We start from the raw sequence: 53739 nt of genomic DNA on the forward strand, positions 1-53739 counted from the left end.
CCGTCCCCCGGTCATCGCCGTCGACGACGGCGCGGCCCGCCTCCTGGTGCGCCGCGAGACCCTGGACGACTTCCGGCGCCGCGACATCGGCGACTGAGTCCGGTCCCGCGCCCGCGGAGCCCGGGGCCGCCCGGGCCCGCCCGGACCCGGGCGGCCCGGGTTCCGCGCCCCGATCGCCGGGAGCGGGACGCCGGGCCACCATGGAGGGTGATCCGTTCGTACGGGGAACCCGCCCGGGAGGCGGCGATGGTGCACACCGGTGGAGCGGCCTCGGACGTCCTGGTGGCGGGCGCGGGCCCGGTCGGGCTGACGGCCGCCGCCGAGCTGCGGCGGCGCGGGATCTCCTGCCGCATCGTGGACCGGCTGCCGGCGAGGCTGCCGTACGCGAAGGCGGTGGGGATCCAGCCGCGCACGCTGGAGATCTGGGACCGGATGGGCTTCGTACGGGCCGCCCTGGAGGCGGCCGTCCTGATGCGCGGGCAGCTGACCTACGTGAACGGCGTGGAGCAGCCCCGGCTGGACCTGGTGCTGCAGCCCGAGGTGCCGTACCGCTTCGCCGCTCTGCCGCAGTACGAGACGGAGCGCATCATCGAGGAGTTCCTGGCGGGCTTCGGCACGCACGTCGAGCGGGGCACCGAGCTCGTCTCGTTCGTCCAGGACGCCGACGGCGTGACCTGCCGGCTCACCGGCCCGGGCGGCGAGGAGGAGCTCCGGACCCGGTTCCTGGTGGGCTGCGACGGCGCGCACAGCATCGTCCGCAAGGGACTCGGCCTGAGTTTCGAGGGCGGCGCCTTCCCCGAGGAGTACATGCTGGCCGACGTGGAGGTCGACTGGGACCTGCCGTACGGGTACGGGGTGCGCGCCATGCACCACGACGCCGGGGGCGCCGTCGACGACGTCCTGGTGTGCATTCCGCTGCCGGGCGCAGGGCGCTACCGGGTGTCCATGATGGTGCCGCCCGGGCTCTCCGCCGCTCCGCCACAGGACGGTGACGGGGTGGTGCACGGCCTGGAGGGCGCGCGTGCCCCCGAACTCGGCCACATCCAGGCCGTGCTGGACCGGCTGTCGCCGCAGCCGGTCACGGCCTCGGCCATGCGCTGGTCGTCCGTGTTCCGGATCAGCCATCGGCTGGTGGACCGGTACGGGGGCGGGCGGGTCCTCGTGGCGGGGGACGCGGCGCACATCCATCCGCCGACCGGTGCGCAAGGCATGAACACCGGGATCCAGGACGCCTGGAACCTGGCGTGGAAGCTGGCGCTGGCCGTGGAGGGCGCGGCGGCGCCGGCGCTGCTCGCGAGTTACGACGCGGAGCGCCGGCCGGTGGGCGAGGAGGTCGTGGGCCGTACCGTGCGGCAGTCCGCCGAGGGCGTGCAGGCCGACCCCGGGGACGCGGACACGCTCATGATGCGCCAGGCCCAGCTGCTGGTCGGCTACCGGGGCAGCCCCGTCGTCCAGCGGGGGGAGCCCGACGGCGGGCCCGGGCCGCGCCCCGGCGACCGAGCACCGGACTGCGGCGGGCTCACCGGGGACATCGCCGCGTACCCGGTGCGGCTGTACGACCTGCTGCGCGGCCGGGAGCATGTGCTGCTGCTGTACGGGCCCGCCCCGGCGGCGGCCGGCCTCGCCGGGCTGGCTTCCTCGGTGCGGGGCGCGGCGGCGGGCCGGGTCGCGGTGTGCGCGATCCTCGCCGATACCGACGCCGGCACCGACGCCCGCATGGACGGCGGGTATGTGCCCGTGCCCGTGTACCGGGACTCCCGCGGCGAGTTCGGCCGGATGTACGGGGTGCGGGAGCCGACGGCGTTCGTGGTCCGGCCGGACGGCTACCTCGGCGCCAGGCTGTGCCCGCCGACGGCCTCGGGGCTGGCCGCCCACCTCTCGGTGGTGTTCGGGAGCTGAGCCGGCCCGCTGAACCCCTTGGCCAGGAGCCGGACGGCCAGGCCCACCTCCCACGCGAACACCGGGAGGGCGGCCAGCGAGCCGGCGCCGGACACCTGCTCGTAGAGGCCGAACAGCACGGCGGTCGCGGAGGCGCAGATCAGCGCTCCGCCGATGAGCCCCAGCACGGCGAGGGGCCGCGGGACGAGTCGTGAGCGGTACATCAGGCAGGCCAGGACCAGGGTGTTCGCGCCCAGGACGAAGTCGGGCCCGAAGAGGAACGTCCAGTCGTGGATCGCCACGAGGGCGTCGGCGGCCGCGGTGAGGGACGCGGCGTCGCCGCCCGGCGCCGCGGCGGACTCCCTGCGCAGCGTCACCACGGACAGCACGCTGACGAGGCCGACGAGGATGACGGCGGCTTCGAGCAGGCGGCCGCAGACGTAGCCGAGCGCGGCCCCCTCGTTACGGCGTTTCAGGACCGGGTACAGGGCGACCCCGGTCCCGACGACCGCCAGCGCCAGGACGAATTCGCACAGCGCACCGGCGAGCACGCGGGTGTCGGCGTCGGCGCCGAGGACGTAGCCGGCGCCGTCCAGCACGGGGCCGTAGAGCACGAGACCGGCGACCGCGGCGACCTCGGTGACGAGGAACAGCGCCCCCGAGACGACCGCGGTCCCCCTGTCCGCTCCGTTCGATGCCGTCGATCCGGTCGATCCCTTCGATCCGTTCAACCTCTTCGCGCCCATGCGGAACCACTCCCCCTTCTCGTGGTGTACGGCGTACACCTGAGACGCACGGTAGGTGTACGACGTACACTCGGTCAAGCCCGGGGCCCGGCCCGGGCACCGCACACGAGGGAGCTGATCGAATGACCCGGCAGCCGGAGACAGTGCCGAGGGCTCCCCTGAGCAGGGAACGGGTGCTGCGCGCAGCGGTGGCGCTGGCCGACTCCATCGGGATCGAGGCGCTGAGCATGCGCAGGCTCGCCCAGGAGCTGGGCGTGGTGCCGATGGCGCTCTACAAGCACGTCGCCCACAAGGAGGAGCTCCTGGACGGCATGGTGGAGACCGTCGTGGGCGAGATCCCCCCGCCAGCCCCCGGCACCGGCTGGCGGGGCGCGGTGCGCCTGCGGATCCTGTCCGCGCGCGCCGCCCTGCTGGGCCACCCGTGGGCGGCCCAGGTGATCCGCTCGCGCACCGGCCCGACCCCGGCGGTGCTCGCGCACATGGACGCGGTGATCGGGACGTTCCGAGCGGGCGGGCTCTCGGTCGACCTCACCCACCATGCGATGCACGCCCTGGGCAGCCGCGTCCTCGGCTTCACCCAGGAGGTGTTCGACGCCGCCCCCGGACCGGCTCCGCGGCCGCCCGCGGCCCTGCCCCCGGAGGCCGCGGCGGCCTACCCGCACGTCGCGGAACTGGCCCTGGCCGCCGCCCACGACGGGGACTCCGTCGTGGGCGGCGGCTGTGACGACCAGTTCGAGTTCGAGTTCGCCCTCGACCTCCTCCTGGGCGGCTTCGAACGCCTCCACCGGCAGGGCTGGACCTCCGCCGGCGGGGGCGCGGCCGGCTGAGGGCCGTCCCGCGACCCCCGGTGGATCAGCGCGCGTGGATCAGCGCGCGGCTTACGGGAGGGCCCTCAGTTCCCCAGTTCCAGGATCCGGCCGGTGGCGGCGCCCTCGATGGTGCGCACGTAGGTCCGGGCCACGTCCGCGACGTCGACGGGGGCGAAGCCCGGGAAGGAGTCGCCGTAGGCGTCGAGGGCCTCGGTGAAGACCGTGGGGCTGACGGCGTTGATCCGCTGCGGGGCGATCTCGACGGCAGCCGCCCGGACGAAGGCCTCCACGGCGCCGTTCGCCATCGAGGCGGCCGAGCCCGTGACGATCGGGCTGCGCGCCAGCACACCGGTGATCAGGGTGAAGGAACCACTCGGGGAGATGCGCCCGGTGCCCTGGCGGACCAGCTCCAGCTGGCTCATGACCTTGCCCCGGAAGGCCGCGGTCCAGTCCTCGGGGGTCATCTCGGCGACCGGCTTGTACGGGACGCTGCCGGCGGCGCTCGCCACCGCGTCGAGCTGCCCGCCCCGGCCCGCCGCGTCGTACAGGGCGGTGATCTGTTCCGGGTCCGTGATGTCGTAGCGCAGGTCGCCGGTCGAGCGTCCGGCGGTGAGGACCTCGTGGCCGCGGGTGGTCAGGGCGTGGTGGACGGCGGTGCCGAGCATGCCGCCCGCGCCGATGAGAAGGATTCGCATGCCCCCGACGCTAGGGGCACCTGCACGGGCCGGGGAAATGCCTTCTCGGCAGCATTTATGCTTGGCGGTCATGAATGTGGAGCTGCGTCATCTGAAGGCCCTCGCGGCGATCGGCGACGAGGGCAGCATCACGGGCGCCGCGGCCGTGCTGCGCATCGGCCAGCCCGCCCTCTCCCGCACCCTCGACCAGCTGGAGCGCCGCCTCGGCACCCCGCTGGTGGAGCGTACGACCCGCCGCCTCGGCCTCACGCCCGCCGGGCACCGCCTGTGGGAGCACGCGCACCGCATCCTCGCCCAGCTGGACGACGCACTCGCCGAGGCCGCCGCCGGCCCGCGGCCGCTGCGCGTCGGCTTCGCGTGGGGCGCGCTCGGCCCGCACACCGTGGGGCTGCTGCGGGACTGGCGCCGCGACCACCCCGAGGTGCCGGTCCAGGTGCACCGGCTCGCCGATCCGGAGACGGGGCTGCGCCGCGGCGAGATCGACGCCGCCTTCATGCGCACCCCGCCCGAGGGCGGCGCCGCGGGGCTGTCCGTGCTGCCGCTGTACCGGGAGCCGCGGATCGCGGCCCTCGCGGAGGACGATCCGCTGACCGCGCGCACCGAGCTCGACCTCGCCGAGCTGGCCGACCGGACCGTCGTCCTGTGCGCGACGGCGGCGACGTCCGGCACCGACCTGTGGCCCGACGAACGGAAGCCGTCGGTCACCCTGGAGGTCGCCAACGTCGACGAATGGCTGACGGCCATCGCGACGGGCGAGGCGGTCGGGGTCACCGCCGAGGCCACCCGGCACAGCCACCCGTTCCCGGGCATCCGGTACCTGCCGCTGACCGACGCCGAGCCGGTGACCGTGCTCTTCCTCGCGCCCGCCGCACCCGCCCACACCGCGACCGCCGCCTTCCGCGACCATGCTCGGCGCTCGCTCACCGGCGCAGGCCTGATCGCGTAGGCTCGGCGAATGGCCAAGTACTTCGACGTGCACCCCGAGAACCCCCAGCAGCGCACCATCGGCAGTGTCGCTGACAGCATCCGCTCCGGCGCGCTCGTCGCGTACCCGACGGACTCCTGCTACGCGCTGGGCTGCCAGCTCGGCAACCGTGACGGCCTCGCCCGGATCCGGTCCATCCGCAACCTCGACGACCGCCACCACTTCACGCTGGTGTGCCAGGACTTCGCCCAGCTGGGCCAGCTGGTGCAGATCGACAACGACGTGTTCCGTGCGATCAAGGCGTCCACGCCCGGCAGTTACACCTTCATCCTGCCCGCGACCAGGGAAGTGCCGCGCCAGCTGCTGCACCCCAAGAAGAAGACGGTGGGCGTCCGCATCCCCGACCACGCCGTGACGCAGGCCCTCCTCGCCGAGCTGGGCGAGCCGCTGCTGTCCAGCACCCTGCTCCTGCCCGACGAGCCGGAGCCGCTGACGCAGGGCTGGGAGATCAAGGAACGGCTCGACTACCTCGTGGACATCGTGGTCGACTCCGGCGACTGCGGGACCGAGCCGACCACCGTCATCGACTTCTCCGGCGGCGAGGCCGAGATCGTCCGCCGCGGGGCGGGCGACACCACCCGGTTCGAGTGACGCGAGCCGGTCATCCGGCGGCCGGGCCGCCCGGTCGCGGCTCGCCGCCCCGGCTGACCAGGCCGTACGCCCAGCGTTCGTTCAGGCCGGCGAGGAAGCCGACGCTGCCCCGGAAGAACCAGGCCTTGATCAGGGCCTGACGTCCGGCCGGCGACAGCGGTCCGGGCCCGCACAGGTCGGCCGGAGCGGCCGGCGGGGTGAGCAGGGTGAGGATTCCGCCGCTGATGAGCAGGAAGAGCGAGGTGGCCGGGAACCAGCCCACCACCACCCGGTACCAGCCTTCCTGGCGCATCGTCCGGGCGAGCTGCACCGGGTCCGCGGGGACGTCCGCGGACCCGGTGCGGCCGGGTGCCGGACGGATCAGCTGGTAGGCGTCGCGCAGCCGGATGATCACGCTGAAGACCGCGCCCATCGCCCCGCCCGCGAAGCAGACCATGGAGTCCATCAGGACCGGCTCCTCGGGGCGTCGCTGCGGCTCCGCGTCGCGCAGCCGTTGGAGGCGGGGGGCTTCCTCGGCGAGGCCGAGCGCCTCGGCCATGGTCCTCGGCTCGGCCGGGCCCGCGGCCCCGAACAGCCATGCCGTGACCGCACCGGTCCGGCCCGGACGCCGTTCACTCATCCGCATCCCCCTTGATCCAAGGGGCAGTTGTACCGTCACGCCGGCCACGGCGGAACCCCGGACCCGTGGCGTCGCACGGGTCCGGGCCGCCCGGACGGTCTGCGGGCGAACGGGCGTCAGCAGCCGAAGTCGACGCGCCGGAACGAGGCGTAGTGGTCGGCGGTGTAGTAGTCCTCCTCCGACTGCTGCCCGGTGATGATCCGGCGCGCCCCGCGGGTCGGCGAGCCCGGGGTGATGACGGTGTACTCGTGGTAGTAGCCGGAGCCGTGGGCGGGCAGCAGCCGCTCGCGGTTCTGGAAGACGACGCCGTCCTGCGCGTAGGGGAACGGGCCGCCCTGGTCGATGAGATCGAGGGTGTCGTGCGCCTGGGACGGCAGGGACGAGTAGCAGATGCGGCCGACCGCGGTGACGGAGGCGGAGGCGGGTGCCGGGGCCGCCGAGGCGGTCGGTCCGGTGAGGAGCGCGGCGGCGGCTGCCGCGGCGCCGGCGAGGGCCACGAAGCGTGGGGGGATTCTCATGCGGCCCATGATGACGCGCGTAGAGCTGCCCCCGTCAACGCCAACTGCGTTGAGTTTCCCGCCTGTTCAGCTGTTTTGTTTCGCGCGTGACACGGACGCCGCCGCCGCTTAAGACGGACGCAACCTGAGCCCCACGAGTCCCCACGAGCCGCGGTGGCAGGATGATCACCAGTCGACCGAAAGAGGTGCCGCACCATGGCCGTCGTCCACCGGACCACGATGACCCCCGGGAAGATGGAGCTGCTCGCTTCCTGGCTTCCCGCTCAGCCCTGGTACGGGGGCGGGTACGAGGGGACCGCACCGCAGCCCGTCAAGGCCGGCGGTTTCCGGATCGACGATCCGCAGGGTGAGGTCGGGATCGAGTTCATGGCGGTCACCGACGCTGCGGGAGAGCGCCCGGTCACGTACCACGTGCCGCTCACGTACCGCGGAGCGCCGCTCGACGGCGCGGAGCACGCCCTCATCGGCACCTCCGAGCACGGGGTGCTGGGGCGCCGCTGGATCTACGACGGGACCCACGACCCCGTCCTCGTCGAGCGGTTGTACGCGCTCGTGCGCGGCGAAGCGGAGCCGCAGGCGCAGAGCGAGAGCGACAAGCCCGACCCGTCCGTCACCGGCTGGTCCGCGGCGCCCGGCCGGCCCGGCCCGGTCGACGTCCTGGAGGTCTGCGCCGGCCCGGACGCCTCCGACGTGCTCGTCCGGACCCCGGACGGGCGGCTCACCCTCCGCGTGCAGCGCGTCCTGGTGCCCGCACCCGAGCAGGACCCGGCGGGGGAACCGCCGTTGGGGCACGTCACCGCGGACTGGACGCTGCCGGACGGCACGAAGGCCCGCGGCCGGTACGCCGTCGTGCGCGCCTAACCGACGCACGGGCTCCGCGCAACCCGGCTGCGGGCGGCGCGGAGCGAGCCCGGCGCGCATCATGGAGGAGGTACGGGGGGACCCTTTCGCCTGGCAGAGGAGGGCGCGGATGAGTTCCCAGCGCTACGAGCTGGTGTTTTCCGAGGGCCCGGAGACCAGCGAGGACGTCGTCGTGGTGAGCGCCACCGGCCAGGCCGGCCCGGGCGGCCACCCGGTCTACACGGACGCGACCGGCATCGTCCGGGCGGAGATCAGCGACCAGGACGAAGTGCGCATCCTGGCGTCCGGAGGCGGCCAGGACCCGGCCCGCGTGGTCCGCGTCCGCCCGCTCCCCTGACGGCACGGCCGGGCGCCCCCGGCAACCGGGCGCCCGGCCGCCTCCGTTGCTCCGTACGAGTTCTCTTGCGTGCCCGTTCGGTCGCACCGGCCGAGCGGATGATCATCTTTAGGCCGCACAGTCGCTTTCATGCTCCCAACGGGCCGTGGGCGAGCTGGGAAGGCTGCGTGGCGATGTCATCGACGCACCGTGCACAAAAGGAACGACGGGCACGACGGAGCAGGACGTGGAGCGTGGTGGCCGCCGTGACCGGCGCGGCGCTCGCCGTCGCCGCGGCGCCGGGCCGGGCGCCGGAGCAGGATCCCCCGGAGCGGGCCGCCGGCGGCCCGGACGCCGCCGTGACCCTGATCGTCGGCCGGGCCCTGGACCAGGGGGACGGCGACATCGCCGCACGGTGCGCGGTGGAGGGGTTCCGGGACGGGCTGTGCACCGGCTGGCGGCAGCAGCGGGTACGGGCCACCGCCCGGGGAGCCGGGTCGGTGCTGCGCGGTCCTGCCCCGCGCGCGGGCGACGGGGCGGCGCGCACGGTCGTCCTGCCCACGAACTCCGGCGGCCCCCTCGACATCGCGCTCGCCGAAGCGGGACAGCTCACCGACGTCACCGTCCACGACGGGCACGGGCGCTACGTGGGTGGCGAACTCGCCCCCCGGAGCCGTCACTGGACCAACACCGAGCCGCTGCGGGCCGGCGAGCTCTACACCGTCAGCGTCGGCGCCCAGGACGCGGCCGGGACGCCGGTCGGCGTCACGATGGCCTTCCGGACCGCGCCGCCCCGGGACCGGGGCCGCCTCACGGTGGAGTTCGGGCCGAGGCCCGGTACGTACGGCGCGGGGCAGATCGTGACGGCCGCCCTGAGCCGACCGGTTCCCGCCACCGACCGGACGGCCCGGGCCCGGGTGGAGCGGGCGCTCCAGGTCACCTCCGAGCCGGCGGTGGAGGGCGGCTGGCACTGGGTGGACGACTCGACGCTGCACTACCGGCCGCGTACGTACTGGCCCGCGCACGCCGAGGTGCGCGTGACGAGCGGTCTCGACGGTGTGGAGGTCGGCGACCACGGCTACGGAGGCCCCTCCGGCTCCACGGGGTTCACCGTGGGCGACCGGATCGAGGCGGTCACGGACGCCGCCGAGCACGAGATGACGGTGCGCCGCAACGGCAAGGTCATCCGGACGATCCCGGTCACCACCGGCAAGGCCGGGTTCCGGACCCGCAGCGGCGTCAAGGTCGTGCTGGGCAAGGAGTACCAGGTCCGGATGCGCGGGGACACCGTCGGCATCAAGCGCGGCACCAGCGAGTTCTACGACCTGCCGGTGTTCTACGCGACGCGGGTGACGTGGAGCGGCGAGTACGTGCACGCCGCCCCCTGGTCGGTCGCGGCGCAGGGCGAGGAGAACGTGAGCCACGGCTGTACGGGCATGAGCACGGCGGACGCCGCCTGGTTCTTCCAGACGGTACGGGAGGGGGACATCGTGCAGGTGGTGAACAGCGAGGGGGAGCCGATGGCTCCCTTCGACAACGGCTTCGGCGACTGGAACCTGGACTGGCGGGCCTGGCAGGCGGGCAGCGCCCGCGCGTCCGCGCCCGTCCCGGCCGCAGCCCTTCCGGCGGTGGCTCCCGCGGCCTCGTCCCGGCTGCGCCCGCTGACCTGAGCACCCCACGCGGCCGAGCGCTGTACCCGGCGACCGTGCCGGGTACAGCGCGGGACCTCGGGCGCGGGGAGTCAGGCGCGGGGAGCGCCGGCCGGGGGACGGCCCGTCAGGGGGCGGGGTGTTTCGGGGTGGGACAGACCTGCCAGGCGAGGTGGTAGAGGGTGCTCACGCTCGCGTCGGTGGAGTCCATGGCCATGAAACTGGTGGCGGTCTGCGGATTGGACGTGCCCGCATTCACGCGCAGTTCCGTATTGATGTTGAAGTTTCGTTTCTCCCCACACGGAGCCCAGACCAGATCCGCATATTCCGTCCTGTCGGTCGCCTGCCAGTTGTCGTTGTGCGGTCCGTTGAACTGATGGGTGCGCTGCGTCGTCTGCGGCATTCCCTGGAAGTAGTAGTTCGCGCGCTCCTGGCCCCATGCCCCCGGCTGGAGGAATGCGAATCCGCGGTAGTCCGCCTGGACGATCGCGTAGGTGAATCCCGAGGGAACGTGGACGCGGAGATTGAGCTGGCAGTTCTTGCGGAACGCCGTCGGCGGGGCACCGGGTCCGACCTGGGCGAGGTAGTCACTGTAGGTGACGGTGAAGGCGGTGTTGTCCGGCGCGACGGCCACCTCGGCGGTGCCTTCCCGGCAGCCGGATCCGTTCACGGTCGCGAGTTCGATCACGATCTTGTCGGGGGGAGCGGTGATCTGCGGGGTGTGGCCGGCGGCTCCGGCGGACGTCGTGGCGGTGGCGATCAGCAGGGCTGCCGCGCCACCGGTGAGCAGGGTACGAGACAGGGAAGGAGACATCGTTGTCACTCCTGACCATCGATCGGTGATTCCTGCGCTCACGCCGCGTCAGGCCGCGGGGCATTCCTTCCACTCGAAGTGGTAGACCGTGCTCACGCTGCCGTCCGTCGAGTCCATGCTCATGAAGCTCAGGGCCTGCGGGTTCGACGTCCCCGCGTAGACGCGCAGTTCGCTGTTGACGTTGAGGTTGCGTTCCTCACCGCAGGGCGCCCAGACGAGGTCGGCGTAGTCGGTCTGGTCGCTCGCCTGCCAGTTGTCGGAGTACGGGCCGCTGAACTGGTGGGCCGTGCGGGCCGTCTGGGCCATGCCCTGGAAGTAGTAGTTCGCGCGCTCCTGGCCGTAGGCCCCGCGCTGCAGGTGGGCGAAGCCGCGGTAGTCGGCGCGGGCGATCGCGTAGGTGAACCCCTGCGGTACGTGGATCCGCAGCGCGAGCTGGCAGTTCTTGCGGAAGTCGGTGCCTCCGGAGCCGGCGCCGGCCTGGGCCAGGTAGTCGCTGTACGTGACGGTGAACGCCGTGTTGTCGGAGGCCGCGGAGACGCTCGCGGTCCCCTGGGGACACCCCGAACCGTTCACGCCGACCACGTCGACGGTGATTCTGCCGGGCGGCGGCGTGTCCGGGCCCTGGGCGTGCGCGGGCACGGCCAGCGCGGACAGGGCCGCGACGGCGGCGCCGACGGTGAGTCTGCGGAGCAACATCTTCGTTTCTCCATTCATTCGCCGCGCGGAACCGGTACCGGAACCGGAACCGCTCGAATTTCGGCATGCACATGCCACCACAGCGAATGTGCGCTGGGAAGGACGCGATACGGACAACGGCCCCCGCCGCCAGGTGCTGGCCGAATTCCGCATTCCGCCGCGGATCTCCTGCGCCCCCGCCCATCAGCCGTACTCCCCCGCCCCGGCCTCCCGTCGCGCCGGGTCCCCTCCGGCCGACAATGACCGGATCCCGGGCGGGGTGTGCGCCGAGGCGAGGACCTGGAATCCGCGATCCGGCTCGAGGACCGGCTGCAGGACACGCCCCGTCGGCCGGGCGGGCCGGACCGGCCCCGGATTCAGCGCTTCTTCGGCTCCTCGGCATTGCGCCAGACCGTGAGGTCGAGCGTGATGTACGTGCTCGGGTCCTTCGCGCCCGACCTGCCGCGGTACGTCGCCACCGCGATGTGGCCCGCGTCGCTGAGCACGCAGATCTCGGTCCCGTCCGACAGCTGATCGAGGCCGATCTTCTCGGTGTACCGGGTCTCGGCCCGGCAGGTCTCCAGCGAACCCTTCTGCGAGTTGTTCAGCACGACCAGCCTGCCGTTGTCGGTGCCGACCTTCGTGTCCCCGAAAAGGGTGTCGAGGTAGAAGTAGAGGTCTCCATGGTTGTACAGCACGCCGGCGTCACCGCCGGTGCCCGGGCGCGGCGGGTTGTCGGCCAGCATGAGCTGGTAGTTGGCCGTCAGGTTGACGCCCTGGTGCGAGGTCGGGGTGGGGTCGGTGCGCTTCCCGCTCTTGCCCTGGGAGCCTCCGCCGGGGCTGCCGCCCGTGGCGGCCGAGCCGCCCTTGGACTTGTCGCCGGAGCCGTCCGGCAGCAGGGATCCGATGACGGCGAGGCCGATCACCGCCGCCACGACGGCCCCGGCGATGATCAGTCCCTTGGGCTTGCGCTGCGGCGCGGGAGGCGGATACCCGGGGTGATGGGAGGGGGACGCGAGGTAATGGCCCGGCGTGTACCCGGGCGGAGGCGTCTGGTAGCCGGGGTGGGTCTGATGGCCGGGCGCAGGCGTCTGGTACCCGGCCACAGGCGTCGGATAGCCGGGCGCCGGCGTCCGGTATCCGGGCAGGGGCGTCGGATGGCCGGGCGGGGGCGTCTGGTGGTGACCGGGGTGCGTCCCGGCCGGAGCCGCGGGTGCAGCGGCCGGGTACGCCGGAGCGGTCGGCACCGCGCCCGGTGCAGCGGGAGCGGCCGGCGGGTGGGGCGAAGCGGCGGGTGCGCTCTGCGTCGGTGCCGCGGCCACGCCGGGACCGGTCGGCGGGTGCGGGGGCGCGCCGTCCGCCGGAGGCTGCGGGGAGACCTCGGTCGGTGTGGGGGCCACGGCGGGCTGCGGCGGCGGGGTCCGGGCCGGCTCGGGCAGCCGGAGGCGCTCGGTGATGGAACCGGCGACCGCCTGGGGCAGCCAGTCCTCGCCCTGGCGCAGCGGGGCGGGAGAGAGCTCGTGGCACATGCGGATGACCTCGGTCAGGGCGGGCCGGTCCGCCGGGTCGCGGCTGAGGCACCGCGACACCAGGGGCCGCAGCTCATCCGGCAGTGCGCTGAGGTCGGGGTCCTCGTGCACGATGCGGTACAGCACCGCGTGCGAGGACCCCTCGCCATAGGCGGGCGCACCGATCGCCGCGTACGCCGCGATCTGGCCGAGGGCGAAGATGTCGGTGCCGGCGGTGACCGTACCGGCCGAGGCCTGTTCGGGCGCCATGAACGCCGGCGTGCCGACGCTGACGCCGCTTCCGGTCAGGGAAGTGGCGTCCGCCGCGCGGGCGATGCCGAAGTCGATGACGCGGGGGCCGTCGCCGGCGAGGAGTACGTTCGCCGGCTTCAGGTCGCGGTGGACGATGCCCGCGCCGTGGATGACGTGCAGCGCCTCGGCGACCCCGACGGTCAGCAGGAGCACACTGCGCAGCGGCAGCCGCCCGTGCCGGGCGACGGCGTGCGCGAGGGAGGGGCCCGGTACGTAGGCCGTGGCCAGCCAGGGCTGGGAGCCCTCGGTGTCGAAGTCGATGACGGGTGCGGTGTAGAGGCCCTGCACCCGTTGGGCCGCCCGGACTTCCTGCTGGAAGCGGCGCCGGAACTCGGGGTCCTCGCTGAACTCGGGCCGGATCACCTTGAGGGCGATGGGCCGCCCGCCCGGCGTGTAGGACAGGTACACCTTGCCCATGCCGCCGGCGCCCAGGACGGCGGCCAGGCGGTAACCGCCCACGGTGGCCGGGTCGTCGGGCCTGAGCGGCTGGAAAAGGTCGCTGGAAGGTGCACTCATGAAAATCCGTCCCCTGTCACGGCAGTTCAGCCCGCCGAAGCCCCTAAGCCAACCGTGAGGGTATCCAACTTCAAGGTTCGTCCCGTGGTCGCCTCCCGTACCCGTGTCCGGGTGAGCACGTGCGCCACGACGGGGGTGAGCGGCCCGTGACCTCCGCGTTCCCGCCCAGGCGGTGACGAAAGCGGATCGATCCCTCACCGAGGGTGCCGTGGCCGGGTCCCGGCCGAGCGTCCCGGGCCCCGGGGGGCGGACACGTCACCGGCACAGGGCGGCGCACGCCCGGCCGCGATAGGCTCGTACGAGGCTCAGGAGAGGGATGGTGCTGATGTGTCGCTGGCTCGCCTACTCCGGTTCGCCGATGCTGCTCGACGCTGTTCTCTACCAGCCGGAACACTCGCTGATCGACCAGAGCCTGCACGCACGGATGGGCGTCGAGTCGACGAACGGTGACGGTTTCGGCATCGGCTGGTACAGCACCGACGGTGACGGCACCCCGGCGATCTTCCGGGACATCGGACCGGCCTGGAACAACCGGAACCTGCGGGAGCTGGCCGCGCACGTCCGCTCGCCGCTGTTCTTCGCCCATGTGCGCGCCTCCACCGGTTCGGCCATCCAGCAGACGAACTGCCACCCGTTCCGGCACGGCCGCTGGCTGTGGATGCACAACGGCGCGATCACCGACTTCCACCGCCTCCAGCGCGATCTGTGCATGGCCGTCGACCCGGCGCTGTTCCCGTGCATCGAGGGCTCCACGGACTCGGAGGTGATGTTCTACCTGGCCGTAACCTTCGGCCTCGACCAGGATGTGCCCGGTGCGGTCGCCAGGATGACGGGTCTGGTGGAGCGGCTCGGCAAGGAGCACGGCGTCGCGGACCCGATGCAGATGACGATCGCGGTCAGCGACGGCGAGCGCGTGTGGGCGTTCCGCTACTCCAGCGAGGGTCGTTCGCGTTCGCTGTTCTACAGCAGCAAGGCCGAAACGGTACGGCAGCTGTACCCGGAGCTGCCGTACCTGCGGGAGGTCTCCGATGCGACCCGTCTGGTGGTCTCCGAACCCCTCGGTAACCTCCCGGGCGTGTGGAACGAACTGCCCGAGGCCAGTTACGCGGTCCTGCCGTCCGCGGGCTCGGAGGACTATCTCCCGTTCATCCCCGAACTCCCCTGAGCTGCGCCGTCCGGCCCGCCGTCGGGCGTTCCGGACGGCGGGCAGCGGGGACGCCCGTCAGCAGATCCGGGGCAGCTGCTCCCCGATCGGCAGATCGACCACGCGGGTGCCGCCGAGACCGGTGCGCGCCACGACGAGACCGGGGTGGGCCTCGACCGTCTCGCCGATCACCGCGGCGCGGCGGCCCAGCGGGTGCGCACGCATCGCGTCGAGGACGGCGTCGGCGTGCTGCCGGGGCACGAAGGCGACCAGCTTCCCCTCGTTGGCCACGTAGAACGGGTCGAGGCCGAGGATCGCGCACGCGTTGCCCACGGCGTCGGGAACCGGCACCCGGCCCTCCTGGACGACGACCCCGGTGCCCGACGCGGCGGCGATCTCGTTCAGGGCGGCCGCCAGGCCGCCGCGCGTGGGATCGCGCAGCACGTGCAGATCGGGGGTGACGGCGAGCATGGCCTGGACGAGTCCGCCCAGCGGCGCGCAGTCGCTCTTGACGTCCACCCCGAATTCGAGGCCTTCGCGGACGCTCATGATGGCCACGCCGTGCAGGCCGATCTCCCCGCTGACGATGACGACGTCGCCCGGGACCACGCGCTGCGGGCGCAGGTCCACTCCGTCGGGGATGAGGCCGATGCCCGCGGTGTTGAGGTAGATGCCGTCGCCGTGGCCGGCCTCCACGACCTTGGTGTCGCCGGTGGCCACCTCGACGCCAGCGGTGCGCGCGGCCGCGCCGAGGGCCTCGGAGACCCGGGCCACCACCGACAGCTCGACGCCCTCTTCGAGGATGAACCCGCAGGACAGGTAGGCGGCCCGGGCCCCGCTCATGGCCAGGTCGTTGACGGTGCCGTTGACCGCGAGGTCGCCGATGCTGCCGCCGGGGAAGAACAGCGGCCGCACCACGTACGAGTCGGTGGAGAAGGCGAGGCGCGCCCCGCCGAGGGTGACCGCGGCGGAGTCGCCCATCTGGCCGAGCACCTCACCGCCGAAGGCGGGTGCGAAGACGTGCTGGACGAGCTCGGCGGAGAGCGCTCCGCCGCCTCCGTGGCCCATCACCACCCGGGGGCGGTCCCGCAGCGGGGCGGGGCAGGTCCAGCCCGTGACGTCGAGTGCGGCGGTCTCAGACAACGGGGCTCGCCTCCAGCGGTGCGGTGCGGGCCGGCGCGAGGTCCAGGCGCCGGTAGAGGTAGTACGCGGCGCACGCGCCCTCGTTGGAGACCATCGTGGCGCCGAGCGGGGTGCGAGGGGTGCAGGTGGTTCCGAAGGCCTCGCACTCGTGCGGCTTGATCAGGCCCTGGAGGACCTCGCCGCTGCGGCACTCGGCGGGTTCCTCGGTGGCGATGTCCGTCACCGAGAAGCGGTGCTCGGCGTCGTACGCGCGGTAGCGGCCGGACAGCCGCCAGCCGCTGTCCGGGATCACGCCGATGCCGCGCCAGGCCCGGTCGGTGACCTCGAAGACGTCCTCCAGCATGGCGAGTGCTGCCGGGTTCCCCTCCGGGCGGACGGCGCGCGCGTAGGCGTTGTCCACGGTGTGCTCGCCCCGCTCCAGCTGCCGTACGGCCCGGCGTACGCCTTCGAGGATGTCGAGCGGCTCGAAGCCGGTGACCACGATGGGGACGCGGTGGCGCGCCGCCAGCTCCGGGTACTCCGCCATGCCCATGACGCTGCACACGTGTCCGGCGGCGAGGAAGCCCTGGACGCGGCAGCTGGGCGAGGTCATGATCGCCTCGATGGCGGGAGGCACCCGCACGTGGGAGACGAGCAGGCTGAAGTTCCGGATGCCGAGCCGCTTCGCCTGATACACCGTCATCGCATTGGGCGGTGCGGTCGTCTCGAAGCCGATGCCGAAGAACACCACTTCGCGCCCCGGGTTCTGCTGCGCGATCTTCAGGGCGTCGAGCGGGGAGTACACCACCCGCACGTCACCGCCCTCGCTGCGCACCTGGAACAGGTCACGGCCGGTGCCGGGGACGCGGAGCATGTCCCCGAACGAGCAGAAGATCACCTCGGGGCGGGAGGCGATCTCCAGCGCCTTGTCGATGACCTCCAGCGGGGTCACGCACACCGGGCAGCCCGGACCGTGGATCAACTCGATCTGCTCGGGCAGGAGTTGGTCGATGCCGTGCCGGATGATGGTGTGGGTCTGGCCGCCGCAGACCTCCATCAGCGCCCAGGGGCGGGTGACGGTCCCGTGGATGTCGTCGAGCAGCCGGCGGGCCAGCCCGGGGTCCTGGAATTCCTCGATGTACTTCACTGCTGCTGCGCCTCCTGTACGGCGTCCCCGGCCTGGGCCTGCTGCGCGATGTCGTCGGCGAAGGGCCACTCCGCCACGCCCGCCTCGGCCGCGGCCCGCTCCCACGGGTCTGCGAACTCCTCCTGGAGCATGCCGAGTTGTGAGAAGAGTTCGAGGGTCTGGCGGGCCGACTCCTCGTCGAGGCGCTGGAGCGCGAATCCGACGTGGACGATGGCGTACTCGCCGACCCGGAGGTCCGGCAGGTACTCCAGGCACACCTCCTTGACCACGCCGCCGAAGTCGACGGTCGCCATCCGGGTGCCGTCCTTCTCCCCGATCTCAAGCACTCTGCCGGGTACCGCGAGGCACATGGCCCTCTCCTTGCTGTGGGGGGTGCGGGGTGCGGGCCGCCACCATGAGCTGGCCGAGGGCCAGCCCGCCGTCGTTCGGCGGGACGCGGTGGTGGCGCAGGACGGTGAAGCCACGCCCGCGCAGCAGGCGGGCGCAGGCACTGGAGAGCACGGTGTTCGCGAACACCCCGCCGGTGAGGGCGACGGTGTGCAGTCCGTGCCGCTCGCGGGCGAGGCCGGCGAGGTCCACCACGAGGCCGGCGACCGCCGCGTGGAAACCCGCGGCGATCAGCGGCGGGGGCGTGCCCGCGCGTACGTCGGCCACCACCGCCGCCAGGAGGGGGGCCGGATCGGCCGTGACCGGGACCCCGCCGTCCGCGCCCGCCGGGTGCAGCGCGAAGGCGTACCCGGCGCCGGCCGCCCCCTCGGGCGCGGCGAGGGCGGCGGACTCCAGCTCGATCGCGGCCTGGGCCTCGTATCCGGCGAGGTGGCACACACCGGCCAGGGAGGAGACGGCGTCGAAGAGCCGCCCCATGCTCGACGTGGGGGCGCAGTGCAGGCCGCGTTCCAACTGGCGCTCCAGTACCCGTAGTTCCTCGGGCGGGCAGGCCGCCGTACAGGGCAGGTCCGGCGACCAGGGCAGCCCCGCGGCCCGCAGATGGGACAGGGCCATGCGGTACGGGCGCAGTACGGCGGCGTCGCCGCCCGGCAGCGGCACGTAGGCGAGGTGGGCGAACCGGCGGTACCCGGCGTAGTCGGCGAGGAGGACCTCCCCGCCCCACACCGCGCCGTCGTCCCCGTACCCCGTGCCGTCGAAGGCGATGCCGATCACGGGGCCGTCGCCGGCCAGGCCGTGTTCGGCCATGGCGGAGGCGATGTGGGCGTGGTGGTGCTGGACGCGGACCAGCGGCCGGGCGCCGGCCGTGCGCTGCGCCCAGCCCGCGGAGCGGTAGCCGGGGTGGCGGTCGGCGGCGAGCAGTCCGGGGCGCACGCCGGTGATCGATTCCAGCTGCTGCTCGGCGCGTTCGAAGGCGTACCGGGTGGCCAGGTCGTCCATGTCGCCGATGTGCGCGGACAGCCAGGCCTTGCGGCCCTCGCCGAGGCAGAACGCGTTCTTGAGGTCTCCCCCGGCGGCCAGCACCGGGGGTACGGGCAGGGGCAGGTCCAGGGGCAGCGGGGCGTACCCGCGCGAGCGGCGCACGGTCAGCGTTTCGCCGTCGCAGACGCGCACCACGGAGTCGTCGCAGGGCACGTGGATGGGCCGGTCGTGGGTGAGCCAGGCGTCGGCGAGGTGGCCCAGCCGGTCCAGGGCCTCGGCGTCGTCGGTGACGATGGGTTCACCCGAGAGGTTGCCGCTGGTCATGACGAGCAGGCGCGGGCCGGGCGGGTCGCCGGGCAGCCCGAGCAGCAGGTGGTGGACGGGCGTGTACGGCAGCATCACGCCGAGGTCGGGGCAGCGCGGGGCGACGTCCTCGGCGACCGGCTCGCCGGCGGCGGCCGCGGGGCGGCGGCGCAGCAGGACGATGGGCCGGGCGGGCGCGGTCAGCAGGTCCCGCTCGGCCGGGCCGAGCTGGACCAGGTGCTCGACGTCGGCGGGGTCGCGGGCCATCAGGGCGAACGGCTTGTCCCCGCGGGCCTTGCGGCGCCGCAGCTCGGCCACGGCGCCGGCGTGTGCGGCGTCGCAGGCGAGGTGGTAGCCGCCGAGGCCCTTGACGGCGAGGATCGCCCCGCCGGCCAGCAGCCGGCGGGCCGCGGCCACGGGGTCGGCGCAGGCCTCCTCTCGCGGCGGTGACCCGGCGAGGAGCCGCAGCCGCGGTCCGCAGGCGGGACAGGCCACCGGCTGGGCGTGGAAGCGCCGGTCGGCGGGGTCGGCGTACTCGCCGGCACAGTCGGGGCACATCGGGAAGCGGGCCATGGTGGTGTGCGCCCGGTCGTACGGCAGCCCGGTGACGATGGTGAACCGGGGGCCGCAGTGCGTGCAGGTGATGAAGGGGTGCCGGTGGCGCCGGTCGGCCGGGTCGGCCAGCTCCGCGAGACAGTCGGCGCAGGTGGCCACGTCCGGTGGGACGAGGGTGCGCGCGGGTCCGCCGGACCGGGAGGCGACGATCGTGAAACCCGATCCGCCGGCGACGGGGACCTCGCAGTGGTCCACGGCGTGGACGACCGCGAGCGGCGGGGCTTCGGCCGCGAGCCGCTCGCAGAAGGCCGATACGGCGGCCGGTGCGCCCTCGACCTCGGCCACGACCCCCTCGGGGGTGTTGGTGACGTGTCCGGCGAGGCCGAGTCCGGTCGCGCGGTTGTACACGTACGGCCGGAAGCCGACGCCCTGCACCACTCCCCGCACGATGACCCGGCGGCGCTGTACGGCCTCCATCAGCGGGGCTGGACCACGCCGGAGTGCGGGTGCACGGCCCGGGAGACGGAACCGGGACCGTGGTGGCCGGGGCCGGTTCCGGCGCCCGGACCGCGCTCGTGGTCGTGGTCGTGGCCGGGCCCGTGTTCATGGCCGGGGCCGTGGCCGGCACCGGGTGCGTGGTGATGGCCGTGACCGGGGGCCTGGTCGTGTCCGGGGGTGTGCCCGTGGGCCGGGTCCTCGGTGTGGTGATCGTGGTGGTGGTGCGGGTGTGGCTGTCGTGCCATCACCGGGGTGTGCACCGGGCCGCCGTCGCCGGCCGCGAGCGCCCGCTCGAGCAGGAGGCCCGCGCCCTCGCCGCCACGGGCCGAGGTCAGCACCACCTCCACCCCGGGGTTGACCTGCTGCACGTGCGCCCGGAACGCGGCCTCGTCGAACTCCACGGCCTGCGCGATGTCCGTCTTCGTCACCACGACGAGCTGCGCCAGCCCGAACGCCGTCGGGTACTTGAGCGGCTTGTCCTCGCCCTCGGTCACCGAGGCCAGTACGACGCGCAGCGACTCCCCGAGGTCGTACGAGGCGGGGCAGACGAGGTTGCCGACGTTCTCCACGAACAGCAGCCGGGTGTCCTCGGGCATCCAGCCGTCGAGGTGGCGTCCCAGCATCGCCGCCTCCAGGTGGCAGAGCCCGTCGGTGAGCACCTGCTTGACGGGGACGCCCGAACGCGCCAGCCGCAGCGCGTCGTTCTCGGTGGCGAGGTCGGCGGTCAGGGCCGCGACGGGGACGCCGCGCTCGCGGGCGAGCCCGAGTTCTCGCTCCAGCAGGGCGGTCTTCCCACTGCCCGGGCTGGACAGGAGGTTGACCACCGTGGTGCCGCGGGCGCCTAGTTCGGCGCGCAGCGCGTGCGCGACCGAGTCGTTCTTGGCGAGGACCGCCTGCTTCAGGTCGACCACACGGCACATGGTTCAGTGCTCCTCGGGGATCGGTTCGCGGGTGGGGACGGGGGGCCGGACGCGGGTGGGGCCGTCCTCCCAGTGCACGCTGAGGATCTGCAGCTCGCGCCCGGTGCGCAGTTCCACGTCCGTGGCCTGCCCGCAGCCGGGGCAGACCAGCCGGGGCGGCATGCCGACCGCCCAGTCGCCGGTGCAGGAGCGGCAGTGCGCCCGGGCGGCGACCGGCTCCGTCACGAGCTCGGCGCCTTCGAGGAGCGTTCCCGCGCAGGCCAGTTCGAAGCAGAAGGCGAGGGCGTCGGGCACCACCCCGGCGAGCTCTCCGACCTGGAGCCGGACCGAGGTGACGGCGGTGGCGCCGCCGGCTTCGGCTGCTTCCTCCACCTGGCCCACCACGGCCATGGCGATCGACATCTCGTGCATGGGACTCCGTCCTGCCGGGCCTCATTAGACCGGCCGGCGCCGGGCGGGGCGGTCGGGCACGCCGACGCGCCGGCGCCCCGTACGCCATTCGGGCGCCGGGGCGGTCGCGGTTCACAGGTTCGCAGGTCCCGGGCCACGAGCCAGGGCCACGGCCACGGGTCCCGGGCCGCGGTCACATGCGGCGGATCCTCAGGTAGCGCTGGATGTCGGGGAGCAGCATGCCCAGCGCGCAAAGGACGGCGGCGGCGGACGCTCCGCAGATGATGGCCTTCTTCATGGGGGTTCTCCTCAGTTGGCGGCGGCGTTGCGTTCTTCGTCGAGCAGTCCCCCGTCCGGCCGGCGGACCAGGTCCAGGACCATCCGTACGGCCTCGGGGACCGCTGCGGCCACCGGCTCGCTCAGGCCGATGCCCTCCTCCAGACAGCCGGGTTCGCAGCCGACGACCAGGATCCGCCGGGGCGGCGTGCCGCCGGTTCCGGCGCACAGGGTGTCCAGCAGGGCCAGCACCGCGTCGGGGGACATCTGGTGCCCGTCGAGGACGGGGCTCTGCGGGGCGATCGATCCGGGTTCGGCGGCGTCGATCAGGTACAGCGTGCCGGGGGCTGCGCCCCGAGCGGTGGCGTCCACCAGGACGAGCGTGTCGTAGCCGTCGAGGAGCTGGTAGGCGAGGTGGACACCGCGCACGCCGATGTCCACCACCTCGACGTGGTCCGGCAGCCCGTGTCCGGGCTCGGAGAGCCTGCGGACGGTCTCGACGCCGAAGCCGTCGTCGCCGAGGAAGACGTTGCCGATGCCGGCGATCAGGGTGCGGCCGCTCACGGGTCCTCCAGCGGGGCGACCTCGTCGGGCTGGAAGTACAGGAACCGGCCCTGCTCGCGCCGGATGTCGGCGCCCGGGTCCCCTTCGACGGTGACGGCGAGGTGCACTCCCCCGTCGACGTCGTGGAGCACCGCCTCGACCTGGGCGGCGCGGCCCTGGAGGAACAGGTCCTGGGCGTCGGTGCGCCGCAGGCCCGGGCGCAGGAGCACCCGGCTGCCGGCGCCCACGGAGGTCCCGTCGATCAGGATGCGGTCGCGGGCCGGGTCGGCCGGGTCGGCGTGCGCCGGATCCCACCAGGGGTTCTCCGGCCTGAACACGGCGTCTTCCTCGAAGAGTTCGGGGACCCGGTCCGGGGCGGGCGCCCCGGGGCCGGTGATCTCGCGCAGCGCCCGGACGGCGCCGTGCAGGCGCTCCAGCACCTCGGGGGGCATGGTGTCGGCCAGGTCGATCACGGCGGCGGCGCGGGCGTCGGTGCCGCGGGCCTCCCGCTTCTCCCGGTCGGTCAGGGCCGCCGTGCGCAGGGCGAGGATCTCGTCGATCTCCGTGGCGTCGTACATGGCCCCGATGCTCTCGGGGGCGATGCCGGGGTGGTCCTCCAGGATGATCGGCGAGGACAGGACCACGTCGGAGCTGCCCGGTTCGCCGGCGAGCACGGGCCAGGTGTGCAGGTTGGTGCAGGCCGCGATCGAGGCCCTGGCCCATTCGGGCGGATCGGTCATCGAGAGGAAGGAGCCGGCGCTGAGGCCCAGCAGGAGGTGGGCCGCGACCAGGGAGCGCGGCAGGGCCGCCTCCCGGTCGGCTCCGCCCGGCCCGTCGGCTCCGTCGCCCTGCGGGGTCCAGTCGCTCGTGTTCTCGACCACCGCGGTGAGCTTGAACGCCCGGTAGGGAACGTCCAGTTGTTCGGCGCGCAGCCGCAGCACGCCGTCGGCCCGTTCGGTGCGCCGGACCAGCCGGCCCGCCTCCCGGCCGTCGGCGCCGCGCACCGGCTCGGTCTCCTCGCGGGCCGGCCGTACGAAGGGCAGGCTGACCTCGCCCGCCTCCAGCTCGGCGACGGGGACGGTCATCTCCACCCGTTCCTCGGTGCCCTCGTCCCAGGGGACGAGGACCCGGTCGGGCAGGTGCAGTTCGGGTACGGGGGCGAACGAGCCGTCCGGGCGGGCCTCTTCGACCGTACGCCGCTGTGCGTGCAGGAAGCGCAGCTCGACGGCCAGGGTGGCGGCGCCGCGGGGCTCCATCACCAACTCGGTCTGCTGGAGCGAGTGTTCGCCGTGCGCGGGGCCCCAGGCGGGTGGCACCAGCACGCCGAACTGCCAGCGGAGCCGGTTCTTCGCCGCCGACGCCCGGTACGGGTAGAGGACGTACCCCTCGAAGAGGACGGCGTCGGCGACCTGACGGGCGACGGCGAACCGGGTTCCGGGCGGGGCAGTGGCCGTCATGGCGCCGTCCTCTCGACGGACCGCGGCAGTACGGCGCCGGCCCAGGCGGGGTCCCCGGCCGATGGCTGGGCGGCCGCCGCCCCGTCCAGCAGGGCCCGTACGGTCGCCTCCCAGGAGGCGAGGGCGTGGCGGGAGCGGTAGGCGAGCAGGTCCGCCATGGTGTCGCGGGGCAGCCGCAGCCAGCCGCAGCCCGGGAAGTGCTGCTCGACCATCTCCCGCCACACCTCGGCGGGCATCCGGAACGGGGCCTCCCGGTCCCAGGGGACGGGTTCCACCCGGAAGCCCCCGGCGCCGGTGAAGGCCGTGCCGGAGAAGAGCATCAGCAGCGGTGCCTCGCCGTCCTCCAGGGCGCTGAGGTAGCGGCCGGAGGCGATGTCCATGTCGTACGTGCAGGGCACGACGACGTCCGTCTCGGTCTCCCCGGTGAAGCTGGGGACCATCACCGAGACCTGGGCGAACTGCAGGGGCTGGAGAGTGGTCCCCCAGCGGGCCCGCTCGCCGAACAGGTCGTGGAGGGCAGCGGCTTCGCCGGTGCCGTAGCCGCGACGGGCCGGCTCGATGCGGATCTGGCAGCGCAGTGAGAGGGCGTGGACGCGGGCCGCTTCGCCGGGGTCGGCCCCGGTGGCGGTGATGCGCAGCCGGAAGACCAGGGTGGGTCCGGCCGCGTACGGGTCGGCGCGCACTCCGGTGCAGGCGAAGGTGAAGTCGGTCATGGCCGGGCCTCCCCCGCCGCGGCCGGTGCCTTGGCCCGCCGTTCCACCTGGGCGAAGAAGGCGTTCAGCGCGGCGCGCGCCTCAGCCCCACCGTCGAATCCCTGCCACAGCAGCCGCATGCGGCCCACCAGTTCGTAGCAGATGTCGATGGGCACGAGGTAGCACTCGGTGCGGCCCTCGGTCCGGCGCAGCAGCAGTGCCTCCACGTCGGGTTCGAGCAGGGCCGCGAGTGCGCCGCCGCCGAGCACGTCCTGCCAGGTGGCCGGGTCCAGTTCGCTCTCGGTGGCGCCGGCCGGGCTCGGGTAGAGCGCGACGAGGCGGTCGAGGGCGGCGTTGCGGAAGAAGAAGGCGACGCCGACCGGGATCTGGAGCTGTTCCCACGCGCCGTCGTCGAGCCGGTGTTCCGGGTCGACGAGGTAGCGGTCGGGGACGGCGCGGTAGCGCCCGGTGGTGGCGCCGGGCCGGTCGAAGAGGAGGGCGCAGGCGGTGCAGGCGCAGACCAGCGCGCGCTGGTCGAGCTCCACGAGGTGGCGGTGGCCGTCCTCCGGGACGCCCACCCCGCACAGTTCGCAGCACTCGCGCCGGGGTGGGCGGGGCCCGGTGAACCGGCGCAGGCCGCGCGGGGTGCGCGGCGCGGCGGGGCCGGGGGGCCCGGCGGGGCCGGTGCGCGGCTCCGCCGGTGCCCAGGGGTGCCGCGCGTTCACCGGGCCCGCGCCGGGGCCTGCGGGCGGGTGCCGATCTGGAGCAGGGGCAGGGGCGGTTCGGCCGGTTCGAGTTCGACCGCGGTCACCTCGGGCGCGAAGCAGGCCAGGGCGTCCTCCACGCTCTGCGGGACGGCGCCGTCGGCGGAACCGCAGCCGCAGCCCCCGCCGGGCGCGGACCGCAGGCGCAGGACGCCGGTGGCCGCGTCGAAGCCGATGAGCTCCACGGGGTCCCGTACGGTCTCCAGGGCGCGGGCGATCCGGGTGTGGACGTCCTCGGGGTGCAGGTCGTGCAGGGCGAGCAGGCTCGCGACGAGCTCGTCGTCCAGGAGCCCGCCGAGGCGCTCCACGCCGAGCCGCTCCACGATCCGGGCGAGCCCGGCGCCGTAGAAGTCCATGAGCACGCGCACGAGTTCCTCGGCGGCGGCGCAGGCCTCGCGGTCGCCGCGGGCGGCGAGGCGGTCGAGGACCTCGTCCACCCGCCGGCCCGCCTCGCGGGCGTCGGTCACCGCGGCGCTCATCCGCCCAGTCCGCTCAGGCCGGTGGGCACGTGCATCTGCTTGACCGTCTTGCCGCCGCCGACGTACATGTGCACGCCGCAGGGCAGGCAGGGGTCGAAGCTGCGCACGGCGCGCATGATGTCGATGCCCTTGAAGTTCTCCGGGGAGTTCTCCTCGAAGATCGGGGTGTTCTGGACGGCGTCCTCGTACGGTCCGGGGGTGCCGAAGGTGTCCCGGGTGCTGGCGTTCCACGGGGTCGGCGGGTACGGGTGGTAGTTGGCGATCTTGCCGTCGCGGATCACCATGTGGTGCGAGAGCACGCCGCGGACGGCCTCGGTGAAGCCGACGCCGATGGACTCGTCCGGGACCTCGAACTTCTCCCAGGTCTGGGTGCGTCCGGCGCGCACCTCGGCCAGGCCCTTCTCGGCGCAGTGCAGCGCGATGGCGGCCGCGTACGCCTGGAAGTACGTGCGGGCGCGGTTGCGCTCCAGCGCGTTGCTCCACTTCGGGATCTTCCACTCGAAGCGGGTCTCGGGCTTGGTCATCGTGCGCGGCAGGGTGATGACCACGCTGTGGCCGGTGGCCTGGACGTAGTCGGTGTGGACGAGCCCGGACAGGGCGGTCGACCACAGGCGGGCGATGGGGCCGCCGCCGGTGTCGAGGGCGAGGTGGTCCTTGCCGTCGAACCAGCGCGGGGACATCACCCAGCTGTACTTGTCGTCGAAGTTCCGCTTCTGCGGGGCCGGGATGGTGTGCTGGTTCCACGGGTGGCGGGCGTCGACCGGGTTGCCGAGCGGGTCGTGGGTGACGAACTTCTCCTGGCCCTGCCAGTCGTCGTAGTACGAGCTGCCGAGCATGATGCGGATGCCGAGGTTGATCTCGGTGAGGTCGTTGGTGACCAGCTTGCCGTCCACCACCACGCCCGGGGTGACGAACATCTTCCGGCCCCAGTCGGTCATGTTGGCGTACGTGAAGTCGCAGTACTCGGGGTCGTTGAGCGCGCCCCAGCAGCCCAGCAGGACGCGCCGGCGGCCCACCTCCTCGTACCCGGGCAGGGCCTCGTAGAAGAAGTCGAAGAGGTCGTCGTGGAGCGGGACGACGCGCTTCATGAACTCGCAGTACCGCATGAGGCGGCTCATGTAGTCCGTGAAGAGCTGGACGGAGGCGATGGTGCCGACGCCGCCCGGGTAGAGGGTGGAGGGGTGCACGTGGCGCCCCTCCATCAGACAGAACATCTCGCGCGTGTACCGGCTGACCTGGAGGGCCTCGCGGTAGAACTCGCCCTCGATGGGGTTGAGGGAGCGCATGATGTCGGCGATGGTGCGGTAGCCGTGCTCTGCGGCGTGCGGGGCCTCGGTGCGCTCGGCGAGTTCGAGGACACCGGGGTTGGTCTCGCGGACCATCTTCTCGCAGTAGTCGACCCCGACCAGGTTCTCCTGGAAGATGTTGTGGTCGAACATGTACTCCGCCGACTCGCCGAGGTTGATGATCCACTCGGCGAGGTGGGGCGGCTTCACCCCGTAGGCCATGTTCTGCGCGTACACGGAGCAGGTGGCGTGGTTGTCACCGCAGATGCCGCAGATGCGGCTGGTGATGAAGTGCGCGTCGCGGGGGTCCTTGCCCCGCATGAAGACGCTGTAGCCGCGGAAGACGGACGAGGTGCTGTAGCACTCCGCCACCTTCTTCTGCTTGAAGTCGATCTTCGTGTGGATGCCGAGACTGCCCACGATCCGGGTGATCGGATCCCAGGCCATCTCCACGAGGCCGCTGCCGTCGCCGGCCGCCTTCGTCTTCGGTGTCATCTTGTCTGCCGTGACCCTTCTGGGAGCCGGGAGCTGGAGGTTCTTCGAGGCGCAGCGGTGGGGCGGGAGGGGCGCGGAGGCGCGGGGGCGGGCGCGGTCACCAGGGCTTGCGGTAGCCGGTGGTCAGCTGCCCGCCCGGCCGGCGCCACTTGGGCTCCTGGTCCACGGTGTGCTCCGTGATCGCCCGGAGCTTGCGGATCACCGCGCCGTAGACGCCGCTGGCGCCGGAGGACACCTTCGCGCCCGGAGGTTCGTCCATGAAGGGCATGAACTTGTCGGGGAAGCCCGGCATCGTGCAGGCGATGCAGATGCCGCCGACGTTGGGGCAGCCGCCGATGCCGTTCATCCAGCCGCGCTTGGGTACGTTGCACTTGACGACGGGGCCCCAGCAGCCGAGTTTGACGAGGCACTTGGGCGAGTCGTAGGTGTGGGCGAACTCGCCCTGCTCGTAGTAGCCGGCCCGGTCGCACCCCTCGTGGACGGTGGCGCCGAACAGCCAGGTCGGGCGCAGCTTGTCGTCCAGCGGGATCATCGGGGCGGAGCCCGCGGCCTGGTACAGCAGGTAGGTGAGGGTCTCCGAGAAGTTGTCCGGCTGGATCGGGCAGCCGGGGACGCAGACGATCGGGATGCCGGCGTGCGACTTCCAGTCCCAGCCCAGGTAGTCGGGCACGCCCATGGCGCCGGTGGGGTTGCCCTCCATCGCGTGGATGCCGCCGTAGGTGGCGCAGGTGCCGATCGCGACCACGGCGAGGGCCTTGGGCGCGAGGCGGTCGATCCACTCGCTGGTGGTGATCGGCTGGCCGGTCTGCGGATCGTCGCCGAAGCCGCACCAGTAGCCCTCGGGCTTGATCTTCTCGTTGGGGATCGAGCCTTCGACGACGAGCACGAAGGGGTCGATCTCCCCGCGCTCCCCCTTGAAGAACCATTCGATGAACGTGTCGGCGCCGCCGACCGGTCCGCACTCGAAGTCGATCAGCGGCCAGTGCACGGCGATCTTGGGCAGTCCCGGGAGGACGCCCATGACGATCTCCTCGATGCTGGGCTGCATCGCTGCCGTGAGGGACACCGAGTCGCCGTCGCAGCTCAGTCCGGCGTTGATCCAGAGGATGTGGATCGGGGGGTCCTCTACTGCCGTGCTCGGCGTTGCTGCATCCATGAGGATCGCTCCTTGGGGAGGGATGCGGGGGGGGGTGGGTGGGGCTGGGGGCGGGGACGGTGGACGGGCAGGTGCTCCGCGCCGGCCTCACCCTTCTTGCTAGCAGCCGGCCGGGCCCGGCGCCCTGTCTTGTTCGGCCGGTCCAGTGACCCCGGGCCGCCGCACGGGCAGCGGCGCGGTGCGCCGTCCGGGAACGGTCCGCGCCAGGTGGGCGGGGGTGCGCTCCGGGGGCTCCTTGCGTACGAAGGCGCGGCGCAGGGCGTGGTACGGGGCCTGCGGGTCCAGGAAGGTCTCGCGCATGCGGGCGAGCTCCGCCTCGCGGTAGGCGGCGAGCGGCCTCACGCTTTCGTCCGCGTCGCGGCGGGCCTTCTTGCCCGCGATCCGGGACCGGACGGCCGGCGAGTCCGCCACGCGGACGGCGAGCCGGGCGGTCTCGTCCGCGAAGGCCTGCGGGCCGCAGTCGATGGTGCGGTCGACGAGCCCGAGCCGCCGGGCGGATTCGGCGCTGATCGGCAGGGCGTCGGCGGTCAGGCGCTCCGCGACGCCGGTCCCGGTCCGGCGCGGCAGCGTGTACGTCCAGTACTCGGATCCGTACAGGCCCATCAGCCGGTAGTGCGGGTTGAGCACGACGCCGGTGCGGCACCAGACCTCGTCGGCGGCGAGGGCGAGCATGGCCCCGCCGGCGGCGGCGTTGCCGCCGAGCGCGGCCACGACGAACCGGTCGGTGGTGGTCAGCACGGCCTCCACCAGGTCGTCCATGGCGTTGATGTTGGCCCAGGACTCCTCGGCCGGATCGGCGGACGCCTCGATGACGCCCAGGTGGATGCCGTTGGAGAAGAAGTCCCGGCCGCCGCCGAGGACGATGAGGGAGACGGGGCGGGTGCAGGCCTCCCGGTACGCCGCGAGCAGGCGCCGGCAGTGGTCGGTGCTCATCGCGCCGCCGGGGAAGGAGAACGTGAGGAAGCCGGCGCCGCCGCGCTCCCGGTAGATGATGTCGGACCAGGTGCGCGGGCCTTCGCCGGCGTCGGCGCAGGCGTCGTACGGCGGCGCGGGCAGCTCGGGAAGCGGCGGCAGCCGGTCGCCGAGGGCCAGGGTGGCGGGGAGTTTGACGGGGGCCGGTCCGCCCGGAGTGCGCCGGGCCCGTAGCTCGGGGATCCAGACGGCCCCGTCGGTGGTCGCCCGGCAGATGGCGCCGGCCCGGGTGGCGAGCAGTTCGCCGGGGCGTCCGCGCAGTGCGTCCTCGGGGTGGCCGCCGTGCAGGAACCACGGGGCGCCGAGCAGTTCGTCCAGTACGCCGGGCTGTGAGTCGGCGGCGCGCAGCGCGCGGACGACGCGCTCGGTGGAGTCGTGTTCCCAGTCGATCCGGCGCAGTTCCTGGCGCAGGTAGGGGCGGGCGCGCCCGGTTCGCTGCTGCTGGGGTGCGTAGGTGCCCGAGGCGAAGCGGTCGACGGCCGTCAGCACCGCGGACAGGGCGGCGTCGGCGATCTCGCCGCGGTAGGCGTCGCTCTTTGCGACGGGCGGCAGCGGGCAGTCGGCGGTGGCCCAGACGTCGCCCGCGTCCATCTCCTCGCCGGCCTGGAGGACGGTGACGCCCCAGCGGGTCGCGTTCTCGGTGAGGGCCCAGTCGAGCGAGGAGGGGCCGCGGTCGCCGACCGGCCCGGGGTGGACGATCAGGCAGGTGTGGGCGGAGTACACCTCGCGGGGGATGGCCGTCTTCAGCATCGGGGCGAGGACGAGGTCCGGCCGGTGGCGCTCCACGGCTTCGGTGAGGGACGTGCCGGGCAGGACGAGCTCGACCGCCACGCTGTGGCCGCGGTCCCTGAGTTCCGCGTGGACACGCTGAGTGAGGCTGTTGAACGCGCCGGCGGCGAGCAGGATGTGCACGTGATCTCCCAAGCGTCCGGCCCCCGGCGAGCTGGGGCCTGAACAGGTACGGCCGCTGGAGATCGTCGACCACGGGCGTCCGCGGGCCGGGGCGACCTACGGGGCTGTCACTCGGAAGGGACCGCCCGGGGCCGCCACCTGGTGGACAGGTGACGGCCGCCGCGCCGGTGCGGTCAGCAGCCCGGGGCGCCCGTACCGCCGCGCTGCGGCAGGCTGAGGTTGGGGGCGGAGCTGGGCCAGGTGAGGGTGACCGTCTTCGTGGTCCCGTCCGGGCCCAGCTGGACGATCGGGGTGGGCTTGCCGACCGGGTTGCCGTCGGCGCCGAACGAGAGCCAGCCGCTCGCCCCCGGCAGCATCTGCGCGCAGTAGAACTGGTGGAGGATGCCGGTCTCCAGGCCCGGGTTCTTCAGACCCGCCTCGTCGTGCCGGGCCGCGCTGATCGCGGCGACGGTGGCGTCGTGCGTGAGCATCGCCTGCCCGCTGGCGAGGTGGGCGGGGTCGAAGGACAGGGGCTGCGCGCCGGACCGGGTGGTGGCCAGGGGCTGCTTCGTGCACGGGTCGGGCCGCCCGGTGAACGCCGACCAGAACTGGTCGTAGTTGCGCTTCGCGTCCGATCCGGGGCATTCGGTCCCCCACTCGTCCGGACTGGCCAGGGCCGTGTACGCCACCGTGACCCGGCCGGAGGCGACCCCCTTGAGGACCGCGTCGTCGCGGATGGCCTCGGACGCGTCGTCCCCGACCAGGATGCGCAGCTGCGCGGTGCCGCAGGGCGTGCCCTGCACCCAGTTCTGTACGAACGCTCCGAGATCGCGGCCCCGGCCGGCGAAGTACACGATGGACGGTGCGGCCTGGCAGAGGTTGGCGTGCATCAGGTTGAACTGCTGGATCAGGTAGTCCTGGCGGCCGGCGCCGCTGGGCAGGCTGCTGGGTGAGGTGTACGGGAGCACCGTCACCGTGCGGTCCGGGGCCTGGAAGCGGGTCTTGGCCTCCGCCGCCAGCGTGGCCGTGTAGTCGTCGTCGGCGACGCTGTCCGCCACCACCGCGAGCGAGGTCACGGCCGGGTGCAGTCCCGTGACGTACTGGTTGGCCGCGATGACGGAGTCGGAGTTGGTGGACGAGACGCGGAACATGTCGGGGATCGTCCGCTTGCCCGCCGGGTCGGCGGGGTCCAGGTTCATGGAGTTGCCGGTGACCGTCGACCCGATGACGGGGATGTGCAGCTGGGCGGATATGGCCGCGGCGGCCTGCCGGGTCTGCTCGGTGCTCTGGCCGAGGCCCACGACCGCCGAGATGTGCTCGGCCTCCGCGTGCCTGCGCACGCCGGCGACCGCCTGCTGCCAGGACGCGTACTGGCTGCCCATGTTGGCCAGGTACAGCTTGACGCCGGGTGTGCTGCCGTACGCCGCCGTGTTGTTGGCGCGCCACACGGCGGCCATGGCCCCCTCGATGTTGGGGTAGAGCGACTCGTAGGTCAGCGTGTCCACGTCTTCGACGGGCGAGAGGTTCAGCATCAGCACCACGCTGGTGGAGTTCCCCTTCACCGCCGCGTTGGCGGTGCGGATCGCGTCCTCCAGTTCGTGCATGCGCTCCGGTTCGCCCTTGGTGAAGGGCGTGCTGTCGAGGTTCACGCCGACGCAGGCGAGCGGTTTGCCCGCGGCGGTCAGGCCGGCCCCGCACGACAGGGCGGGCGGGAACAGCACCCGGTAGCCCCAGGTGCCGCCGAACACGGCACCGGCCAGGAGGACGAGGGCGGCGGTCAGCGAAAGCACCGGGTGGCGGCGCAGCCGGCCGAGTCGGGGGTTGCGTACACCTGCGGGCATGAGGACTCCTTGCGGTGCGCCGGGCCACGCGCAGGCGTGGCGCGGTGGGGTCAGGCGAACAGCGCGCCCGCCTGCTGGAGGGCGCTGACGTCGAGCAGGCGGGAGTTGTGCGCGAGCCGTTCGAAGCCCTCTTCGATCTGGGCGTCCCAGCGCCGGCTGCGCTCGGTGAGCGGGTCGTTGTACAGCCACAGCAGGGCCAGCAGCTTGGCCGTGGCGACCGCCACGACGTCCCGGCCGGTCTGTTCGATCCCGGAGAGGAGGACCGCGTACGCCTGCTGCGCGGACTGTTCGTGGACCGGGCGGCACGGCGCCGAGGCCAGGTAGTCGAGGAGGCGCACCCAGGCGCGGTGGTCGCGGTCGAAGCGGTCCGAGAGTGCCTCGGCCACCGGGGCGAACTCTCCCAGGGCCAGGTCGTAGAAGAGCTGTTGTTCCTCGCGGGCCACCCCGCCCGAACCGTTGTGGGTGGCGGCCAGGGTCGCAAGGGCCCGGCCCTGGCGGGTGAAGGCCTCGTGCCACGGATCGGCGGGCCGTTCCCCTTCCGGGCCGGCGGCGTCCGCGGGCTCGGCGGCGGAGAGGGCGGTGAGCGCGCAACGGCTCAGCCAGGGGTGGAGCACCGCGGGTCTGTCGGCGTCGCCCCAGCCGACCTCGCGGATCCGCGAGGGGCGGTGGAAGAAGGTGCTGACCCACAGGTTGCGGCGTAACAGCTCGAGGCTGCGCGGCAGGTCCGCCGTCTCCAGCGGTACCCGGGGGTCGTCGGCGGTGCGCATGTCCGCCAGGTAGGCGGCCGCCAGGACGACGGGCGGCGGGACGGCCGCGGCCGGTGCGGGCGCGGCGAGCCCTTCGGGAAGGCAGGTCTCCAGGGCGCGCGCCCACAGCGGTCTGCCGCTCGCGTCGACCGCGGCCGTCAGGGGTCTGTCCCGTACGGCGGTCCCGGCGTCCGGCGGCGCGCTCGCACGCTGCTCCTGGAGGGCGAGGACGGCGCCCCAGTGGCCGCCGGTGAGGGCGTGGACGACGGACGCCGCGACGGGCGCGGCCAGGGAGGCGGAGTCGTCGGTGACGTCCGAGACCTGTTCCTCCGACATCGGGTCGAGCCACACCGGGTACCAGTAGTGCGCCGCCGAGGCGGGATCCGGTCCGGCGCCCCTCTCGTCCTGCCGGGCCCAGTGCGTACGGGTGGCCCGGGTGAGGAGGGGGACGCGGCGCTGCGGGGTGTCCGGCAGCGGTGTGGTGCGCCAGGGCTCGCACCAGCGGGTGGTCCACTCCGGCTGCCACTGGTCGCAGGCGGCGAGGACGACCAGCGGGTCGGCGGCGCCGCCGGAGCCCGGTTCGTTCTGCTCGTTGCGCATGCGGGCGGCGACGAGCGCGGCGAGGAAGCGCCGGCCGGCGGGGGTCTGTGCCCCGTCCACGAGGAGGACCCACGCGTGGTCGTGCCGGGCGGCCCGGCCCGCGTACTGCGGCGGCAGCTCGCAGGAGCAAGCCGAGCGCAGCGCCGGATGGTGGTCCGCCTGGTCCTTGGCGTCGGCGAGGAAGGCGGCCAGCAGGGGGCCGACGGCGGCCGACCGCGATGCGGAACTCAGTCTGATCAGCGCGTCCAGGGAGCCGGCGGCCTCGGCCTCCGGGATGCCGACGTGCCAGCGCAGCGCGTCGCGCAGGCCCCAGCGGGCGGTGCTCTGGAGCAGCGATCCGATCACCGGCCGGGCCCGCTCCCGTACGGCGGTGACCACTTCCCGCGCCTGGCCCTGCACCAGCGGGCTGAGCGCGCCGGTCGCCACGACGTCCATCGTGGCGTCCACCGCCTCTTCGAGCCGGGTGGCGAACCTGCCCCGGCGGGTGCCCCGCGTGTACTGCTGGATGAGCCCTCTGATCTGGTCCGTCGCGCGGGCCCGGTCCGGCTCCAGGTTCTCGTTGAGGGCGAGCAGTCCGAGGGCGAAGCGGTGGAAGACGGGGCTGCGGCGCAGCGTGTCCCAGCCGCGCATCATCTGGAAGGCCACGAGCGCCGCGGCGGACACCGGGTCGAGCGGGTTCTCGTGGAAGTCGAGGTGGGCGTGGACCACGGTGGAACCGCATCCCCGGGACAGGGAGCGGAGCATGCTCGTCTTGCCCGACTGGCGGGGGCCGAGCAGCGCCACGACGGGCTGCCGCTGGTCCGGGTACCGCCAGATCAGGTGCCGTAGAAAAGCGTCGGTCCCCTCCGCATGGCCGAGCTCCGCCGTTGCGCTCACCATTCCCCCGCCCCCCAACCGAAAGTGCGACGCACGCGCCGACGACACGGAAGGTAACACCGCGGGGACGCGCGGCAACGGGGAATGCGGTGGAAGGCCTCCCGCAATTCCGGGGCCGGATCTTGGAGCGGATATTCTGCATCCGCGCTGGCGAGCCGCCAGATCGCCTGGAAGCAGGCGCAACACCCGATGTGCCGGGCCGCACCGCGCACGGCAGGAGATGGAGTCCCGATGGACGTGCAGCACTTCGAGCGGATCACCGCATTCATCGAGGCTCGGCTGACCCCGCTGTTCGACGAGGCCACCGGCAGCGAGCGCGGTTTCGCGATGGACGACACCTCCCGTGCGCTGCGCGCGCTGCGCAACGCGGTCCTGGAGGCCTCGGCGGTCAAGGGCCTCATCGAGAAGCGGGCGACGGCCGAGCCCGCGCTGCGCCGGGTCATCGACCAGTCGGTGGAGCACCACTGGGACGTGCTGCGCGGGATCGCCCGCCAGTGGGAGGACCACGGCGACTTCGTGCGCGAGTTCAAGCGCCACGCCTGGGAGCTCGACGCGGCGTTCGCCGCTCCGGCGGCGACGGAGGGCTGAGCTCCCCGGCGGGTGCCGCCCGCCCCCGGCCGGGCGGCACGACGCTCCGGTCCGCCGTCCCGGAGCGACAATGGGTGTGGACACCCACTGCCGCGCCGGCAGGAGACGAAGATGAACGGCTCGCTGAACGGCTCGCTCCCCATCGGACGTGTGGTCGGCGTGCCGCTTCGCATGCACTGGAGCGTGCCGCTGCTGGTGGTGCTGTTCGCGTACGGGCTCGGCCGCCAGACCCTCCCCGTGTGGACGCCGGGGCGCTCGAACGCGGTGTACACCGTGGCCAGCGTCGTGGGGGCGCTGCTCCTGACGGGCAGCCTGCTCCTGCACGAGGCGGCGCACGCCGCGACGGCCCGCCGCAGGAAGATCTCCGTCGAGGACGTCACCCTGTGGGCGATGGGCGGCGTGACCAGGATGGGCCGGCCGCAGACCGCGGGGGCGGCCTTCGCGGTGGCGGTGAGCGGACCGTTCACGAGCCTGGTGATCGGCGGAGCCGCCCTCGGCGCGGGGATCGCCCTGCACGCACTGTCCGGCTGGGCGGTGCCCGCCGCCGTGCTGGTCTGGCTCGGCTGGGCGAACCTCTTCCTCGGCGTCTTCAACCTGCTGCCCGCCGCCCCGCTCGACGGCGGCCGGGTGCTCCAGGCACTGCTGTGGTGGCGTACGGGCGACCGGGAGCGGGCGGAGCGGGCCGCCTCGCGCAGCGGGCAGGTCATGGGCGTGCTGCTGATGGCGGCGGGCTGGGTCTCGTTCCTGCGCGGGACGTCGAGCGGGCTATGGCTGGTCTTCCTCGGGCTGTTCGTCACGTTCGTCGCGGGCGCGGAGCGTCAGCAGGCGGTGCTGCGCACGGCCCTGCGGGGCCTGCGCGTGGCCGATGCCATGTCCAGTCCGGTGGCGACCGGTGCCGACTGGCTGAGCGTGCGGCGGTTCATCGACGAGGTGGCCGTGGAGTCCCGGCATTCCGCGCTGCCGCTGCTGGATTTCGACGGCCGGCCCAGCGGTGTGGTGCACGTGAGCGGGCTGGCGCCGATCCCACAGGCTCAGCGGGAGGCACTGCGCGTGCGCGAGGTGGCGACCCCGCTGGAGCGGTGCGCGGTCGCGGCACCGGGCGATCCGCTGGAGGAGGCCCTGGGCGGGCTGCGCCCGGGGACCGGACTGCCGCTGCTGGTCGTGGACGGGGGCCTGCTGGTGGGGATCGTGACCGCGAAGGACGTCCGCCGGCTCATGCAGCGGCGGGCGCTGGGCGGTGGCGGCGCGGGCGAGGAGCCGGGATGAGTTCCGCGGGCGCGCACCCGCGGGTGCGCGGCGCGAGAATGGGGGTGCGATGACGTATGTAGCCGTGAGCGCCCTGAGCCACGCCGGGCTGGTGCGCGACCACAACGAGGACAGCCTCGTCGTCGGGCCGTGGACGCTGTGCGCCGGGGTGACCCGCAATCCGCAGACGTTCGTGTTCCCGCTCGGTTCGCCGCTGGTCGTCGCGGTCGCGGACGGGATCGGCGGACAGCCGGCCGGCGAGGTGGCCAGTGCGCTGGTCGTGCGGCAACTCGCCATGCTCGGACCGGCCTTGGACACCGTGGGCGCGGTCCGTGAGGCGCTCGGCCTGTGCAACCACGCGGTGTACGCGGCCGCCGGCAGCGATCCGGAGCTGGCCGGCATGGGGACCACCGTGGCGGGTGCCGTCGTCCTGGAGGACTCGCTGATCTCGTTCAACGTCGGCGACAGCCGGGTGCTGGACGCCACGGGGCAGGAGCTGCGGCAGGTGAGCGTGGACGACAATCCGCCGCTGGAACCGGGGCAGCGCACCACGTCCCTGCTGACCCAGGCGCTCGGCGGGGCCCGCCACCGCACCGGGGTCACGCCCCACGTCTCGGAGGAGCCCCTGCGCGCCGGGGCCCGGTATCTGGTGTGCTCGGACGGGCTGACCGACCCGGTGCCGCCCGAGGAGGTCCAGGAGCTGCTGCGGGTCCACGACGACGGCAAGGCGGCGTTCGAGCTGTGGAGGGCCGCCATCGACGCCGGCGGCCCCGACAACATCACCCTCGCACTGCTCAGGCTGGGCGACTAGCCCGTCCCTTCGGGGGCGCGCGGTCAGGACTGGGGGCGGCGGCGGGGCTTGCCGGGCTTGCCGCCCTTGGCGCCGCCCTTCGTCCCCTTGGCGCCCTTGGCGCCGCCGGAGCCGCCGCGGGGGTTGCGGCCCGCAGTCTTCCCTGCGGGCTTGCGCCCCGTGCCGGCCGCGTCGGGACGCTTGCGCTGCTTGGGCTGCGGCGGGGTCTGTGCGCGGCCGCGCGTGCTGTTGACGGTCCGGCCGCGCACGATCCCGATGAACTCCTCGACCAGGTCGGTGGGTTCACCGTCGGGGAAGGACAGCGCCACCCGCGACCCCGGCGCGTCCGTCACGGTCCGGTAGGTGAGGTCCTTGCGGTGGTGCAGGCGGGCGAGGGACTGCGGGACGACGAGGACGCCGATCCCGGCCGCCACGAGCTCGATCGCGTCGGCCGTCGTGGCGGGGCGTTCCAGCGCGGGCCGGCCGGGCAGGCTCTCCCAGTCCAGGGTGTCGTCGAGGGGGTGCAGCACGATCTCGTCGGCCAGGTCCCCGGTGGACACCTCCTCCACGGCGGCCACCAGGTGGTCCTTGGGAACCACGACGACGGTGGTCTCGGTGTACAGCGGGATCGCGGCCAGGCCCGTGCGGTCGATCGGCAGCCGTACGAACCCGGCGTCGGCACCGCTTCCCCTCAGGAGGTCGGGAGCCTCGGCGGCGGACACCTGGAGCAGGGTCAGCGGGACACCGGGCAGGCGCTCGTTCCAGATCCGCACCCACTTGCCGGGGGTCACTCCGGGGACGTACGCGAGCCGGAACGAGGGGGCCGTCGCAGCCGGGGAGGCCGCGGCGGCGGATGCCGCAGAATTCGCCGGGGGAGTTGCCGAAGGAGATGCTTCCGAGCCTGTCACCCGGCCAGATTACCGGCCGTGGTCAGAAGTAGCGCACACGCTCGATACCCTTGACCCATGACGTCGCACAAGACCACCCAGACCATGAAGCCCGCCACCGCGGCGAAGAAGCTGGGTGTGTACCTCGAAGCCACCCCCGCTGAGTTCCAGGAGGGCGTGGTGACCCGCAGCGAGCTGAACGCGCTGCAGGCCGAGCCGCCCCAGTGGCTGCAGGAACTGCGACGCAACGGCCCGCACCCCCGTCCGGTGGTCGCCTCCAAGCTCGGCGTCTCCATCGCGGGTCTCGCCCGCGGCGGCGTCACGGAGGCCCTCACCACCGAGCAGATCGACGCCCTGAAGCAGGAGAACCCGGAGTGGCTCCAGAAGGAGCGCGCCACCCAGGCCGAGGTCCGCAAGGAAGCGGTCCGCATCAAGGAGAAGCACGCGGAGCGCGCGGAGCGCCTCCAGCAGTCGGATTCCTGACCGCCGCGCGCCGTGCGGCGCGGCGAGCGCCGCAGGCGCCCTGAAATGCCCCGTGCCGGGCCATTCGGGTAAAGATCACCGGAATGCGGACGGCGCGCCGTGGGCAGAGCTGCGGGGTGATCTCGCGACTCCTCGCCACGTTCCGGCGCACCAGCACACTCGTCTTCTCGGCCGACTTCGGCTCGACGTCCCGGTGGGTCGCCGGGCGCTCCTGGGCCTATCCCGACGGCGGTCCGGTCAATCCGGGCGACAGCAAACTCGATCATCTCGTCGACGATCCCGCCTACAGCCGCAGCGGGACCTTCCGTGCCACCCGGCGGCCCGACGGCAACTGGAACACCGGACTGCTGACCACCGAGGGCAGTGAGGAGGGCTTCCTGCTGCGCGCGGAGGACGTGCTGGAGGCCCGGGTCAGACTGCCCGAGGCGGTCGGCGCCTGGCCCGCGATCTGGACCTGGCGGGACGGCGGCCAGGAGGTCGACGTCTTCGAGTACCACCCCGACAACCCGGACCTGCTGGAACTGTCCAACCACGTCCGCGGCGGGAGCTCCCACTACTACCGGAACGCCGCCGTGCAGCCCGGAGCCTGGGTCGACCTCAAGGTCAAGTTCGGCGCGAAATCGGTCGTCTGGTGGGTCAACGGCAACCGCGTCTTCGCCGACCGCAGCGGGGTGGGCCGGCGCTGGCGGGCGTACATCATCGTGAACCTCTCGGTGAGCGCCGGCCGCTACCATCCGGCGCCGCCTCCGGAAGTGACGGAGATGTCGTACGAGGTCTCGGACCTGCGCGTGTACCGGTCCTAACCGTGTCCCACCGCCGCGGCCAGGCGTTCCTCCAGCCTGCGGAAGCCCCGTTCGCCCACGGCTCGCCAGAGCACCCGGGGCGGCAGCGGCAGGTGGGCCATGATCAGGATCTGCTCCCCCGGGTCCGTGTCCTTGAGGATCATCCCGAGGACGGTGAACTGCCTGCTCCTGGGCACGGCGGCGACGGCCGCGGCACCGATCTCGTCCCACTCCGCCTGTGACACCACCCCCGGGGCCAGCGGCAGTGCCTCGCGCTCCTCCTCGTCGAAGTGCTCCTCGACGGCCCGGGCCGCCTCCTCCAGGGCGGCGGCCAGCTCCTCCCCCCGGGCGCTGCCCGCACCGGCGGCCCACGGCCCGAGCAGGGCTCCCGCCCGGGCGAGGCGGCCCGACAGCTCGGCGTGCTGCCCCTGCATCCGCTTCCACAACTCGGCGTGCCCGGGGACGCGTTCGGCCAGCTTGGGCCACAGCAGCCGGTCCTCGCCCGCATGGTGGTGGTGCAGGGTGTCCAGCAGCAGCGCCAGCCGGTCGGCGACCAGCCTGATCTGGGCGCGGCTGCCGTGACGCACCCCGCGCACCCGGCCCGCCGCCTCCCGGAACTCGCGGCGGAACATCCGGTGGACCACCACCATGTCGTGCGTGGTGATGGGTTTTCCCTGGTTCTGCATCGGTATCGACATCGACCATGGCCCCCGTCCTGGTGGGTGTACCGGCCCTCCAGCGTGGCGGGCGGCCGGGCGTCTCGCCAGGGGCGCACGACGGCGCTCCAGCGCCCCCGGGGAGCCCGGTCTACGCCAGGGTGCGCACGGCCTGGTCGCGGAGGTCGTAGCGGGCGGCGACGACGGCCAGCCGGCCGGTGGCCACGCGCCGCGCGATGTCGGGTTCGGCGGCCAGCCGCTCGCGGGTGCGCCGGGCGTGCGCGTCGATGGTGGCGGCGACCCGGGCGTCGCCGGTCTGTCCGTGGTCGATGGCGGGCCGGATCTGGTCGGCGAGGTACTGGATGTGCGCGGGCAGCGGCTCCCCGCTCTCGTCGGCGTGGACGGCGGCGCCGACCGCGCCGCAGGACTGGTGGCCGAGGACCAGCACCAGCGGGATCTCCAGCTCCAGGACCCCGTACGCGATGCTGCCGAGGACGGCTTCGTCCAGCACCTCGCCGGCCGAGCGGACGGTCAGGAGGTCGCCGAGCCCCTGGTCGAAGACGAGCTCCGGGGGGACGCGGGAGTCGACGCAGCCGAGGACGAGCGCGAAGGGGTGCTGGGCCCGGGTCAGCTGGAGCCGTACGGACGGCGATTCGTGCGGGTGCTCCTGCCGGTACGTGCGCCAGCGCCGGTTGCCTGCGGTCAGCCGGCGCAGGGCCTCCTCCGGGGAGCCGGGGCGGCCGGCGGCCTCCGGTGCACCCGGCGCGGGGGCGGGTACGGGCGCGGCGGAGGCCGGGAGGGCGGAGCCGAGGGTGAGGACGGACCCCACGGCCGCCGAGCCGGCCACGGCGGCGCGCAGCAGTCCGCGGCGGCTGGGCGCGGGGGCGCCGGCTGTCTGTATGTTCGAATGCATCGCGGGACCGTAACCCCGCTTCCGTGGCACACGGCCGGACGCGTGGGGGAATGGCGCGATGTTCGTCGGGATCCGGCCGAAAAGGCGGGACGGACGTCTCAGCCCGTGGACAGCCGACCCCGGAAAAAACGGCGCCGTCGGCGACGCCGCCCTGGCGGCGGCCGGGCCCGTGTCGGCGCTGACGCTGACGCTGACCACGTTCGAGGGCGTGCCGTGGAACGCCCCGTACTGCGCGCGCTGCGGTTTCGTACGTCTCGACGACGGGGCTGGGCCCCGGTCTGAAGGAGATCCGGGACCGCGAGGCGGAACACGGCCTGGACCGGTGGCCACGGGTGTGCATGCGCCGCGTGGTGTGACGGGGGCGCCCGTGGCCCCGTGGTGTGACCGCGGCGCCCGGGGCACCCCCGTGGCCTCGTCCCGGGGCCGGGTCAGGCGGCCCCGCCCTTGCCGTCGGGGGTCGTGCGGCCGAACTGTTCGTCCAGGACGGACAGCCGGCGCCAGTACTCGTCCTCGTCGATCTCGCCGGTGGCGAACCGGCGGCCCAGGATCGCGATCGGGGAGTTCGGGCCGTACGAACCCCGCGGTGCGGCCCACGGTCCGCGCGGGCCGCGGCCGCCGCGCCAGAGGGTGCGGCGCAGGACGGTGACGACGCCGAAGACGACGGCCGCCCAGATCAGCGGGACGAAGAGGATCCACGGGCCGGGCCCGTCGTACGCCAGGGTGTTCATCTCGGTTCAGCTCCTCGGAGGGGACGGACTGCCTTGTCGCCTCCGAGCCTCGCCCCGCGAGGGGGACCCGGTCGTCGTACGGCCGGCGGCACCTCGGCTACCTCCGCGGGAGTAGCGTCAGCCGAGCCAGCCGGGCCGGACCAGCCCCGACTCGTAGGCCAGCACCACCAGCTGGGCCCGGTCGCGGGCGCCGAGCTTGATCATCGTGCGGCTGACGTGCGTCTTCGCGGTCAGTGGGCTCACCACGAGCCGGCGGGCGATCTCCTCGTTGGACAGGCCCATGCCGACCAGGGCCATCACCTCGCGTTCCCGCTCGGTCAGCCGCTCCAGCTCCGCCGGCGCCTCCGGGGCCTTCGACCGGGCCGCGAACTCGGCGATCAGGCGGCGCGTCACCCCGGGTGAGAGCAGTGCATCCCCGGCGACCACCGCCCTTACGGCGCGCAGCAGTTCCTCCGGCTCGGTGTCCTTGACCAGGAAGCCTGAGGCGCCGGAGCGGATCGCCTCGAAGACGTACTCGTCGAGCTCGAAGGTGGTCAGCATGACCACCTTGACCGCGGCCAGTCCGGGGTCCCCGGTGATGGTGCGGGTCGCGGCCAGGCCGTCGAGCTCCGGCATCCGGATGTCCATCAGGGCGACGTCCGGGCGCAGTTCGCGGGCCAGGCGCACGGCCTCGGCCCCGTCGGCGGCCTCGCCCGCCACCCCGATGTCCGGCTGCGCGTCCAGCAGCGCGCGGAACCCGGCCCGGACCAGCGCCTGGTCGTCGGCGAGCAGTACCCGGATCAACGGTCCTCCCCTGGTGTGGTGTCGCCCAGCGGGAGCCGGGCCAGCACCCGGAAGCCGCCGTCCGGCCGGGGTCCGGCCTCGAGGGTGCCGCCCTGCGCGGCGGCCCGTTCGCGCATCCCGACGAGGCCGGTGCCGCTGCCGCCCGCATCGCCGCCGGTGGCGGGGCCGTCGTCGTCGACGCGCAGTTCCAGGGCGCCGGGCGGGCGGGCGATGCGGATCCGGGCGGTGCGGGAGCCCGAGTGCCGCACCACGTTGGTGAGCGCCTCCTGGAGGATGCGGAACGCGGCGAGGCCCGTGCCCGGTGGCAGCCCCCGGGCGGCGGCCTCCCCCTCCACGGAGACGGTGAGCCCGGTCGCGGCGGCCTGGGCGACCAGTTCGGGCAGCCGGTCGAGTCCGGGGACGGGGCTGCGGGGCGCCTCGCCGGGGGCGCGCAGGGTGTCCAGGACCTGCCGGACCTCGCCGAGCGCCTCCTTGCTGGCCGCCTTGATGGTGGTCAGCGCCGTACGGGCCTGTTCGGGGTCCGTGTCGAGCAGGGCCAGGCCGACGCCCGCCTGCACGTTGATCACGGAGATGCTGTGGGCCAGTACGTCGTGCAGCTCGCGGGCGATCCGCAGCCGCTCCTCGCCGGCCCGGCGCCGCTCGGCCGCCTTCCGCTCGGCCCGGTCCCGGGCCCACTGCTCCCGGCGTACGCGGACCAGTTCGGACGCGGCGAGCACGGCGATGACCCAGGCGGTGACGCCGCCCTCCGTCCCCCACGGCGCGGGTCCGTCGCCGGGCGGCGGCAGCCAGCGGTACAGCCAGTGGCCGATGAGGAGGTGTCCGGCCCACAGGGCGCCCACGGCTCCCCAGGCGGCCCGCCGGTGTCCGGTGACTACGGCGGCGAGGCAGGCCAGGGCGACGCTCAGGAAGACGGGGCCGTACGGGTATCCGCAGGCGAGGTAGACCAGCGTGACCGCGCAGACGCCGTACACGACGGGCACCGGGTGGCGGTGGCGCAGGAGCAGCAGGGCGGGGCCGAGGAGCAGCAGGAGCCGGCCGAGCGCGCCGAGGGGCTCCCGGCCGGGCTGGAGCTGGTGCACCCACCCGCCGGAGACCTGTGCGAGCACGGCCACGAGGAGCGAGGAGCGCCACGGAAGCCGCTCGTCGCCCGTGTGCTCCGCCCAGTACGCGCGCCGCCACTGCCCCATGCGGCCACGCTAGACGCCCGCCGCCGCCGTCGTCGTCCGCCGCACGGGCCGATCCCGCGTACTCCCGGAGGAGTACGCGCGCGGTGCGCGGTTCACGGTGCGCGCAGGGCGTCCACGGCGATGCGGGCGGTGGTGCCGATGACCGCGTCGGCGGCGGGGAGGGTGGCTGCGGGGTTGGCGGCGCGGGTGAAGACGGCGACGGCGTAGCGTCCGCCGTCGGGGTACTCGATGACGCCGACCTCGTTGCGCACGGTCGGCAGACTGCCGGTCTTGCCGGCCACGTGGACGTCGTCGAAGGGGAATCCGGAGGCCATCCGGTGGGGCCACACCTGGAGTCCGAGCAGCCGGCGGATCGCGGCGCCGTGTTCGGGGGTGCAGGCCTCGTCGCGCCAGAGGGCCGCCAGGAGGCGGGTCATGTCCCGGGGTGTGCTGCGGTTGCTGCGGGCCGGGTCGAGGGCGCGCAGCCGGGCGATGACGTGCGGATCGGCGAGTGCCTGCGCCCCGGCGGGGCCCGCGTCCTCCCGGATGCCGGCGAACAGCGAGCGGAAGGTGTGGACGGCGCGGGTGCGGGTGAGCCCCAGCCGGGCGGTGGCCTCGTTGACGCCGTCGAGCCCCGTGCGGGCGAGGAGCAGGTCGGCGGCGGCGTTGTCGCTGACGGCCGTCATCAGGTACGCGGCGTCGCGCAGGGACATGCGTACGGGGTCCAGCATCGCGGCCAGTCCGGTGGGGCCGGCGGTGCGGTGGGCGGGCGGGACCTCGACCTGTTCGGTGAGGTCCAGGCGGCCGGCCTCGGCCTGCTGGTGGAGGGCGACGAGCAGGCAGAGCTTGTGCACGCTGGCGGTGACGACCGGGTGGTCGGCGCCGGCGTCGATCTGGGCTCCGGAGTCGATGTCGACGGCGTGGAGCCGGCCGGTGACGCCGGCTTCGGCGAAGGCCGCGCCGATGCGGTGGACGGTGCGGTTCACAGCCAGTACTCCGCTGCCGGGCGCAGGTGCAGGGGCCGCGCGGGTACGTCGGCCGGCGCCGCCGGGGTCGTTCCCAGGGCGCGCGTGGCGGCTTCGGCGAAGGCCCCGACGGCGGCGTCGCCCCGGCCCTGCGGCCAGGCGACGCTGTGGCGCCAGGCCAGCGGGGCGCCGGCGAGGGGCCGCCAGACGATGTCGGCGTGCGGGCCCGGGGCATCGGCGGACGCGCTGTCCCGCGGGGCGAAGGCGACCGCGTTCGCGGAGAGGACGAGGCCGCGGACGAAGCCGGGTCCGCGGCCCTGGCGGACGGCGGCCGGGGTGTACCCGCCCCGGGCACAGGTGTTCAGCACGTCGTCGTGCAGGGCGGGCGCCTCGGCCCGCGGGAAGAGGACCAGGCCGTATCCGGTGAGGGCGGCGAGCGGCACCTCGTCCAGCGCGGCGGCGGGGGCCTCGCGGGGCAGCAGCACGCCGAGTTCGCTGCGCAGGACCGGGCCGAGCTCCAGCCCGGCGAGGTCGCAGGGGTGCCGCACGAGCCCGGCGTCCAGGTCGCGGGAGGCGAACCGGGCCAGCTGCTCGGCGGTCGACAGCTCGTGCAGCTCCAGCTGCACGCCTGGGTGGTGCCGGCGGAAGGCGGCCAGGATCGCGGCGATGGTCTCGCCGGCCGTGTCGGGCGGCAGGGCGGCGCGCAGGAGCCCGCTCTCGCCGTCGCGGATGCGGCGGGCGGTGGCCGCGAGGGCCTCGGCGCGGGCGAGCAGCCGCCGGGCGTCGTCGAGCAGCATCGTGCCCGCCGCAGTGATCGACACCTGGCGGCTGGTGCGGTCGAAGAGGCGGACGCCGAGCTCTCGCTCCAGGCGCCGGATGCGCTGGGACAGGGGTGGCTGGGCCATGCCGAGCAGCTCGGCGGCGCGGCCGAAATGTCTTTCTTCTGCAACAGCGACGAAGCACTGCAGGTGCCGGATCAGGTCCACGGCCAGCAACGATATCGGAACTTGATCGATTCCGGATCCATACAGATCTTGGACGGCGGTCGGGTGGCGGTGTTGTGCTCACCTCATGACCTCCCCTTCCCCCTTTCCCCGTTCCCCCGTCTCCCGGCGCGCCCCGTACCGCGCCGCCCTGGCCCTCGCCGTCGCCCTGACCGCCGGGCTCGCCGGCTGCGCCGCGAAACCGCAGCCGCCCACGGCTCCCGGGCCGGCGGCGGGCCGGAGCGCCTCCCCCGCCGCGGTCGACAGCCGGGAGCGGCTGACCGTGGACGGCGGCACCCGGGAGTACCTGATGCACCGTCCGGCCGCGGACGGCGGCGGGCCGCGGCCGCTGCTCGTCGCCTTCCACGGGCGCGGCGCCGACGCCGGGCACCTGCGCGGGCAGAGCGGCCTGGACCGGGCCGCCGAGGCCCGCGGCATGCTCCTCGTGTACCCCGAGGCAGTGGGAAAGGCCTGGGGCGCGGGCACCGCGCCCAGCGCGCAGCGGCCGGACCCGGACGCCGATGTCCGGTTCGCCGAGGCGCTGGTGGCCGACTTGGTGCGCTCCGGCCGGGCGGATCCCCACCGGGTGTACGTGGCCGGGTTCTCCAACGGCGGCTCGATGGCCCTGCGGATGGCCGCCCAGCGTCCGGACCTGGTCGCGGGTGCGGTCTCGGTCTCCGGTGAGCTCCCCACCGGGGCCGCCGCCGTGAAGCCGTCCGGGGCGGTGCCCGTCCTGATCGTCTACGGGGCCGAGGACCCCGTACGCCCGGCGGCCGGGCTGCCGAGTCCGGGTCCGGCCGCTCCCGGGGAGGAGCCCGTCACCGCGACGATGTCCGCGCGGGCGAGCGCGGAGGCGTTCGCCGCCGCGGGCGGCGCCGGAGCCCCGGTCGAGGAGGCCGGGCCCGGCTACGACGGCGTCACCTGGCCGCCGGGGCCCGCGGGGGCGACCGTACGGCTGCTGCTGATGCAGGGGGCGGGGCACACCTGGCCGGGTTCGACGATGCCTCCGCCCGCGGGGTTCGGATCCGTGAGCACCGCGCTGGACGCGAGCGCCACCCTGCTCGATTTCCTCTCCGCGCAGCGGCGTTGAAGCACCCGCCCGCCGCGGGCGCCCGCGGCGGGTGGGCATGGCGGGCGGGCATGGCGGTGCCCGCCACGGTGGCGGTCCCGAGTGTGGTGGGCGCCGCCATGGGCGCGGCCCGTCGCGCTCCCTACTGTTCAGCCATGACGAGCCAACTTCCTTTCCTGCGGGAGCGCGTCGCGCTGGTGACCGGCGGCGGCAGCGGCATCGGGCGGGCCTGCGCCATCGCCCTGGCCGAGGCGGGAGCGAGCGTGCACGTGGTCGACATCGGCGAGGAGTCGGCCGAGGCCGTCGCGGAGCTGGTCGGCGGGCGGGCACACGTGGCCGACCTGGCGGACCCCGCCGCGATCGAGCGGCTGCCGAGGGCCGTGGACATCCTGGTCAACAGCGCCGGCCTGCAACACGTCGCCCCCCTCACCGAGTTCCCGCCCGAGCGCTTCGCGCTGATCCAGCAGGTGATGGTGACCGCGCCGTTCCTGCTGCTGCGGCACGTGCTTCCGCACATGTACGCCGGCGGCTGGGGCCGCGTGGTCAACATCTCCAGCGCCCACGGGCTGCGCGCCAGTGCCTACAAGTCCGCCTACGTCGCCGCCAAGCACGGGCTGGAGGGGCTGAGCAAGGTCACCGCCGTCGAGGGCGCCCCGTACGGGGTGACCAGCAACTGCATCAGCCCCGGCTACGTCCGTACCCCGCTCGTCGAGGCCCAGGTCGGGCAGCAGGCCGCCGCACACGGCATCAGCCCCGGCGAGGTGCTGTCGCAGGTGCTGCTCACCCGCTCCGCGATCAAGCGCCTGATCGAGCCGGAGGAGGTCGCGGCGGCCGCCGTGTGGCTGTGCGGAGCGCACGCCGGCTACCTCACGGGTACCTCGCTCCCCCTCGATGGTGGCTGGACGGCCACCTGAAATTAACTACCGACCAGTAGACATGGGCTGCGATCTTGCCGATTCTGGCTCCGTACATGCCAAATTTCAGCCACTGAGGAGCGCCCCCACATGCGCAGCACCCGCGCCCGCGTCCGCCTGCTCGCCACCGCGACCGGCACGGCCGCGGCCACCGTCGTCCTGATGCTGGCCCCGTCCGCCTCGGCCCAGGCCGCCCCCGCTCCGGTTCCGGCTCCGGCGGCCGCCCCGGCCGCGGCCACCTCCTCCGCCCCCGGCGGAAACGCGCTCATCCGCGGAGTCGACTACGGCACGTGGAAGCGTGACGTGGCCGCCGTCATGGCCGAGGCGCGCCCGTACGTCGAGCAGCGCATCGCCCAGGCGCCGGCCGGCGAGAAGCCCGCGATCGTGCTGGACATCGACAACTCCTCGCTGGAGACGGACTTCCACTGGTTCTGGACCTTCCCGACCCCCGCGATCTCCGAGGTCCGCGACCTGACCCGGTACGCCAACGACCACGGCGTCGCCATCTTCTTCGTCACCGCCCGCCCCGGGATCATCCAGTCCCTCACCGAGCACAACCTCAAGGCGGTCGGCTACCCCGTCACGGGCCTGTACGTCCGTGACCTGCCCGCCCTCTTCGACGAGGTGAGCGCGTACAAGACGGGCAAGCGCGCGGAGATCGAGTCCCGCGGCTACACGATCATCGCCAACATCGGGAACAACAACAGCGACCTGGTCGGCGGTCACGCGGAGCGCACCTTCAAGCTGCCGGACTACGACGGCAAGCTCTCCTAGCCGGTACGCCGCTGCCGGCCGCCCGCGCGCGGATGGCCGGCAGCGGCGCGCCCGGTCAGCTGGGCCGGATCCCGTCGCAGGTGATGCGCAGGTGCCGCGGGCCGCGCAGGACCGCGTTCTGCCGGTAGGGCGGCGGGTCCTCGATCAGGCGCGGGTTCTCCAGGCGGCGGGCGAGTTCGCTCAGCGCGAGCTGCGCCTCCAGGCGGGCCAGCGGGGCGCCGAAGCAGCTGTGGATGCCGCTGCCGAGGCCCAGGTGCTGGACGTCCTTGCGGTACGGGTCGAACCGGTCCGGGTTCTCGAAGCGGTCCGGGTCCCGGTTGCCCGAGGCGAGGACCAGCCACATCGAGGAGCCCTTGGGGATGGTGACCCCGCGGACCTCGATGTCGACGAGCGGGGTGCGCTGGGGCAGCAGCTGCACCGGCGGCTCGAACCGCAGCAGTTCCTCCACCATGGGCACGGCGAGCCCGGGCGTCTCGCGCAGCTGCCGGAGGACGTCCGGGTTGCGCAGCAGGGTGAGCATCCCGTTCGTGATGAGGTTGACGGTCGTCTCGTGGCCCGCGATGAGCAGCAGGGCGGCGGTGCTGAGCAGTTCCATCGTGCTCATCGTCTCGTCCTGGCCGTGCCCGACGGCCAGTTGGGAGAGCATGTCGTCGCCGGGGTTCTTGCGCCGCTCCTCGATCAGCCCGGCCAGGTACATGCCGAGTTCCATCCGGGCGTCGTGGGTGGTCCTGTCCCGCTCCGCCGGGTCGGCGTCGGGATCCGGGTCCAGGCTCGCGGCCAGGGTGTCGGCCCAGACGTGGAAGCGTGCCTCGTCCTCGCGCGGCACTCCGAGCAGCCGGCAGATCATGGTGACGGGGAACGGGTACGAGAACTGGTCGACCAGGTCGATCTCCCCGGGGTCGCCGAGGTTGTCGATGAGCCCGGTGACGATGCCGTGCAGGTCGTCGCGCATCCCGTCGATGCGGTGCGGGGAGTGCGGCGGCCCGAAGGGGCGGTTGGTCATCCGGCGCAGCCGGTCGTGCTCCGGCGGGTCCAGCTTGAGGAAGCTCGGCGGCAGTGCCGCGGCCCCCTCGTCCTCGCCCTCGGTCAGCGGATCCCCCGCCGTGGCGGCCAGGTTGCGGGCGTCGGAGCTGAGCCGCGGGTCGTGCAGCAGGCTCTGGATGTCGTGGTACGTGCTGATGACGTACGGGCCTTCCCCGTCGTGGAAGACCGGGGTCTTGCGCAGCTCCGCATACAGCGGGTACGGGTTCGCGCGGTTCGAGTAGTCGAGGATGTCGGTCAGGATGCCTTGCTTCATGCCGGGTCCTCCGGAGGGCGGGCGGGTCAGTGCCCGGCGGGGGTGAAGGTCATCCGCCGGTCGGCCGGCGAATATCCGCTGAGGGTGACGGTCGGGCCGTGCGTGGGCACGGACGGGTCCGGGAAGTCCGCGGGGAGCGGCTTCTGTCCTTCGGGGCGCCGGTCCACCGTGGGGAACGGCGGCGGGAAGGGGGCCGTGGCCTCGATCTGCTGCTGATAGAACTGGAGCCAGCGCGAGTTGTCGAAGGTGACCGCCCCGATGACGCGGCCCTGGTAGCCGTAGACGCCGGTGAAACGGCGCTCGGCGCGCGAGCCCTGGGTGATCATGATCTCGGTGCCCATCGAGGGCACGCCCACCGACTTGATGCTCACCCCGAACTGGGAGGACCAGAAGGCCGGGACCCAGATGTGCGGCCGGCGCTCGGTGCTCTCGCTGAGCATGTTGTGGGCTGCGGTCTCCGCCTGGGAGACGGCGTTGCCCCAGTGCTCCAGCGACAGGAACTGGTAGCCGAACAGCGGGTGCGGGGAACGGGCCACGTCACCCGCCACGAAGATGTCGTCGGTGACGATGCCTCGGATGTCGAAGGCCCGGCAGCCGGCGTCGCAGGCGATGCCGCGGGGGCCGGCGCCGAGTCCGGATCCGTACAGCCACTCGGTGTTGCGCTGGGCGCCGAGCGAGACGACCACGACGTCGCACTCCAGGCTGGTGTCGTCGGAGAAGTGCGCGGCGCGCACCCGTCCGGTGGCGTCGCCCTCCAGGGCGGTGACCATGACCCCGGTGCGCAGGTCGACGCCGTTCTCCCGGTGGAGTTCGGCGGCGACCGCCCCGATGACCCCGCCGAGGGCGCCGACGAGGGGGGCGTCGCCGCGCTCGGCGACGGTGACCTCCAGTCCGCGCTCGCGGCAGGCGGAGGCGATCTCGGAGCCGGTGAACCCGGCGCCGATGACCAGGACCCGGCGGGGGCCCGCGTCGAGCCGGCGGGCCAGGGCCGCGCCGTCGTCGCGGGTCCGCAGCACGAACACGCCGTCGAGCTCGGCCTCGGCCGGGTTGGGCCACGGCCGGGCCCGTACACCGGTGGCGATCAGCAGCCGGTCGTAGGGCACCTCGTCGCCGTCGGCGAGCCTGACCCGCCGGGCCGCCATGTCGAGGCCTGCGGCCGGTACGCCGAGGCGCCACTCGGCGTCGATGTCGCGGCGGCGGGGCAGCGCCGTGCCTTCTGCGGTGCCCATGCCGAGCAGGGCCTGCTTCGACAGGGGCGGGCGGTCGTACGGCTCGTGGGGCTCGTCGCCGATCATGGTCAGCGAGCCCTTGAACCCCTTGTCGCGCAGGGTCTCGGCGCCACGCAGTCCGGCGAGCGAGGCACCGACGACGACGATCCGGCCGTCCGCCTTGAGGCGGTCCAGGGCTGCGTCAGCCATCGGACTCCTCCCCGGTGGCGGGCGCGGTGGCGGGCGCGGTCGCGGCCATGTCCAGTTCGTCCACGAGGATCGCCTGTACGGGGCAGGCGGCGACGGCCTGGGCGACACGCGCGCGATGGGCGTCCTGCGCCTGCGGGTCGTAGAGCAGGCCTTCGTCTCCGTGCATCGCGAAGACGTCGGGTGCGAGGAAGGCGCATTGGGCGTACCCCTGGCACCGGTTGAGATCGACGACAAGCCTCAGCAAGGTCCAGTCCTTTCGTTGGCCCCTCCGACTCACCGGCCAGCGTGCGGCCATCGGAGCCGCAGGGCCCGTCCGGCGCGGCCATCGGGGTGACGACCTGGCGGATCAGGGTTGCGGCGGGCGCGGATCACCGGTTGCGGCGGGCGGTGCGCAGGATGTACAGGCTGATCAGCAGGGCCCAGGCCGGGAAGACCAGCTCGGACCAGGGCAGGGTGGAGCCCACCACCAGCAGGACCAGGCCGGCCACGGTCCCGATCAGCACCAGCGGTCTGGGGAGGACTCCGAGCTTGCGCCCGAGGGTCGAGGTGGCGAGGACGAAGACGGCGGCCATCCGCATGCCGTACGTCGTGAGCAGCGTGTAGGCGAAATGCCGGCCGAAGCCCGTGGGGTCGTCCGCGTCGAGCACGGTTGCGGCGGCGGCGACGGCGCCGAAGAGGCAGGCGACGAAGACCAGTCCGCTGCCCAGGAACACCGTGGCGATGAACCGGTCCTCGGCGTCGCCGGTGTGCTGGCGCAGCGCGCCCATGAACCACAGGAAGGCGATGCCCGCGAAGGGGATGAGCTCCACGGCCGTGGTCAGCTCGCCGCGGCGGCCCGGGGCCAGCGCCACCTCCTCGCCGCCGGCCCCCTCGGGCAGTGAGATCCGTGCGAGCACCATCGCCGCCGCGAGCAGGACGGCGAAGACCACCCCGGCCAGCCCTGCGGCCTTGGGGGTGCTCAGGTCATGTGCCGGGGACGTCGTCCCGGGTGCTCCCTGTGTCATTCCTCCAGCAAGCCGCCCGCCGGGCCGTGGTGCCAGCGGGACGACGCGGTCGGGTGACGCCCGCGGCCCGCCACCCGGCCGCGGGCCCGGGTGCCCCTACGGGGCGGTGATCAGGATGCCGTCCGGTGCGCCCGCCCCCTCCGCGCCCGCCCCCTCCGCCCCTTGCGGCTCCGGCCGGCCCGTGCCGGGGGCGCTGCCGGCCACGATCAGCGCGAGCAGGACCGCCGCGGCCTCGCTGCGCAGGATCCGGGCGGCCTGCACCAGGCGTTGCGGGCCCGGGGCCGGGATCGACAGGGCCAGGCATTCGGCGTCGGGGCCCGAGGTGATCGGGACGGCCGCGCAGACCGTGCCCATCGCGTACTCCTGGAGGTCCAGCAACGGTGCGCCCGGGCGGCGGGCGTCGAGCTGCCGCACGAGGTCGTCCTGCCGGGTGATGGTGTGTGCGGTGAACCGCGCCGGCCGGTGCCGGGACAGGTGGTCCCTGCGGCCGTCGGGACCGAGCTGGGCGAGCAGGGCCTTGCCGACCGCCGAGGCGTGCGCGGCGGCCCGGAAGTCGACCCATTCGTCCACGAGCGGGGTCGCCGGGCCGTCGGCGTACTGGGTGATGCACACCTCGCCGTCGGTGTAACGGGCCACGTAGACGGCGGCGCCGACCGCGTCCCGCACCCAGGCGAGGGTTTCGCGCAGGTGTCCGCGCCCGTCGCCGGACGCCGCCCCGGTCAGTAAGAGCGCCCGGCCGGCGACGTACGCGCCGGGGCCGGCCGGAGCCGCCAGGTTCGCCCGTACCAGTTGCTCCGTCACCCGGGCCAGGACGAGTTGCGGCAGCCGGGTCTCGCGGGCGATCTGGGCGAGGCTCACACCGCCCGAGTACCGGTGGACGACCTCCAGGACGCGCAGCGCCCGGTGGACGGCCTCCATCGCGACGGGAGCCGGCCGCGCACGGGACGTCCCGCGTCCGGCCCGGACCGGCTTCGGCCGCCTGAGCGCTTCGAGCGCACCGGCGTTCGCCTCGTCCATCAGGTGCGGCAGGTTCAGCCGCGCGTGCCGGCCCACCGCGACCGCCACATGCGGGCCGGGGAGGAACACCTGCCCCAGGTCAGGGTCGTCGCTCCAGCTGCAGGCCGTCACGGCCCGCCGCAGCCGGGCGGGCAGCCGGTACGGGGGCCGCCCGCCACGGCCCCGGACCGCCGTGAGGGCGGTGAGGTCCTGAGTGCTGATCGGCGGCGAGGTCCAGATGACCGAGGCTCCGAGGGCCTCCTCCAGGTTCTCCGGGACCTCCGGCAGCAGCGGCAGGCCCTCGTCCGGGGGCAGCGCCCCGGCCAGCGCCTTCCAGTGCCGGGCGGTGCGCACCTCGGCGCGTGCGAGGTGGTGGAGGTGCAGCAGGCGCGCCGCGGTCTGCGAACCGGCTCCGGCCGCGTACTGGAACCAGAACTGCGCGCCCTCCATCCGGTCCGCGAGGTGCAGCAGGCAGCCGAACAGCAGCGCGGGTTCGGCTCCGTGCGGCCAGGTTCCGGCGGTCAGCGCGAGCTCGGCGAAGGGGCGGCTCTCCGCCAGGGACCAGGCCAGGTCGTCCAGTGCCCGCGCGGCCCGTACGTGGCAGGCGGCGTCGAGCACGAGGTCGTCCGCCGGGGTGGGCACGGGCGCGGGCGGGCGCGGGCGTCCGGCGAGGGACGCGGGCGCCGGGAAGGCGCCGCGAGCGGGGGCTCCCGTCGCCGGGCGGGTCCGGTCTGCGGCGATCCGGCGGGCGATGCGCCGCCGGGCGGCGTCCTCGTCGTAGCCGGCGTACTCCTCGACCAGGACCCGGGCCTGCTCCAGTGCCGCCGTCAGCTCCACCCCCTCCTCCCCCGTCACGGAGCCGCGGTCGGCCGTCATGTCGCTCACTGGCCCTTCTCCTCTCCGGGAGCCCAGTCCGTCCCGAGTTTCTGGGACAGGATTCGGTTTGCGCCTCGAATGTGCGAACGGACCGCGGCGGGGGAGATCCCCATCGTCCGGCCGACGGTGCCGTTGTCGTAGCCCAGCAGGAAGGCCAGCAGCACCACGTCGTAGTGCCGTTCGGGCAGACAGGCGATCGCCGCGTACAGGCCGAGCTTGGACTCCAGCAGTTCCATGCGCCTGCGGGACGCGCGGCGCAGCGCGGCGAACGAGGCCGTCTCGACCATCGCCCCGGGCCGGCCGAGGAGCGCCAGTCTGCGTGCGACGTGTTCGCGCAGCACCGCCCAGGCGAAGCCGTGCAGGCTCGCCTCCTTCAGCGCCTGGCACCACACCTTCAGCAGGAAGGTGA

Annotated in this window: 55 protein-coding genes and 1 pseudogene (2 of these 56 only partly in view); 18 read left to right on the forward strand and 38 right to left on the reverse strand. The window is 73.8% G+C overall.

All coding sequences use genetic code 11. The features are described from left to right. Both lysA and ACIPK4_RS23370 read left to right on the forward strand, forming a co-directional pair. A protein-coding gene (gene lysA, locus ACIPK4_RS23365; RefSeq protein ID WP_402315556.1) for a diaminopimelate decarboxylase crosses the window boundary here: on the forward strand, positions 1 to 97 show its 3' portion. The gene continues 1238 nt to the left of window position 1, outside the view; 97 of the gene's 1335 nt are visible here — the last part of the coding sequence; the start codon falls outside the window, past its left edge; it ends in the stop codon at positions 95 to 97. Between the two features lie 149 nt (positions 98 to 246). Then, positions 247 to 1899, forward strand: coding sequence for an FAD-dependent monooxygenase (locus ACIPK4_RS23370; RefSeq protein WP_402315558.1), 1653 nt, complete (start codon positions 247 to 249; stop codon positions 1897 to 1899). Here ACIPK4_RS23370 and ACIPK4_RS23375 read toward each other — a convergent pair. Further along, on the reverse strand, positions 1824 to 2663 hold the full coding sequence (locus ACIPK4_RS23375) for a DUF4386 domain-containing protein (protein ID WP_402315560.1): 840 nt from the start codon (positions 2661 to 2663) through the stop codon (positions 1824 to 1826). The two genes, ACIPK4_RS23370 and ACIPK4_RS23375, sit on opposite strands and share 76 nt — an antisense overlap. An 83-nt stretch (positions 2664 to 2746) precedes the next feature. Here ACIPK4_RS23375 and ACIPK4_RS23380 point away from each other — a divergent pair, with 83 nt between their 5' ends. Next, positions 2747 to 3451, forward strand: a complete 705-nt coding sequence (locus ACIPK4_RS23380) for a TetR/AcrR family transcriptional regulator C-terminal domain-containing protein (protein ID WP_402315561.1) — start codon at positions 2747 to 2749, stop codon at positions 3449 to 3451. A gap of 65 nt (positions 3452 to 3516) precedes the next feature. Here ACIPK4_RS23380 and ACIPK4_RS23385 read toward each other — a convergent pair whose 3' ends face one another. Then, positions 3517 to 4128 carry a short chain dehydrogenase gene (locus tag ACIPK4_RS23385; protein WP_402315562.1) on the reverse strand — a complete coding sequence of 204 codons (612 nt, stop codon included), beginning with the start codon at positions 4126 to 4128 and terminating at the stop codon, positions 3517 to 3519. Positions 4129 to 4198: 70 nt separating this feature from the next. Between ACIPK4_RS23385 and ACIPK4_RS23390 the strand changes: the two genes are divergently transcribed. After that, positions 4199 to 5074 carry a LysR family transcriptional regulator gene (locus tag ACIPK4_RS23390; protein WP_402315563.1) on the forward strand — a complete coding sequence of 292 codons (876 nt, stop codon included), beginning with the start codon at positions 4199 to 4201 and terminating at the stop codon, positions 5072 to 5074. A gap of 9 nt (positions 5075 to 5083) precedes the next feature. Beyond that, entirely contained in the window at positions 5084 to 5704 is a 621-nt protein-coding gene (locus tag ACIPK4_RS23395; RefSeq protein WP_054223485.1) for an L-threonylcarbamoyladenylate synthase, read from the forward strand. 10 nt (positions 5705 to 5714) lie between these two features. Here the strand turns inward: ACIPK4_RS23395 and ACIPK4_RS23400 are convergent, their stop codons facing one another. Both ACIPK4_RS23400 and ACIPK4_RS23405 read right to left on the reverse strand, forming a co-directional pair. Further along, a complete protein-coding gene (locus ACIPK4_RS23400) occupies positions 5715 to 6323 on the reverse strand; it encodes a hypothetical protein (RefSeq protein ID WP_402315566.1) in 609 nt (202 codons plus the stop codon). A 116-nt stretch (positions 6324 to 6439) separates the two neighbouring features. Next, positions 6440 to 6841, reverse strand: coding sequence for a ribonuclease domain-containing protein (locus tag ACIPK4_RS23405; RefSeq protein WP_402315567.1), 402 nt, complete (start codon positions 6839 to 6841; stop codon positions 6440 to 6442). A 195-nt stretch (positions 6842 to 7036) separates the two neighbouring features. On the opposite strand from ACIPK4_RS23405, the gene ACIPK4_RS23410 reads away from it, so the two are divergent. From ACIPK4_RS23410 to ACIPK4_RS23420, 3 genes are all read left to right on the forward strand, one after another. Continuing rightward, positions 7037 to 7702, forward strand: a complete 666-nt coding sequence (locus tag ACIPK4_RS23410) for a 1,4-alpha-glucan branching protein (RefSeq protein ID WP_402315569.1) — start codon at positions 7037 to 7039, stop codon at positions 7700 to 7702. Between the two features lie 109 nt (positions 7703 to 7811). Next, positions 7812 to 8039: a DUF6296 family protein gene (locus ACIPK4_RS23415; RefSeq protein ID WP_054223481.1), complete on the forward strand. Its 228-nt coding sequence runs from the start codon at positions 7812 to 7814 to the stop codon at positions 8037 to 8039. A gap of 233 nt (positions 8040 to 8272) precedes the next feature. Beyond that, positions 8273 to 9688, forward strand: coding sequence for an Ig-like domain-containing protein (locus tag ACIPK4_RS23420; protein WP_402315571.1), 1416 nt, complete (start codon positions 8273 to 8275; stop codon positions 9686 to 9688). A 106-nt stretch (positions 9689 to 9794) separates the two neighbouring features. Here the strand turns inward: ACIPK4_RS23420 and ACIPK4_RS23425 are convergent, their stop codons facing one another. The 3 genes from ACIPK4_RS23425 to ACIPK4_RS23435 all read right to left on the reverse strand — a co-directional run bounded on the left by ACIPK4_RS23425 (position 9795) and on the right by ACIPK4_RS23435 (position 13492). Then, on the reverse strand, positions 9795 to 10481 hold the full coding sequence (locus ACIPK4_RS23425; RefSeq protein ID WP_402315573.1) for a DUF4360 domain-containing protein: 687 nt from the start codon (positions 10479 to 10481) through the stop codon (positions 9795 to 9797). A 48-nt stretch (positions 10482 to 10529) separates the two neighbouring features. Next, the gene (locus ACIPK4_RS23430; protein WP_376193177.1) at positions 10530 to 11177 is read right to left on the reverse strand and encodes a DUF4360 domain-containing protein; all 648 of its coding nucleotides are present in this window, start codon (positions 11175 to 11177) and stop codon (positions 10530 to 10532) included. Positions 11178 to 11533: 356 nt separating this feature from the next. After that, on the reverse strand, positions 11534 to 13492 hold the full coding sequence (locus tag ACIPK4_RS23435; protein ID WP_402315576.1) for a protein kinase: 1959 nt from the start codon (positions 13490 to 13492) through the stop codon (positions 11534 to 11536). 325 nt (positions 13493 to 13817) lie between these two features. Between ACIPK4_RS23435 and ACIPK4_RS23440 the strand changes: the two genes are divergently transcribed. Continuing rightward, positions 13818 to 14657, forward strand: a complete 840-nt coding sequence (locus tag ACIPK4_RS23440) for a class II glutamine amidotransferase (RefSeq protein WP_402315793.1) — start codon at positions 13818 to 13820, stop codon at positions 14655 to 14657. A 57-nt stretch (positions 14658 to 14714) separates the two neighbouring features. Here ACIPK4_RS23440 and hypE read toward each other — a convergent pair whose 3' ends face one another. From hypE to ACIPK4_RS23525, 17 genes are all read right to left on the reverse strand, one after another. Next, the gene (gene hypE, locus ACIPK4_RS23445) at positions 14715 to 15704 is read right to left on the reverse strand and encodes a hydrogenase expression/formation protein HypE (protein WP_402315795.1); all 990 of its coding nucleotides are present in this window, start codon (positions 15702 to 15704) and stop codon (positions 14715 to 14717) included. Positions 15705 to 15771: 67 nt separating this feature from the next. Then, entirely contained in the window at positions 15772 to 16905 is a 1134-nt protein-coding gene (hypD, locus tag ACIPK4_RS23450) for a hydrogenase formation protein HypD (protein ID WP_402315577.1), read from the reverse strand. Then, the gene (locus ACIPK4_RS23455; protein ID WP_082410503.1) at positions 16902 to 17255 is read right to left on the reverse strand and encodes a HypC/HybG/HupF family hydrogenase formation chaperone; all 354 of its coding nucleotides are present in this window, start codon (positions 17253 to 17255) and stop codon (positions 16902 to 16904) included. The genes hypD and ACIPK4_RS23455 overlap by 4 nt, the downstream gene beginning before the upstream one ends. Next, entirely contained in the window at positions 17224 to 19608 is a 2385-nt protein-coding gene (gene hypF, locus ACIPK4_RS23460; RefSeq protein ID WP_402315580.1) for a carbamoyltransferase HypF, read from the reverse strand. Before hypF ends, ACIPK4_RS23455 begins: the two co-directional genes overlap by 32 nt. Then, entirely contained in the window at positions 19608 to 20549 is a 942-nt protein-coding gene (gene hypB / locus ACIPK4_RS23465; protein WP_402315581.1) for a hydrogenase nickel incorporation protein HypB, read from the reverse strand. Before hypB ends, hypF begins: the two co-directional genes overlap by 1 nt. 3 nt (positions 20550 to 20552) lie before the next feature. Continuing rightward, entirely contained in the window at positions 20553 to 20960 is a 408-nt protein-coding gene (locus ACIPK4_RS23470; protein WP_402315582.1) for a hydrogenase maturation nickel metallochaperone HypA, read from the reverse strand. Positions 20961 to 21132: 172 nt separating this feature from the next. Beyond that, positions 21133 to 21237 (reverse strand): DUF6893 family small protein, encoded by a 105-nt coding sequence (locus ACIPK4_RS23475; protein WP_402315584.1) that lies wholly within the window; start codon positions 21235 to 21237, stop codon positions 21133 to 21135. 11 nt (positions 21238 to 21248) lie between these two features. Beyond that, the gene (locus ACIPK4_RS23480; protein WP_402315586.1) at positions 21249 to 21779 is read right to left on the reverse strand and encodes a hydrogenase maturation protease; all 531 of its coding nucleotides are present in this window, start codon (positions 21777 to 21779) and stop codon (positions 21249 to 21251) included. Further along, positions 21776 to 23215 carry a hypothetical protein gene (locus ACIPK4_RS23485; protein ID WP_402315588.1) on the reverse strand — a complete coding sequence of 480 codons (1440 nt, stop codon included), beginning with the start codon at positions 23213 to 23215 and terminating at the stop codon, positions 21776 to 21778. Before ACIPK4_RS23485 ends, ACIPK4_RS23480 begins: the two co-directional genes overlap by 4 nt. Further along, the gene (locus ACIPK4_RS23490) at positions 23212 to 23928 is read right to left on the reverse strand and encodes a DUF6084 family protein (protein WP_402315589.1); all 717 of its coding nucleotides are present in this window, start codon (positions 23926 to 23928) and stop codon (positions 23212 to 23214) included. The genes ACIPK4_RS23485 and ACIPK4_RS23490 overlap by 4 nt, the downstream gene beginning before the upstream one ends. Continuing rightward, positions 23925 to 24542, reverse strand: a complete 618-nt coding sequence (locus ACIPK4_RS23495; protein WP_402315797.1) for a DUF5947 family protein — start codon at positions 24540 to 24542, stop codon at positions 23925 to 23927. The genes ACIPK4_RS23490 and ACIPK4_RS23495 overlap by 4 nt, the downstream gene beginning before the upstream one ends. An 86-nt stretch (positions 24543 to 24628) precedes the next feature. Beyond that, the gene (locus ACIPK4_RS23500) at positions 24629 to 25150 is read right to left on the reverse strand and encodes a hypothetical protein (protein ID WP_402315591.1); all 522 of its coding nucleotides are present in this window, start codon (positions 25148 to 25150) and stop codon (positions 24629 to 24631) included. Next, positions 25147 to 26931 carry a nickel-dependent hydrogenase large subunit gene (locus tag ACIPK4_RS23505; protein ID WP_054223468.1) on the reverse strand — a complete coding sequence of 595 codons (1785 nt, stop codon included), beginning with the start codon at positions 26929 to 26931 and terminating at the stop codon, positions 25147 to 25149. The genes ACIPK4_RS23500 and ACIPK4_RS23505 overlap by 4 nt, the downstream gene beginning before the upstream one ends. A 97-nt stretch (positions 26932 to 27028) precedes the next feature. Further along, positions 27029 to 28087, reverse strand: a complete 1059-nt coding sequence (locus ACIPK4_RS23510) for a hydrogenase expression protein HypE (RefSeq protein WP_402315593.1) — start codon at positions 28085 to 28087, stop codon at positions 27029 to 27031. A 99-nt stretch (positions 28088 to 28186) separates the two neighbouring features. Further along, complete coding sequence (locus ACIPK4_RS23515) at positions 28187 to 29971, reverse strand: hydrogenase maturation protein (RefSeq protein WP_402315595.1); 1785 nt, start codon at positions 29969 to 29971, stop codon at positions 28187 to 28189. A 173-nt stretch (positions 29972 to 30144) separates the two neighbouring features. Further along, positions 30145 to 31791: a hypothetical protein gene (locus ACIPK4_RS23520; protein ID WP_402315597.1), complete on the reverse strand. Its 1647-nt coding sequence runs from the start codon at positions 31789 to 31791 to the stop codon at positions 30145 to 30147. A 50-nt stretch (positions 31792 to 31841) separates the two neighbouring features. After that, entirely contained in the window at positions 31842 to 34016 is a 2175-nt protein-coding gene (locus ACIPK4_RS23525) for a hypothetical protein (RefSeq protein WP_402315598.1), read from the reverse strand. Positions 34017 to 34244: 228 nt separating this feature from the next. On the opposite strand from ACIPK4_RS23525, the gene ACIPK4_RS23530 reads away from it, so the two are divergent. From ACIPK4_RS23530 to ACIPK4_RS23540, 3 genes are all read left to right on the forward strand, one after another. Continuing rightward, positions 34245 to 34601: a hypothetical protein gene (locus ACIPK4_RS23530; protein WP_376193145.1), complete on the forward strand. Its 357-nt coding sequence runs from the start codon at positions 34245 to 34247 to the stop codon at positions 34599 to 34601. A gap of 123 nt (positions 34602 to 34724) precedes the next feature. Continuing rightward, the gene (locus ACIPK4_RS23535; RefSeq protein WP_402315799.1) at positions 34725 to 35867 is read left to right on the forward strand and encodes a site-2 protease family protein; all 1143 of its coding nucleotides are present in this window, start codon (positions 34725 to 34727) and stop codon (positions 35865 to 35867) included. 49 nt (positions 35868 to 35916) lie between these two features. Then, positions 35917 to 36657 (forward strand): PP2C family protein-serine/threonine phosphatase, encoded by a 741-nt coding sequence (locus ACIPK4_RS23540; protein ID WP_402315600.1) that lies wholly within the window; start codon positions 35917 to 35919, stop codon positions 36655 to 36657. Between the two features lie 23 nt (positions 36658 to 36680). Here ACIPK4_RS23540 and ACIPK4_RS23545 read toward each other — a convergent pair whose 3' ends face one another. After that, complete coding sequence (locus tag ACIPK4_RS23545) at positions 36681 to 37427, reverse strand: LysR family substrate-binding domain-containing protein (protein ID WP_402315602.1); 747 nt, start codon at positions 37425 to 37427, stop codon at positions 36681 to 36683. Between the two features lie 174 nt (positions 37428 to 37601). On the opposite strand from ACIPK4_RS23545, the gene ACIPK4_RS23550 reads away from it, so the two are divergent. After that, positions 37602 to 38006, forward strand: a complete 405-nt coding sequence (locus tag ACIPK4_RS23550) for a DUF5997 family protein (RefSeq protein ID WP_054223461.1) — start codon at positions 37602 to 37604, stop codon at positions 38004 to 38006. 116 nt (positions 38007 to 38122) lie between these two features. Continuing rightward, complete coding sequence (locus ACIPK4_RS23555; protein WP_376193139.1) at positions 38123 to 38809, forward strand: beta-glucanase; 687 nt, start codon at positions 38123 to 38125, stop codon at positions 38807 to 38809. Here the strand turns inward: ACIPK4_RS23555 and ACIPK4_RS23560 are convergent. Beyond that, entirely contained in the window at positions 38806 to 39486 is a 681-nt protein-coding gene (locus ACIPK4_RS23560; RefSeq protein WP_402315604.1) for a hemerythrin domain-containing protein, read from the reverse strand. The genes ACIPK4_RS23555 and ACIPK4_RS23560 overlap by 4 nt on opposite strands. A gap of 109 nt (positions 39487 to 39595) precedes the next feature. Continuing rightward, on the reverse strand, positions 39596 to 40357 hold the full coding sequence (locus tag ACIPK4_RS23565) for a carbonic anhydrase (RefSeq protein ID WP_402315606.1): 762 nt from the start codon (positions 40355 to 40357) through the stop codon (positions 39596 to 39598). A 175-nt stretch (positions 40358 to 40532) separates the two neighbouring features. On the opposite strand from ACIPK4_RS23565, the pseudogene ACIPK4_RS23570 reads away from it, so the two are divergent. Then, a pseudogene (locus ACIPK4_RS23570) lies at positions 40533 to 40713 on the forward strand (GNAT family N-acetyltransferase); the annotation flags it as partial. A gap of 72 nt (positions 40714 to 40785) precedes the next feature. Here the strand turns inward: ACIPK4_RS23570 and ACIPK4_RS23575 are convergent. The 5 genes from ACIPK4_RS23575 to ACIPK4_RS23595 form a co-directional block, all read right to left on the reverse strand. After that, complete coding sequence (locus tag ACIPK4_RS23575) at positions 40786 to 41085, reverse strand: SHOCT domain-containing protein (RefSeq protein ID WP_402315608.1); 300 nt, start codon at positions 41083 to 41085, stop codon at positions 40786 to 40788. A 117-nt stretch (positions 41086 to 41202) separates the two neighbouring features. Beyond that, positions 41203 to 41868: a response regulator gene (locus ACIPK4_RS23580; RefSeq protein WP_402315610.1), complete on the reverse strand. Its 666-nt coding sequence runs from the start codon at positions 41866 to 41868 to the stop codon at positions 41203 to 41205. Continuing rightward, entirely contained in the window at positions 41865 to 43055 is a 1191-nt protein-coding gene (locus ACIPK4_RS23585) for a histidine kinase (RefSeq protein ID WP_402315612.1), read from the reverse strand. Before ACIPK4_RS23585 ends, ACIPK4_RS23580 begins: the two co-directional genes overlap by 4 nt. Before the next feature lie 92 nt (positions 43056 to 43147). Further along, the gene (locus ACIPK4_RS23590; RefSeq protein ID WP_402315614.1) at positions 43148 to 44020 is read right to left on the reverse strand and encodes a serine hydrolase; all 873 of its coding nucleotides are present in this window, start codon (positions 44018 to 44020) and stop codon (positions 43148 to 43150) included. Continuing rightward, the gene (locus ACIPK4_RS23595) at positions 44017 to 44985 is read right to left on the reverse strand and encodes a LysR family transcriptional regulator (RefSeq protein ID WP_402315616.1); all 969 of its coding nucleotides are present in this window, start codon (positions 44983 to 44985) and stop codon (positions 44017 to 44019) included. The genes ACIPK4_RS23590 and ACIPK4_RS23595 overlap by 4 nt, the downstream gene beginning before the upstream one ends. Positions 44986 to 45070: 85 nt before the next feature. Between ACIPK4_RS23595 and ACIPK4_RS23600 the strand changes: the two genes are divergently transcribed. The 3 genes from ACIPK4_RS23600 (at position 45071) to ACIPK4_RS23610 (ending at position 47739) form a co-directional block, all read left to right on the forward strand. Then, a complete protein-coding gene (locus ACIPK4_RS23600) occupies positions 45071 to 46072 on the forward strand; it encodes an alpha/beta hydrolase family esterase (RefSeq protein ID WP_402315618.1) in 1002 nt (333 codons plus the stop codon). A gap of 134 nt (positions 46073 to 46206) precedes the next feature. Then, complete coding sequence (locus tag ACIPK4_RS23605; RefSeq protein ID WP_402315619.1) at positions 46207 to 46965, forward strand: 3-hydroxybutyrate dehydrogenase; 759 nt, start codon at positions 46207 to 46209, stop codon at positions 46963 to 46965. A gap of 90 nt (positions 46966 to 47055) precedes the next feature. Continuing rightward, a complete protein-coding gene (locus tag ACIPK4_RS23610; protein WP_402315621.1) occupies positions 47056 to 47739 on the forward strand; it encodes an HAD family acid phosphatase in 684 nt (227 codons plus the stop codon). Positions 47740 to 47794: 55 nt separating this feature from the next. On the opposite strand, the gene ACIPK4_RS23615 is transcribed toward ACIPK4_RS23610, so the two are convergent. The 6 genes from ACIPK4_RS23615 to ACIPK4_RS23640 form a co-directional block, all read right to left on the reverse strand. Next, positions 47795 to 49036, reverse strand: a complete 1242-nt coding sequence (locus tag ACIPK4_RS23615; RefSeq protein ID WP_402315623.1) for a cytochrome P450 — start codon at positions 49034 to 49036, stop codon at positions 47795 to 47797. Between the two features lie 26 nt (positions 49037 to 49062). Further along, positions 49063 to 50454 (reverse strand): NAD(P)/FAD-dependent oxidoreductase, encoded by a 1392-nt coding sequence (locus ACIPK4_RS23620; protein ID WP_402315625.1) that lies wholly within the window; start codon positions 50452 to 50454, stop codon positions 49063 to 49065. Next, entirely contained in the window at positions 50447 to 50695 is a 249-nt protein-coding gene (locus ACIPK4_RS23625) for a ferredoxin (RefSeq protein ID WP_402315801.1), read from the reverse strand. Before ACIPK4_RS23625 ends, ACIPK4_RS23620 begins: the two co-directional genes overlap by 8 nt. A gap of 127 nt (positions 50696 to 50822) precedes the next feature. After that, positions 50823 to 51458 carry a hypothetical protein gene (locus ACIPK4_RS23630; RefSeq protein WP_402315627.1) on the reverse strand — a complete coding sequence of 212 codons (636 nt, stop codon included), beginning with the start codon at positions 51456 to 51458 and terminating at the stop codon, positions 50823 to 50825. A gap of 96 nt (positions 51459 to 51554) precedes the next feature. Continuing rightward, positions 51555 to 53330: an IclR family transcriptional regulator gene (locus ACIPK4_RS23635; RefSeq protein ID WP_402315803.1), complete on the reverse strand. Its 1776-nt coding sequence runs from the start codon at positions 53328 to 53330 to the stop codon at positions 51555 to 51557. Between the two features lie 5 nt (positions 53331 to 53335). Next, positions 53336 to 53739, reverse strand: partial view of an RNA polymerase sigma factor gene (locus ACIPK4_RS23640; protein ID WP_402315629.1) — the 3' portion only. Its footprint extends 175 nt past the window's final position; 404 of the gene's 579 nt are visible here — the last part of the coding sequence; its start codon lies off the right edge, out of view; the stop codon is at positions 53336 to 53338.

It is taken from the genome of Streptomyces sp. NPDC086989, assembly GCF_044745505.1.
Lineage (GTDB): Bacteria > Actinomycetota > Actinomycetes > Streptomycetales > Streptomycetaceae > Streptomyces.

What these genes read in the sequence shown, in the direction of transcription:
- ACIPK4_RS23370 (WP_402315558.1), top strand. Translation starts at nt 247, where the DNA reads ATGGTGCACACCGGTGGAGCGGCCTCGGACGTCCTGGTGGCGGGCGCG.
- ACIPK4_RS23380 (WP_402315561.1), top strand. Translation starts at nt 2,747, where the DNA reads ATGACCCGGCAGCCGGAGACAGTGCCGAGGGCTCCCCTGAGCAGGGAA.
- ACIPK4_RS23385 (WP_402315562.1), bottom strand. Translation starts at nt 4,128, where the DNA reads ATGCGAATCCTTCTCATCGGCGCGGGCGGCATGCTCGGCACCGCCGTC.
- ACIPK4_RS23390 (WP_402315563.1), top strand. Translation starts at nt 4,199, where the DNA reads ATGAATGTGGAGCTGCGTCATCTGAAGGCCCTCGCGGCGATCGGCGAC.
- ACIPK4_RS23395 (WP_054223485.1), top strand. Translation starts at nt 5,084, where the DNA reads ATGGCCAAGTACTTCGACGTGCACCCCGAGAACCCCCAGCAGCGCACC.
- ACIPK4_RS23400 (WP_402315566.1), bottom strand. Translation starts at nt 6,323, where the DNA reads ATGAGTGAACGGCGTCCGGGCCGGACCGGTGCGGTCACGGCATGGCTG.
- ACIPK4_RS23405 (WP_402315567.1), bottom strand. Translation starts at nt 6,841, where the DNA reads ATGAGAATCCCCCCACGCTTCGTGGCCCTCGCCGGCGCCGCGGCAGCC.
- ACIPK4_RS23410 (WP_402315569.1), top strand. Translation starts at nt 7,037, where the DNA reads ATGGCCGTCGTCCACCGGACCACGATGACCCCCGGGAAGATGGAGCTG.
- ACIPK4_RS23415 (WP_054223481.1), top strand. Translation starts at nt 7,812, where the DNA reads ATGAGTTCCCAGCGCTACGAGCTGGTGTTTTCCGAGGGCCCGGAGACC.
- ACIPK4_RS23425 (WP_402315573.1), bottom strand. Translation starts at nt 10,481, where the DNA reads ATGTCTCCTTCCCTGTCTCGTACCCTGCTCACCGGTGGCGCGGCAGCC.
- ACIPK4_RS23430 (WP_376193177.1), bottom strand. Translation starts at nt 11,177, where the DNA reads ATGTTGCTCCGCAGACTCACCGTCGGCGCCGCCGTCGCGGCCCTGTCC.
- ACIPK4_RS23435 (WP_402315576.1), bottom strand. Translation starts at nt 13,492, where the DNA reads ATGAGTGCACCTTCCAGCGACCTTTTCCAGCCGCTCAGGCCCGACGAC.
- ACIPK4_RS23440 (WP_402315793.1), top strand. Translation starts at nt 13,818, where the DNA reads ATGTGTCGCTGGCTCGCCTACTCCGGTTCGCCGATGCTGCTCGACGCT.
- hypE (WP_402315795.1), bottom strand. Translation starts at nt 15,704, where the DNA reads ATGGGCCACGGAGGCGGCGGAGCGCTCTCCGCCGAGCTCGTCCAGCAC.
- ACIPK4_RS23455 (WP_082410503.1), bottom strand. Translation starts at nt 17,255, where the DNA reads ATGTGCCTCGCGGTACCCGGCAGAGTGCTTGAGATCGGGGAGAAGGAC.
- hypF (WP_402315580.1), bottom strand. Translation starts at nt 19,608, where the DNA reads ATGGAGGCCGTACAGCGCCGCCGGGTCATCGTGCGGGGAGTGGTGCAG.
- hypB (WP_402315581.1), bottom strand. Translation starts at nt 20,549, where the DNA reads ATGTGCCGTGTGGTCGACCTGAAGCAGGCGGTCCTCGCCAAGAACGAC.
- ACIPK4_RS23470 (WP_402315582.1), bottom strand. Translation starts at nt 20,960, where the DNA reads ATGCACGAGATGTCGATCGCCATGGCCGTGGTGGGCCAGGTGGAGGAA.
- ACIPK4_RS23475 (WP_402315584.1), bottom strand. Translation starts at nt 21,237, where the DNA reads ATGAAGAAGGCCATCATCTGCGGAGCGTCCGCCGCCGCCGTCCTTTGC.
- ACIPK4_RS23485 (WP_402315588.1), bottom strand. Translation starts at nt 23,215, where the DNA reads ATGACGGCCACTGCCCCGCCCGGAACCCGGTTCGCCGTCGCCCGTCAG.
- ACIPK4_RS23490 (WP_402315589.1), bottom strand. Translation starts at nt 23,928, where the DNA reads ATGACCGACTTCACCTTCGCCTGCACCGGAGTGCGCGCCGACCCGTAC.
- ACIPK4_RS23500 (WP_402315591.1), bottom strand. Translation starts at nt 25,150, where the DNA reads ATGAGCGCCGCGGTGACCGACGCCCGCGAGGCGGGCCGGCGGGTGGAC.
- ACIPK4_RS23505 (WP_054223468.1), bottom strand. Translation starts at nt 26,931, where the DNA reads ATGACACCGAAGACGAAGGCGGCCGGCGACGGCAGCGGCCTCGTGGAG.
- ACIPK4_RS23510 (WP_402315593.1), bottom strand. Translation starts at nt 28,087, where the DNA reads ATGGATGCAGCAACGCCGAGCACGGCAGTAGAGGACCCCCCGATCCAC.
- ACIPK4_RS23520 (WP_402315597.1), bottom strand. Translation starts at nt 31,791, where the DNA reads ATGCCCGCAGGTGTACGCAACCCCCGACTCGGCCGGCTGCGCCGCCAC.
- ACIPK4_RS23525 (WP_402315598.1), bottom strand. Translation starts at nt 34,016, where the DNA reads ATGGTGAGCGCAACGGCGGAGCTCGGCCATGCGGAGGGGACCGACGCT.
- ACIPK4_RS23530 (WP_376193145.1), top strand. Translation starts at nt 34,245, where the DNA reads ATGGACGTGCAGCACTTCGAGCGGATCACCGCATTCATCGAGGCTCGG.
- ACIPK4_RS23540 (WP_402315600.1), top strand. Translation starts at nt 35,917, where the DNA reads ATGACGTATGTAGCCGTGAGCGCCCTGAGCCACGCCGGGCTGGTGCGC.
- ACIPK4_RS23550 (WP_054223461.1), top strand. Translation starts at nt 37,602, where the DNA reads ATGACGTCGCACAAGACCACCCAGACCATGAAGCCCGCCACCGCGGCG.
- ACIPK4_RS23560 (WP_402315604.1), bottom strand. Translation starts at nt 39,486, where the DNA reads ATGTCGATACCGATGCAGAACCAGGGAAAACCCATCACCACGCACGAC.
- ACIPK4_RS23565 (WP_402315606.1), bottom strand. Translation starts at nt 40,357, where the DNA reads ATGCATTCGAACATACAGACAGCCGGCGCCCCCGCGCCCAGCCGCCGC.
- ACIPK4_RS23575 (WP_402315608.1), bottom strand. Translation starts at nt 41,085, where the DNA reads ATGAACACCCTGGCGTACGACGGGCCCGGCCCGTGGATCCTCTTCGTC.
- ACIPK4_RS23585 (WP_402315612.1), bottom strand. Translation starts at nt 43,055, where the DNA reads ATGGGGCAGTGGCGGCGCGCGTACTGGGCGGAGCACACGGGCGACGAG.
- ACIPK4_RS23600 (WP_402315618.1), top strand. Translation starts at nt 45,071, where the DNA reads ATGACCTCCCCTTCCCCCTTTCCCCGTTCCCCCGTCTCCCGGCGCGCC.
- ACIPK4_RS23605 (WP_402315619.1), top strand. Translation starts at nt 46,207, where the DNA reads ATGACGAGCCAACTTCCTTTCCTGCGGGAGCGCGTCGCGCTGGTGACC.
- ACIPK4_RS23610 (WP_402315621.1), top strand. Translation starts at nt 47,056, where the DNA reads ATGCGCAGCACCCGCGCCCGCGTCCGCCTGCTCGCCACCGCGACCGGC.
- ACIPK4_RS23615 (WP_402315623.1), bottom strand. Translation starts at nt 49,036, where the DNA reads ATGAAGCAAGGCATCCTGACCGACATCCTCGACTACTCGAACCGCGCG.
- ACIPK4_RS23620 (WP_402315625.1), bottom strand. Translation starts at nt 50,454, where the DNA reads ATGGCTGACGCAGCCCTGGACCGCCTCAAGGCGGACGGCCGGATCGTC.
- ACIPK4_RS23630 (WP_402315627.1), bottom strand. Translation starts at nt 51,458, where the DNA reads ATGACACAGGGAGCACCCGGGACGACGTCCCCGGCACATGACCTGAGC.
- ACIPK4_RS23635 (WP_402315803.1), bottom strand. Translation starts at nt 53,330, where the DNA reads ATGACGGCCGACCGCGGCTCCGTGACGGGGGAGGAGGGGGTGGAGCTG.